Consider the following 56,137-nt stretch of genomic DNA (forward strand, 5'->3'; position numbering starts at 1 on the left):
TCGTCGGCGGTGGGGCGGCGGACCTTGAGCGGTGGGGCGGCGGACCTTGAGCACGACATCGGCCAAAGTGGCGTCGGCAATCAGGCCGATCCGTGCGCCGACCTTCTCATATTCGCCATCCGGAATGCGCGACAGCGCGCCGGCACCCGCCTCGATCACAACGTCGAGGCCGAGCGACTTCATCTTCTTGACCGTCTCAGGTGACGCCGCAACGCGCGGCTCGCCTCCGACCGTCTCCCTTGGAACAAAAATCGTGCTGGCCATAGCCCCTCCCGGCAAACCACGCGCAAGATCACGCCAGGCGACGCAACGCCGCCTTTTGGCTTGCGCCACCTGTCATGGCGATGACGTCAGAGGACGAAAAAGCCGATCGCGCCCAGAATGATGAAGAGCAGCACCGAGAAGATGAAACCAGCCTTGGTGAAGAAGAAAGCAGCCATGCTGATCAGCAGGACGGCAATCAGCATCGTGCCGTATTTGGCGACGTTCGTGAAACCGCTATAGGTCCTATCATGCTCGGCGTAGTCCATTTCCGCGCCAAGTTCTACCGGACCCGAATGATGCTCTGACATTAACTTCTCCCCAGGCAATAGATGCCGCACCGCGGCAAACCCTTCCGAAGACTCGGATACACAAAGCCTTTCCGAAGTGCAATGCGGTGTTTTCGCCGAAGCGACCTTCTAATCGATTATAAACGACACAGAGCGAAAACTCCTTGTCCATTGGGCTTCAATTTATCATATTTTTCCAATAATTAGGCATTTCCGCGCACGGCCTGCCGCAGGGAACGGCCGCAGGTCACCCACGATTCTCCTTCTTCCGGTCAACTTGAATTCATTATCTGGTGACCGCGGATCTCTATATATGTAACGAACGTTTCAGGTTGACAGCTGCCGCAAGCCGCGGCACGACAGTTTAGAAACACCGATTTGTCCGGAGAATTCCATGCCGAGCCCGATCATCGCCATTCCCGCCGACACGCGCGAGATGGATGGTTACTATTGGCACGCCACCCCGCATCAATATGTCAATGCTGTGGTCAAGGGCGCGAAAGCGACCGCGCTGCTGGTTCCCGCGCTTCTCGAAGGCAATGACATCGACGCGATCCTCGACCGCGTCGATGGCGTCATGCTTTCCGGCTCACGCTCGAATGTCTATCCGGAACTCTACGGCGGCGACACGTCCGAGATCAACGGCCCCTATGATCGGCCTCGCGATGCGACGACGATGCCGCTGATCCGACGCGCGATCGAGCGCGGCATTCCGCTGCTCGCCATCTGTCGCGGCATCCAGGAGCTGAATGTCGCGCTCGGCGGCACGCTGGCCACCGAGATCCAGGACGTTCCCGGCAACTGGGACCACCGCCGCCCGGATGTGCCGGAGCGCGACCGCATGTATGCGATCCGCCAGACGGTCAAGGTCAAGGATGGAACCTGCATAGCCGGCATGCTCGGCACCGGCGAGTTCCAGGTCAATTCCCTGCACCGCCAGGCGATCGGCCAGGCCGCACCGCGGCTCGCCGTCGAGGCAATCGCCGACGACGGCACGGTCGAGGCAGTCTCGGTGGTCGGCGCCAGCAATTTCGCCGTCGGTGTTCAGTGGCATCCGGAATACTGGGTCGAGAGCGACGCGAATTCGGCGCGCCTGTTCAAGGCCTTCGGTGACGCGGTGCACGCTTATGCGGCGACCGTCCGACGCTGATCGAGCCCGAACCTCACCAGCCGATAAAGCAATAGCACACCGATCACCGCGGCATAGAAGAACGGCCGCGGCGGCCAGCTTTTCACCGCCATGAAGAAATGGATGACGCCCAGTGTGGCGATCACATAGACCAGCCGGTGCAGCCACCCCCACCAGCGGCCGAGCTGGCGGATCGACCAGTTGTTCGATGTCGCCGCCAGGGCGATCAAGCAGAGGAAGGCCGTCATTCCAAGGATGATGTATGGCCGGCGGAATATATCCACGAAGATGACCGGCAGGTTCAACTCCCTGTCCAGGATGAAATAAGTCAGGAAGTGGAAGAGGATATAGTAGAAGACCAGCAGGCCAAAGGCGCGGCGAAAGCGATAGAGATTCACCCGCGTCAGATCGCGCACCGGCGTGACCAGAAGGACCAGGATCATGAACCGGAGCGCCCATTCGCCGAGCAGGTGCTCGAAGGTCTGGATCGGATTGGCGTCCAGATTGTTGGAGGCACCCAGATAGAAATACCAGGCGGCCGGGATCAGCCCCAGACCATAGACCCACCAGGACGAAATCTTCGCCAGGATCTTGTTGATCTGCTTGGGGTAGTCGGCCTTCTTCTTTGCAGGAGCTGTGCTGCTGGCGATCGTCGTCATCTTTGTCGTCTCAATAGTTCTTGATCAGGTCCATGCCTGTATAGAGCGAGGCGACTTCGGCGCCATAGCCGTTGAATTTCTCGGTATCGCGCTTACCGGTGCCGCCGAAGAAGCCGCCGCCCTGCCCCAACACCCGCTCGCTCGCCTGGCTCCAGCGTGGATGGTCGCGCTCCGGATTGACGTTGGAATAGAAGCCGTATTCGTCGGGCGCGGCCGTGTTCCAGGCCGTCACCGGTTGGCTGTCGACAAAGGTGATCTTCTCGATCGACTTGATGCTCTTGAAGCCATATTTCCACGGCACGATCAAGCGGATCGGGGCACCATTCTGGCTAGGCAGCAGGTCGCCATACATGCCGACCGCGAGGATGGTCAGCGGATGCATGGCCTCGTCGATCCTGAGCCCTTCCCTATAGGGCCAGTCAAGCACTGGCGCCCAGCCGCCGACGCCGGGCATTTCGTCCGGACGCAACGCCGTCTGCATGGCGATGAACTTGGCGCTGCCCAGCGGTTCTACCTGCTTGAGCAGTTCGGAAAGCATGAAACCGGTCCAGGGCACGACCATCGACCAGGCCTCGACGCAGCGGAAGCGATAGATGCGCTCTTCAAGTGGTGTCCTGGCGATGAGCTCGCCGACATCGATCGTCATCGGCTTCTTCACCAGCCCATCAATAGTGATCTTCCACGGCATCGGCTTGAACTTGCCGACATTGGCGACAGGGTCACCCTTGTCGGTGCCGAACTCATAGTAATTGTTATAAGTGGTGGCGTCCTGCTTGGGCGTGATCTTGTCGTCGACGAGATATTTCGATTGCGCCGCCTTGAGCGAGGCCTCGGCCGGCAGGGCTCCACCCAGCAGGCCCGCAGCCATCGCGCCGGCCAGGAATTGCCGCCGCTTCAGGTAGATCGATTTCGGGGTGACGTCTGAGGACGGGATGAAAGGCGCTTTATAGGCAGGCATGGCTATTCCTTGACCCGTATATTGGTTCTGTCATCGAACCCTACGACGGATCGAGTGCCTTTGTTTCACAAGCTTGGTCACAACAACGTGAAAACCGTAATATTTTTGATTTGCCGGCTATTTCTTGTATTTCGAGCGCAGCCAGAGCACGACAAAGAAGAACATCACGATCGCCATTCCCGCCGCAAAGCCGAGCACCGGGGAATAGGCGCCGATGCCCAGCACGATTTTCGGCATGAAGTAGACACCAAGGCCCGCGACCAACAGAATGATGCCGGCGGCGATCGCCGTGTTGCGCGTCTCGTGCTTATCTTCGGCCATGCGCGGTCACTATCTCCATGGGCTTAGCCCTCGGTGATCGTCGCACGGATCTCCTGCAGGGTTTGCTTCTGCCTGCCGTCACTATCAAAGTTCGACGGATCAAGCCATGCCTCGAAAGCAGTTTTCAGACGCGGCCATTCGTCGTCAATCATCGAAAACCAGGCCGTGTCGCGATTGGCGCCGCGCGAGATCGTGTGCTTGCGGAACACGCCTTCGAAAGTGAAGCCGAGACGCTCGGCGGAAATCTTGCTCTGGGCATTCTCGTTGTGGCACTTCCATTCGTAGCGCCGGTAGCCAAGATCCTCGAAAACGTGCTTGGCCATCAGGTAATGCACTTCAGTCGAGAGCGGCGACTTCATCATCGCCGGACCATGGGCCACGCCGCCGACCTCGACCACGCCATTGGCCGGATCGGCGCGCATGTAATTGGCCATTCCGACGATCTTGCTGCTCTTGTTGTCGCGAAACACCTCGGTCAGCCAGCCGCCTTTCTTGACGCCGTCGAGCCAGTCGCCAAAAGCGGCAGCATCGGCGAAATCGGGTGCTGCAAAATAGCGGAGATGCTGGTTGATGCCTTCACGGCCCATCGCATCCCAAAGCGCATCGAGATGTTCTGCGCGAATATAAGGCTCCACCGCGACGTAGCGGCCCTTGAGCGTCACGGGCACGGGTGCCGGGCGTGGCGTCCAGTTCTTCAGGTCTTCCATGGTCTTCCCCAGCAGCAGATCGGAGGCGATTTCATCGCCTCCGTCATTGATCGGCAAGTCAAATTTGTTAATGGATGCTCACGCAGCCTTGGCGCTCGAAACCGTCGCCTCGATATGGTCGACCAGCGCATCGGCGAGACCAAGCCGGCCGGCGAGCAGGTCGAGATAGCCGCGCTCGGCCCGGGTATCGGGCTCGATGGCGATGCGCGAGGCGGTATAGAGTTCGACCTTCTGGCTCTCGCTCTGCGCTGCGGCGACGATCGCGTCAAGGTCGACCGGATTGGCAAGCTCGCCTTCGAGGAATTTCTGCGCATCGTCGCTGAGCCCAGCCAGCTTGACCTTGCCGAGGATCGCCTCGCGCTCCTGCTCGTCGACATTGCCGTCGGCCCGCGCAGCGGCGATCATGGCGCGCACCAGCACTGTGGCGAAATCGCCGCTATTGGTCGAAGCTTCAGGATGGAAATCGYTGTCAGCAGGCGGCGGCAGAAGCCCAGGCTGGGCGGTGGCGGCCGTCGACGCATCCGTCGGCTGGGCCTGCTGACCGGACTGCCAGTTCTTGTAGGCCTGGTAGCCGAGGCCGGCAATCGCCGCCAGTCCGCCAACGGCGATCGCATCGCCCGCAAGACGGCGGCCGGTGCCGGTGCCGAGCAGCACGGCGGCAATGGCGCCCGTCGCCAGCGGATTGTCCTTGGCGAGTTGCCCGACCTGCCCTGCTTTGTCCCGAACCGAACCGCCCACACCGGGCACCTGCGATCCCAGGAATTGATCCAAGAGCTTCTTCGCGTCGAACATGCATTCCTCCTAGCGTGTTGAATGGCGGTAAAGAACATAGGAACACGGCGGGAATATTACAAAGACAACCGGCCGCTACGATCCGCTCATCGGATTGAGGCAAGGCACACCCCAAAAGTCCCGCTCGTTATTGGTAACAACGACACAATCCTTGGCGACGGCGATCGCTGCAATGATTGTGTCCGGAAGGCTTCGCGAACGGCCAATCTTTTGCCCTTCGATCATCAGTTCAGCCCAGTGATGGGCCGCATTCTCGTCAAACGGCAGAATCCTACTCCGGAAAAGCTGAAGTGGGCCATTTGGACCCAAATACCAGTTCTCCAACGCATCCCGTCTCTTGCCGGCCGGTATCAGCAGTACCCCCGCCGCAGTTCCGCGATGGTCCACGCAGTAATGAAAAGGTCCTCGCCGCGTTGGGCACTCAGCCACGCTTTCAATGGATCGGATGGCTGCGGCTTGGACGGATCGCTGACGATATTGGTGTCGAGAAGAAATCGGGTCACAAGTCGACCGGCCGAAGCTGGAAATCCGATCTATCGAAATCGAGTTCGTCCAGTCGCGGCGCATCGTGAAGTGACGTCCAGATTTGCGCCCCCGACGGAGCGTCCGAAGTAGGAGCGCGTCCCTGCTCCGCCTCTTTGGCCGCCAATGTCAGCTGCTCGGCCAAAGCCTTCATCATATCCCTGTTCTTCTCGGGGACGATGATTTCAAGCCGCACCAAGCCGCGCTCGGCCAGCTTGGCGCGGTAATGTGCATTGGCCTTTTTCTGTGCAGTCGTCGTCATGCCGTTCTCCGGGAATATATATCCGGATATATATCACTGTAGGCGATAGGCCACAATCGCCTTACTTCGCCAGCGCCGCCGCCTCGGCCGCGAGCTGGGTAATACCCACCCAATTCCCCTCGGTGACCATCGCCTTCGGCGCGACCCAGGAGCCGCCGACGCAGATGACGTTCGGCAGGCTGAGATAGTCCCTGGCATTCTTCAGCGACACGCCGCCGGTCGGGCAGAACTGGATGCCGGCGAGCGGCGAGGCCAGGGCGCCGAGATAAGAGGCGCCGCCGGCCTGCTCAGCCGGGAAGAATTTCAGCACGCTATAGCCGCGGTCGCGCAATTGCATCACTTCGGTCGCCGTGGCCGCACCCGGCAGCAGCGGCACATCGCTTGCGGCGGCCGCATCGAGCAGCGAGACGCCGGCACCGGGCGAGACAATGAATTTCGCCCCCGCCTTGACCGCCTGCTCCCACTGGAACTCATCGAGCACGGTGCCGGCGCCGGCAACCGCGCCCTCGACCTCGTCGGCCACCGCCTTGATTGCGTCGAGCGCCGCGGCCGTTCTCAGTGTGATCTCGATCGCCTTCAGGCCGCCCGCGACCAGGGCGCGGGCCAGCGGCACGGCCGATTTGGCGTCGTCGATGACGATCACCGGCACGACCGGCTGCAGCTTCAGCGTGGAAAGAAGATTCTCGGTCTTGTCGCGCATCGGAGCGATCTCCTAAAACGATTGAATTGCCGGTTTGTTAGCGAACCGGCGGCCTTCTGTCGAGATAAAACTGCCTGTTCATTGCTGCCAGAATATGACAGCATAGTATGCGATATCGGATCATTCGCAAACAACGTCAGCGCCCATGTCCCGTTCCGAACGCCTGCTCGATCTCCTCCAGACGCTGAGGCGTCACCGCAATCCGGTCAGCGGCCAACGTTTGGCCGAAGAAAGCGGCATCAGTCTCCGGACACTTTACCGCGACATCGCTACGCTGCAGGGCCAGGGGGCCGATATCGAGGGCGAGCCTGGGCTCGGTTATATCCTCAAACCCGGCTTCATGCTGCCGCCGCTGATGTTCTCCGAAGACGAGATCGAAGCTTTGGTGCTCGGCGCCCGCTGGGTCGCGACCCGCACCGATGACGAACTCGCCCGCGCCGCCCACAATGCGGTCGCCAAGATCGCTGCGGTGCTGCCCGATGACCTCAAACCGCGCATCGAGGGCACGAATCTTGTCGTCAATTCGCCAATGCCTGAGCCAAGCCGGGTCGACCTCGCCGTCGTCCGCAAGGCGATCCGCAACGAGCATATGCTCGACATCACCTATCTCGACGCCGCCGGCGCCACCACCAGCCGCCGCATCTGGCCCTTCGTGCTCGGCTTCTTCGAGCGGGTGCGCATCGTCGCCGCCTGGTGCACTTTGCGCGACGATGTCCGTCATTTCCGCGCCGACCGTATCCTGACGATGGAGACGACGGGCATCCGTTATCCGCGCCGCAAGGCCGTACTGCTCAAAGAATGGCGAATTGCACATGAGAGCAATACAGATACTGACAAAAATTGACAGCATATAGCGCTACACCTTTTCCCACGGTCGCCAACGACCGCAACGCAGAAAAGGGAAACGACCATGAACGCCAGCTACAATCTGCTCTATGTCGACAGCGCCCCGAAATCCCGCGATTTCTATGCCGACCTGTTCGGCCAGAAGCCGGTCGAGGATTCCGAGAATTTCGTCCTCTTCGTGCTGCCGAACGGCGTCAAGTTTGGCCTGTGGAACCGCCGTGACGTGACCCCTGCTGCCAACCAGCCGGGCGGCTTCGAACTTGGCCTGCCGGTGTCCAGCAAGGACGAGGTCGATCGCGTCGCCGCCGAATGGGAAGCCAAGGGCATCGAGATCATCCAGGCGCCGGAAGACATGGATTTCGGCCGCACCTTTACAGCGCTTGATCTGGACGGCCATCGCCTGCGCGTCCTCTATGTGGAGATGTGACGATGAGCGCCTGGATCGGGGTTGCCGCCGCCAATCATGTCGCCCGTGGCCGGGCTGGCGGCTTCATGCAGGTCAACCACGGCAAGCGGGCGCCCCTCGCCCGCATCCAGCCGGGCGACACGATCATTTACTACTCGCCGTCGACCGAATTCGGCGGCGGCGAGAAGTTGCAGAGTTTTGTCGTCGCCGGCATCGTCCGGCCCGGCGAACTCTATATGGGCGATATGGGTGAAGGTTTCACGCCGTGGCGGCGCGATGTCGACTGGTTCGAGGCGGAGCCCGCGTCGATTCTGCCATTGCTTGAGCGGCTGGAACTGACGCGGGGAAAGACGAACTGGGGTTACGGTTTCCGCTTCGGCCTGATCCGTATTTCGGACCATGACCGCGACGAGATCCTCAAAGCCATGCGGGTTCAGGTTGCCTCGGAATAGGCCTCGTCACGCGCCGCCGCGGCAGGCTTCTGCTCGGCTTCGATGAACTGCGCCAGCGTCATGTTGTCAAGCACATCGGCCATGGCGTCGCGCACTTCCGTCATCGACAGGCGTACGAGGCATTCCTCCGGATTAAGACAATCGTCGCAGATCTCGAAGGCCGTGCGGCTGGCGCAACGGATCGGTGCCAAGGGCCCGTCCAGCGTGCGGATCACATGCCCGATCATGATCTCGGATGTCGTCTTGGAGAGGCTGTAGCCACCACCCGGCCCCTTCTTCGACCGCAGCATGCCGGCCTTGCGAAGCTCGAGCAGGATGGCGTCGAGAAACTTCTTGGGGATGTTGTTGCGCTCTGCGATTTCGGTGATGAATGCGGTTTCGCCGGGCGCCAGCTTGGCTAGGTCGGCCATCGCCTTAAGCCCGTATTTTGCTTTCTTCGTCAGCATGCTCATCCTCTGTCAGACCGGCAGGCCGGCCTGTATTCGCCCCGATGCGACCGTTATACCCTTCAATTTCCATATAATTAGTATAAATAATGGCAGTTGCAAGGCTTTTCGGCGCCTGCATCGCGACAATACCATATTGTTTCTACACAGATAGTGACAAGCCGTCGCTGGCCGTGTTTGCCACTCGGAAGAGTGGGGAAACCGATCGCCACTATGTCGCGATAGAACGCGCGCCTATCGTTATCGAAATTTCATTCCGGGGCCGCGGCTGGAAGCTGCTCACCCGATCCCTCCAAAAGTTATTCAAAAACATCTTCCCGCAAACTCTATTTCACCAGAAATCGCAGCGCGCAATCGGCTCGATCACCGAAGAAACTGCATATTTTTTGTTGTCAATGCCTTCCTATTGCTTGCCGTCCTTCTCCAATACTCACGAAAATCATCAGCGCGCAGGACAATAGTTAACCTGAGGTAAAGATATAGGGTTTACAGTTCGTATCCGTTGGGACGAGCGCCGGTTCGGCGTGGCTGGAGGGCTTCGACCACAGGACGGAAGCGCGGAAAAGCGGGGGCGGCAGGCGTGGGGCCAGGCCGCTGCCCAGAGCAGATTGCGTAGGGGCATACAAGCATGACAACCAACACCGATGCTGTCGTTACATCCATTGCGGAAACCAGCAGCGAAAGCGGCACGCTGGGCATCGGCGACACCATCACCTTCACGCTGACCACCGATCAAACCATCTATGTCACGCAGACGGCGGAACTGACGCTCAGCAACGGCGGCTATGCGGTCTATGCCGGGCTCGACGGCAACGGCAACCCCACATTCACCTACACGGTCGCCGAAGGCGACACGGCCACGACCGATCTTACCGTCACCGGCCTCGATGCGAGCGCCGGCAAGATCTATGGACCCGGCTCGCAAGTGAGCCTCGCCACGCAAACCCTGGTCAACACGGGCAATCTGCCGTTTTCCATCGCCACGGGGGATTTCGACGGCGACGGCAAGCTCGACCTGGTGACGGCCAATCAGTCGGACGACACGGTCTCGGTGCGGCTGGGCAACGGCGATGGCAGCTTCTCGGATACGGCGACACTTGCGGTCGGCAGCTGCCCCAGCTCCATTGCCGTGGCCGACGTCAACGGCGACGGCAAGCTCGACATGCTGGTGGCCAATCAGCAGGACAATACGGTTTCCGTGCTGTTGGGCAACGGCGATGGCAGCTTCGCCAGCGCGTCGAACATCGCCGCCGGCAACAGTCCCAGTTCCGTCACGGTGGCCGATGTCAACGGTGACGGCAAGCTCGACCTGCTGATTGCCGACGAAGGCACAGATACCGTTTCCGTGCAGCTGGGTGATGGAGCGGGCAGTTTCTCGGCATCGGCGGATATCGCCGTGGGTACCGATCCCTATGTCGTCAGCCTGGCGGATATCGACGGTGACGGCAAGCTCGACCTGGTGACGGCAAATTACAGCAGCGACTCGCTGTCGGTGCGGTTCGGCGACGGTTCCGGCGGTTTCTCCGGCGGATCGGACATCGGCATTATCGGGCACGGCACGTCCGTCGCCGCGGCGGATGTCGATGGCGACGGCAAGCTCGACATGGTGACGGTCGATTATGCCAGGGACACGTTGTCGGTGCTGCTGGGCAATGGCGATGGCACGTTCACCAGCGTGGCCGATATCGGCATGACCGGAGACCCGATCTCCGTTGTCCTGGCCGATATGAACGGCGACGGCAAACTCGACCTGGTGGCAGCCAAACGCTATGACGGCGCCATCTCGATGCTGCTCGGCAATGCGGATGGCACATTTTCCAACCAGATCGATATCAATGTCGGCTCACGCCCCCGTTCCATCACCCTCGTGGATGTCAATGGCGACGGCAAGCTTGACGTGCTGGTCGGCAATCAGAATGACAATACCGTCTCGGTCCTGCTGAACACGTCGGCCGACAGCGTCTCCTTCGACACGTCAAGCATCGCCAGCGCCACCGGCGCCGACAGCGGCTATGCGGTAGATGCGAGACGGCCCGATGCGCCAAGCGTTGTGCTAACCCATGACACAGGCTCGACCGGCACCGATACGATCACCAGCAATGCGGCGCTGACCATCACCTGCGAGAGCGGTGCGACGTTGAGCTATATCGTGGATGGCGGGGCTGCGTCGGGCAGCTATGATCCGACCGGGCTCGCCGACGGCGACCATACGGTCATCGTCACCCAGACAGATGCGGCGGGCAATGTTTCCAATGCTACCACCATCACCTTCACACTCGACACCAGCATCACAGCGCCGAGCATCCTCCTCACCGACGATACCGGTACCTCCAGCGCCGACCAGATCACCAGTGATGGTACGATGTCCACCGTCACCACGGAACTCGGCGCGACCTTGAGCTATGTCGTCGATGGCGGCACCGCATCGAGCAGCTATGATCCGACCGCGCTTGCCGATGGCCAGCACACGGTCGCCATTACGGAGACGGACCTGGCTGGTAATGTCTCCACCTCCGCCAGCATTACCTTCACGCTCGACACCAGCGCTGCGGCGCCGACTGTCAGCCTTACCAACGACACCGGTTCCTCCAGCACGGATACGGTCACGAATGATGGCAGCCTGACCATCGGTGGCAAGGAGACGGGTGCGACGCTGAGCTACAGCGTCGACGGCGGCACGGCATCGGGCAGCTACGACCCGACTGCGCTTGCTGATGGGCAACATACGGTCACCGTCATCCAGACGGACAAGGCCGGCAACGTCTCCACCGCCGGCAGCATCACGTTCACGCTCGACCGGACCGTGCCGGACGCGCCAGGCCTCGCCTTGACCGACGACACCGGCACATCGAGCACGGACAATGTGACGAGCGACGGCAGTCTGACCATCACAGGCAAGGAAGCCGGCGCGACCTTGAGCTATGTCGTCGATGGCGGCAGCGCATCGGGCAGCTATGATCCAACCGCGCTTGCGGAAGGACAACATACGGTCTCGATCACCCAGACGGATGCGGCAGGCAATGTCTCCGCCGCCGGCAGCATCACCTTCACGCTCGACTATAGCGGCGCCACGCCGGTTATTCGCCTGACCAGCGACACGGGCACGTCCAGCGCCGACCAGATCACCAGCGATGCCGCCCTGACCGTCACCGGCATAGCGAGCGGCGCGACGCTGACCTATGTCGTCGATGGCGGCACCGCGTCGAGCAGCTATGATCCGACGGCGCTCGCCGATGGCGAGCATACGGTCACCGTCACCCAGACCAATATGGCGGGCGTTGTCTCTGCCGCCGGCAGCATCACTTTCACGCTCGACACCAGCGCTGCGGCACCGACCGTCAGCCTGACCGACGACACCGGCTCCTCCGACACGGACGAGATCGCGAGCAATGGCGCCCTGACCATCACCAAGGAGTCCGGCGCCACGCTGAGCTATAGCGTGGATGGCGGAAGTGCATCGAGCAGCTATGATCCCACTGCGCTCGCCGATGGGCAGCATACGGTCACCGTCACCCAGACGGACAAGGCCGGCAACGTCTCGACCGCGGGCAGCATCACTTTCACGCTCGACACCAGCGCCGCGGCGCCGACCGTCGGCCTGACCGATGACACCGGTTCCTCCAGTACAGACAACGTGACGAGCGACGCCACCCTGACCATGACCAAGGAAGCCGACGCGACATTGAGCTATGTCGTCGATGGCGGAACGGCGTCGAGCAGCTACGATCCGACTGCGCTTGCCGACGGCCAGCACACGGTCAGCGTCACGGAGACGGACAAAGCGGGCAATGTATCGACCGCAACCCGCATCACCTTCACGCTCGACCGCGGCGCACCCTCGGCTCCATCTGTCGCCCTGACGGCCGATACCGGCTCTTCCGACAGCGACCACATAACCGGCAATGCCGCGCTGACCATCACCGGCACCGAAACCAGCGCAACGCTGAGCTATGTCATCGATGGCGGGGCGGCCACGGCCAGCTACGATCCGAGCGCGCTTGACGACGGCCAGCACACGGTCAGCATCACCGAGACCGATGCGGCGGGTAATGCCTCGACGGTCACCAGCATCACCTTCACGCTCGACCGGGATGGAATTACGGCGCCCGTTGTCGCCTTGACCTCCGACACGGGCGCCTCCGGCACCGACAACGTCTCGAGCAATGTGGCGCTGACCGTCACCGGCACGGAGACCGATGCGACGCTGAACTACACAGTGGATGGCGTCGCGCTGACAGGCAGCTACGATCCAAGCGCGCTTACCGATGGCCAGCACACGGTCAGCGTTACCCAGACGGATGAGGCTGGCAACGTGTCCATGGGCGGCAGCGTCACCTTCACGCTCGACCGGACTGCGCCGACCGTGACCGGGCTTGTCGCGTCAGGTTCGGGCATCGTCAACGGCTCCGGCACGCTCACCACCGGCGATACGGTCGCACTCAGCCTGACATTGAGCGAGGCCGTCGCTATCGCCAATGGCGACAGCCTGTCGCTGTCGCTCAGCGACGGCGCCCATGCGACATTCGATGCGGGTGCCTCGACGGCGACAACGCTGGTCTTCACCTACACCGTGGCCCTGGGAGACACTGCGGCCGACCTTTCGGTGACGAACGTCCAGTTGCACGGAGCGTCCTTGACGGATGCGGCCGGTAACGTGGCAGATCTGTCGGGCGCAGTCGGCAACCCCGCGGGAACGTTGGTCATCAACGGCGATACCGGCACGGCTGGCAAAGATTCCATCAAGGGTACGGATGGAGACGATGCACTGCGCAGCCTCGGGGGCGATGACGTGATCTCGGGCCGTGGCGGTGACGACATGATCCTGGGCGGCGCCGGCAACGACAAGATATCCGGCGGCAGGGGCAACGACAATCTGCGTGGGGGTGCCGGCGACGCCGGGCATGACACGCTGGTCGGTGACGCGGGCGATGATACGCTGCGGGGCGGTCCAGGTCGTGACATGCTTTCGGGCGGGGCCGGCGACGACAATCTTTATGGCGTCACCGGCAACGACCGTTTGCTGGGCGGCGCAGGTGACGACGAGTTGCATGGCGGACAGGGAGCCGACAGGCTTGTCGGCGGCACGGGCCACGACACATTCGTATTCTCAAGCCTGTCCAGCAGCACGGTCAAGAGCGCAGGGCGCGACACCATCGCCGACTTTGGCAAGGGCGACCACATCGACCTGTCGACGATAGACGCCAGTAGCGATGTGCAGGACAACCAGTCATTCTCTTTCATCGGCATCGGAAGTTTCGACGGCAGCGCCGGCGAGTTGCGCTACGAGACGCAAGGCGCCGACACCTATGTCTATGCCGACACGGATGGCGATGGCCATGCAGACTTCAGCCTGCAGCTCAATGGCATCATCAAACTCTCAAGAGAGGATTTCATTCTCTAAAGCCAGATGGAAAAGGCGCCGGCTACACCGTGACCTGCGTCAAATTGGCGCTGGCGAAAAGAATCTTGACCATCGTCCAGTCGCCGCGGCTGGTGTGGCAGTCCGCTGCATCGCAGCGGCCACAATAGCAGGCGATCTGCTGGTGTTTGTCCTTGTCCTGCACAAACGCAATACACGCCGGTTCTCGGTCAACTGCCGGGAAAAGCCGCCATTTTTGGCTTTCACAGCCATTCCACAACCACACATCTTATGGATGGCCAGCATGCCATGCCGAAGCAGGCGACAGCCGGCGTAGCGCAATTGAGCAAAATCGAGCCTCTTGAACATTGATCCACAGTCCACTTTTTGGCACTGCAAACTAAAGAAAGCTCAGCCTGCAAGACGAAAATGATCGTCCTTTTCCCGCTTTAAAACAGGCAATGAACGTTCAAATCACCGGATTTCCGCGAATTAAGCAAACGGATACCGCTTTGCTTAGATGAATCGTAATTCTTGTCAGATATCAATTTCCCTGTCACCGCCAACCGTCCCAATATTGTCATCAAGGAGTAGGGGATGTCGAAACTGCTTGCACGCTTCCTTAAGGAAGAATCCGGCGCGACTGCCATCGAATATGGCCTGATCGCCGCTCTGATTTCCATCGCACTGATCACCGGGGCAACCGCCCTCGGTACCGCCCTCAACAACCAGTTTGAAGCGCTCGCTGGCAAGCTGAACGCCACCTGACAGTAGTCTGGTCGCCAATCGACGGCGCGGCCACGCGATCGCAAGGTTCATTGTCTTTCTCCGTCTCCTTGAAAGGCAGTGGACCTTGCGCCGCCGGCCGGCTGTTTCGGCCGCCTGAGGCTTCAGAACGATAATGCTGAACCGCGGGGCATCCACCCACGCGGATAACCGTATTTTCAGGCAATTTTCGACGCCATTCGCATGAACCGCGGCGCAACGTCGACTGCTCAGCCTCGCAACAGCACGATGACGAAAAGCAAGCCGCAATAGGTCAGGTGATGCAGCAGCTGGTCGGCGCCATGCAATGCCCAGAACGCGCGCGAATTCGTCGAATTCTGATGCGTCTGTGAATAGACCACCTTGGCGAAATCGATGAGATAGTGGATGGCAAACTCGCCGGCCGTGAGCCCTACCATCGCCAGACCACCCAGGCCCGCGACGAAATAGACCGGCAGCGAGCCAATCGCGTGCAGGCCGGCATGAACATAGCCTCCCGCCATGCGGTAATCGCCTTTGCCGCGCAGGATCCAGCCGGATTGCAGCAGATAATCGGCGACAAAATGCTTGACCTGCAGCCAGACCAACATCCCGATCACCAGGCTTGGCGTCGTCATTCCTTCCTCCTCACTCCCCCGTCCCAATCCGTCGGGCGGACCGGCACGATCCGTCCCGCCACCGGCAGGACGCTGAAATAGGCCAAGACCGGGACGAGGCGTTTGTCAAGTGCGGCCCTGCACAAACGACATCGACGCAAATGTCCCTGCAGCCGTAAAACACCAGTGAGAGGACGTGTTGGCTGGTCATTTCCCCTGGCAGATCGGCAATTCCTTGATCGGTCCCGGAGGATGGTCCTTCTTGTACTGGACGATGATCGGCTCGAGTGTTTCCTTGTGCCAGAATTTCGGCGCGCCGATTTCCTTTAGGCAGGTGTCGTTCCAGTAGAGACCCTGGCTCGCCGGCGATTTGCCCACGGCGACGGCCTTGTCGATGGCGTTGATGTCACGCGCCTGCGGGTAGATGTAGAGCGTCGTGGGATCGTTCTGGATCATCGACATGACATGCTTGGCGTCAGTCTGCGACCAGCTGGTACAGCCATCACTGCGGCCGCCGTTATAGTCGACCAGCTTGCCGAACGGCACGAAACCGTCATGGTTTGCATACTGGCTCTTCGGATCTTTCATCCGGCACATGCCGCCGAGCTTCACCGCCGGATGACCGCCGATCAGGCGTTCCTGGGCATTTGCCGTATCCCCCTCGCCGCTGAACTGGACGAAGCTGCGAAGAAACGGAGCGTCCTGGCCCGGACGAACCTTGTAATACCCCTTGAACGTCTTCTTCATACCGGCCGTCACATAGACGCCGCCGGCCGTCAGGTCGGAATCCATGGCATTGCCGAAATTCTTCACGCAACGCCTGCCGTTGGAGAAATTCGCGACGCTGCCCAGTTTGCGGCCACTGCCGTGGCCGGCAGGGATCGCCTCGAAATCATGGCTGGCTTCGCAGATGATGTAGAAGCGCTTGCCGAGCTTGAAATTGCCCATGTCATTGGGGCGCGTCGCGTCCATGGCGAAATAACAGGGATTCTTGACCGCGCCGGCCGCCAGCTTTTGCAGATAGAGCGTCCGCGCCCGCAGCAGCACGACCTCCGTGATCTGGCCGTCATTGTTGCCGACATGGGCCTTGAGCCAGTCTGGTATGTCTGCCGACTTCGCCGCGACAGATGGTTCGGAGCCAGATATGGCAAAAACGCACGCCATGCAGACGGCGATCAGTATGCGCGCTAAGAACGTCAAAGCGTATTTCCCTTCCAGATCGAGCGCTCGCCTCGCAACAGCCGAGCACGACGACGCGCCTGCCCCGATGCCTACAGGCGACCATGCCGATTGAGTTGCTTATTTGCATTGCGCGAATATGACCATTCAAATTGCTCGCCCCGCTATCACGAGAATTTGACAATGTCCGGGCCGATCTCCATCGCATCCTCTACCCGATCGTTGCTCCGCCACGAGCCTCGAGCAGGCGCCAGGCCAGATGCTCCCAAGGTATCCACAAGCAGAGGCATCGTTAAGAGAGGTTGCAAGGTAAGGTTACTTTAGCAATCTGTTTTTCACCGCCGCGCCTTTATGCAATTTTCACTCCGCCTGAGAAGGCACGGGTGTGGCGGCAACGCCAGGGGACTTGCCCCATGCAAGTCCCTGTCCGGTCAGCCCTGCATCGGACCGCCCATCATCATCCCCGCTCCAGCCGCCGAGGTCGAGATTGGCCCAAAACCGCAGGAAGGTTTCGGCCGGCGGAAAGGCCGTCTCTGGGAAGCAATGTCATGAACCCGATAGCTCATCCATGGTTGCTCGGAGGCAAATCCGTCGCAGATTCCTGGCCGATGAAAGGGTAAATCGATGTAACGCATTGTTTCATCGCTTTATTAGCCTTGACTAATTTTCTGGAACCTTCCCTTCCCTGTCGCCTTTTGTCGGCATCGGTACGCCGAAACGAAAGGAACAGATGATGAAAGCCACTCTCCTCATTGCTACCGCTGCCGCCCTGTCGGCCAGCACTTTTGCATATGCCGGCGATAACGGCGGTAAGGTCACCGGTCTCGTTGGTGGCGCCGCAACGGGCGCCGTCATAGGCGGCCCTGTCGGCGCCGTGATCGGTGGCGCCGTAGGCCTCACTTTGGGCGCGGCCATCGACCCGCCGCCGGATCGCGTCGTCACCTATGTCGAGGACCAGCCGGTCGAGCGCTCGGTCATCGTCAACGAAACTATCCGCGTCGGCCGGCCGCTGCCGGAGCGCGTTGTCTTGACACCGGTTCCCGATGATCGCCGTTATGCCTATGCGATCGTCAACCAGCACCGCGTGATCGTCGACCCGCGCAACCGCGTCGTGGTTCGCGTGATGGAATGACAAGTCCAGGGACGGTCTCGGACGGCCGTTCTTCTGAGGTCGGCGCGTGCCGCCGGCCGCCGCAGGACGTCGCAAGGCCGACTTCCTTCCAGTTTGATGTGTGCAGGAAGCCTCACGCCGAGGCTTCCACCTGGCGCTGATTGACGACGCCATCGGCATCGCCAGAGCCGCGGCCGGGCGGCCTTTGGGTGGAAGATGATCGTCAGACGTCTCGACCCCAGCGTCAGTGAATTGTTCCATCACATTCGGCATCGCGCCATTCCTGCGACGCCACGCATATTTTTCAGCTGACCACTTGATAAATGTTCTCATTTACAGAATAAGACATACAAATCATTCTTTATTTGAGATCGAAATGGATCTTTCCAACGTCGAAATATTTCTCGCGGTCGCCGAGACGTCGAGCATCACCCGCGCCGCGAAGGTCCTCGGTCGCGTGCCGTCGAATGTGAGCGTTCGGGTGCAGCAGCTCGAGCAGCAACTGGATGTCACGCTTTTCAGCCGTGACGGCAAGAAGATGACCTTGACCCGCCAGGGCGAGACGTTCCTCACCTATGCAAGGCGATTGCTTGCGCTGGCCGCCGAGGCGCGCTCCGCCGTCAGGCCGCTATATCCGTCCGGCAGCCTGCGGGTCGGCACGATGGAAAGCACTGCCGCCAGCCGTCTGCCCGAAGTCCTCGCCGCCTTTCGAACCCGTTGGCCCGATGTTTCATTGCGGCTGACCATGGGGCCGACGCGGGAACTGGCGCAGGCCGTGCTCGCCGAAGAGCTCGATTGCGCCCTGATCGCCCGACCGTCCGAGGCGTTGAAGCGGGAGGACGAAGTCTTGGGGATCGATCTCTCCGATCTGGTGTCGCAGACGGTCTATGTTGAAGACGTCATGCTGGTGATCCCGGCTGGCCATCCAGCAATACGAACCGCTGCCGATCTCCAGGTCGACGCGCTCGTAGCGCTTGAGCCCGGATGCACCTATCGCCGCATCGCCGAGCACTGGAGCAAATCGGCGAGTGATCTCAAAGTGGTGGAGTTGAATTCCTATCACGCCATCGCTGCAAGCGTTGCCGCCGGCAATGCCGTCGGCGTCATGCCGAAATCGGTGTTCGATCTCCTGCAACGTCCCGCAGGAAGCACGACCTACGCGCTTGCCTCGGTCGATACGCTCCTGGTTCAGCGTCAAGGCGATCAATCGCCTGCGCTTCGTGCCTTTGCCGAAACCCTTCACGCCCGGGCGCCGGCACGCTGATCTCGCCCAACCCCTCAATCTTCCTGGTCACCTGTATTTTTCAGTCTCGTGTTCCCATGCTTCACCGTGCAGATCCCACCTCCGGAAAGGCCGGACAAACCAGCGTTCAGATTTTTCGCCCCATCCTGGCGGGCGCAACGTTGCGCGAGCGGTTGATCGCCTGCCTTGGCGCACTGATCGGCATCGCATTGACCGGATTGATCTGTGGCATGATCGCAGGGCAAGGGCCCGATCTGCCGCTGATCGTTGCCCCGATGGGGGCTTCCGCCGTACTGCTCTTCGCCATACCGGCCAGTCCCCTCGCCCAACCCTGGTCGATTATCGGCGGCAATACGATCTCGGCTCTGGTCGGCTATTGTGTCGCTCAGTTCATCCATGAGCCGATCCTGGCGATCGCCGTCGGCGTCTCGCTCGCCATTGGCGCCATGTCATTCACCCGCTCCCTGCATCCGCCGGGTGGCGCTGCGGCGCTGACGGCCGTGATGGGCGGTCCAGCGGTGGCCAAATGGGGCATACTTTTCGCTTTCATGCCCGTCGCGGTGAATTCCTGCATCCTCGTCGGCCTGGGCGTGCTGTTTCACAAACTGTCGAAGCGCAGCTATCCGCATGTTGCCGCACCTGCAGCCGCAAACACCCACAATACGGCCGATATGCCGCCGCGGGCGCGTGTCGGCTTCCGGGAGGAAGACGTCGATCGCGCACTCGCCGCACTGGACGAGACGTTCGACATCGACCGCACCGATCTCAGCCGGCTGCTGCAGCAGGTGGAATTGCAGGCATCGATCCGCTCGCACCGGGACCTGACCTGCGATGATATCATGTCGCGCGACGTCATCGCGGTCGGGCCGCAAACGGCGCGCGACGAGGCATTGGCGCTGCTGCTCAAGCACAATATCCGCACCCTGCCGGTCAAGGATGACGACGGCCGGTTGATGGGCACGGTGGGCCTGCGCGAATTGTTGCAAGGGTTCGGCAGCGTGAGTGAAATCAAGTCGAAGGCCGCCACCGCTTTTGCGGATGATCCTGTCATGTCCCTGGTGCCCGCACTCACGGACGGACAGATGCATGCCGTCATCATCATCGACACGGATGGATATGTTCAGGGCCTGATATCCCAAACCGATTTGATGAGCGCCGTGGCCCGTTCGCTGGCCGAGAAGGATTCCGCCGCCTGAGGCTGGGCACGCTTGCTGGCGGCGACATATTTCCGAGGCCGTTCGCCGCGCATGGCTTTCCTTAAAGGTGCCGTCGTCATGCCGGCTTGGATGCGGCAAATGAACAAAATTGCTCGTTTGATGCGATAATTTTGCTTCGACCCGGCCTTTGGTGCAGAATAACAGGAGTCGTTGGGTTCATCCGCCAGATAGGATAGGATGATGCATGTCCTTGCACATCAAACGCGTTTACGACCCAAGTGACGACAGCGACGGCAAGCGCATCCTCGTCGATCGCCTATGGCCACGCGGTTTGAGCAAGACAGAGGCCAAGGTCGACATCTGGTTGAAAGAGGTGGCGCCGAGCCCGGTCTTGCGGCGCTGGTTTGGCCATGATCCCGAGAAATGGACTGAGTTCCGTCGTCGTTACCGCGATGAATTGGAGAAAAATTCCGAGGCGGTCGATGCGTTGAAGAAAGAGATCGGCCGTGCGACGGCAACGATTCTCTATGGCGCCAAGGACAGTGAGCATAACCATGCCATCGTGCTCAAGGATTTCATCGAAAAGACGTAGAGCGCTCTATTCATCGGTGACGATGATGTCCATGGCGATGTCATGCGGCTGCGGATAGATGGTGCGGATGCGGCTCCCGCCATAGCCGACGCCGATGGCGATCGGCTTTTTCGCCATGGCCGCCAGCGTCCGATCGAAATAGCCGCCGCCATAGCCCAGCCGAAAATTCCCCGCATCGAAGCCGACGACCGGTGCGATGACGATATCCGGCACGACGACTGCCCCACGCGCCGGCACCAGGATGTTCCAGATGCCGCGCTCCAACGGCTCGCCGGGTGACCACAAACGGAATTGCAGCGGCGCGCTTTTTTCCACGACCACCGGAAGCGCTATCCGTCCGCCGCGGTCGAGCGCTTCGATCAGCCAGTTGCGCAGGTCGGGCTCGGCCTTGAACGGCCAGTAGAGGCTGACGATACGGCTGCCGATCTTGCCGATCGCCTGGTCGAGATTCTTGGCGATCTTTTCCGACCCGACTTTCCGCGCATCCACGTCCATGCCCATGCGGTCCGCGATCAACCGTTCGCGCTCGGCCTTGCGCCAGCGCGCCACATCACTCCATGTGGAATTGCTGGCCAGCGAGCGGAGTTCCGGCATGAGCTCATGCCTGGAACATGGCGGAGAGGCATATTCGCAAGGCAGGTCGTCGTCATCGGGCATGTCGGATCTCTTGGCAGTTCACGCCAGCGACAAGGTGCGCCGCTTGAAAACCGAAGGCAAACGGAATTACCGGACCAGCGTCATTGCGCTCGGTGGCGAACTGAGCCTGTGGAATCCGCGGCTGCTCGACTGGCTGGTCGAGATGAAGAAAACCAAGCCGGAAATCGCGCTCCGCCCCCATGTCGGGCTGGCGGAGCAATAACTGGACAGGCACGACAGCAGCTGCCTCTGGACTGATCGACGCTTTCAGGCTTGACGCGGGCGCAGCAGTGAATTGATCACCAGTTCGCGGCCGGCACGATTAATGCCCACTGCGTTCGCGCGTCGCTCCGCCAGGCCGAGCGCAATCAACTGATCCGCGAGTTCTACCGAGAGTTCCGGATATGGTCCACGGTTCATGCGCCGTAGCGCCGCCTTCTGCTCCTCCTGCAGATCGTCCCAGTTCGGCGCCATCACATTCTCCTGTCTGCAGACACAACACACTGGAGGCGCTAAAGATCGCGACATGCTTCAGGCGAGACGCCGACATCATTCCGCACAAGCGTCCAGTTCGGTAACCGCAGGGTAACCGACACCGCACAGCTGTCCCAACTTGGGATTTCAGATCGCTCAGGCAAAAAATCTACCTAAACTCGTCGATTCCATCTGTTCAATCGAAAAAGATCGGCTATGGTTTAACTACCGCTGATAGGAGGCAGGCCAAGCATACCATCTTCGGGCGTGGATGATTTTGCCCGCAAGGCGCTGATTTGATCGGCACAGTTCTGCGAGGGAGCGATGTTGACGAAGTTGCCGGATCCGGTCGATATTTATGTGGGATCGCGCATCAAGTTGAAGCGTCAGGCGCTTGGTCTCAGTCAGCACGGTCTCGCACCGCTGATCAATGTGACCTTCCAGCAGTTGCAGAAATATGAGCGCGGCATCAATCGCGTCGGCCCGTCGCGGTTGCAGCTTCTCGCCAAGATTTTTGGCGTGCCGGTCGGCTATTTCTTTGACGACAATCCAAAGGGGCCACCGACACTTAATGCCGTCGATGCGAATCCCGAGACCAACCTCATCATGTCTTTTCTCGGCAGCCGCGACGGTCTCGATCTCAATCGGTCCTTTCTGAAGATCAAGGACATGGCAACGCGCAGAATGATCGTCATGCTCGTCAACACCGTCGCCGGGCTCAATGAGCCGCAGGCCTCGTCGGAAATTACCCTGCCCCCCGACCCTTCCATGTCGTGATCATTTGCACCTCTTCATGTTCACCCCTTACGTCGCATCCCTTCTTCCGCCGCTGCCTCCAGCCTTTTGACGCCCCAGCCTTTTGACGCCCTTGTGACGCCGGCCATGTTTCATTCCTTGCCAGTCGAGTAGAGGGGAACGGTTGAAAAATGGAAGACACGATTCTTGTTGAGAATATCGAAACGGACCTCGTCCATGAACTGGTGTCGCTGACGCGGCTGGTCACCTATGCGCGCAATTGCGCCCGCGATCTCAAAGTCGAAATGCCGTCCTATTGCCTGGATATGGCACTTTCGGCGCTTCTGACCGAGGTCGAGAAGCGGGGCTTGTCGATCAACGAGGTGACGACGAAGGACAGCTACGGCATTCCGGCGGCGTTCCACTGAACAACGATTGCGATGTCACCAAACTGGCGTTTCTTAAAGCGTGCCTCGCGAAAGTGTGCCGCGTTTCGCGAATGAGGTATGCTCTAGGAGACGCCGGCAAGGCGCAGGCCGTTGTAAAATTCTTCGTTGGCCGCACTGTTCTTGTCCGGCGAAAGCCTGACGATTTCGCGCGCCGTCATGCCGGGATAGATTTCCATCAATCGATCGGCGGCGTTGCGGGCCTCGTCGAGATCGCCGCTCAATGCCAGGCTCGCGGTCAGCACACGCAGTGCCGGCTCGTCATTGCTCATTTTTCTGCACAGTTCGACCGATTTGCCATAATCGCCGATCTTGAAGGCGATGCTGGCGCCGGCCCACCAATAAATGTCGGGCGCCATCGGATTGAGATCGATCGCCAGCTCGAACCGCTTCCAGCCCTCGGCAGGTTCGCCGAAATGAGCGAGCGCATCGGCATATTGCAGCAACAGATCGGCCGAATGCGGCGCGAGCGTCTCGGCTTCGGCGAACTTGAGCGCCGAGCCCTCGTAATCGCGCTGGTAGAGCGCAACCACCGCCGACATCCAATGGCCCATGCACGAGGCCGGATCGGCTTCGATCGCCGCCTCTGCTTCAGCGCGCGCGCGTTGCAGCAGATAGGGATCGTTACCGCCGAGCATCAGCCATTCGAGCTGCAGCGTCTGCGCGATCCGGGCACGGGGTGCCGCCATGCCTCGGTCGAGGTCGACCGCTTGGCGAAACTCCCGCCGGGCGCGCCGCAAAAGCGGAAGATCGCAGTTCTTGAGAAGCCGCTGCCCCTCCAGGAGATGCAGATATGCGGTGGGTGTGTAGACGCCCGACGGGTCCAGGCTGTGCCTTTCGATCACCTCGGCGACGGTCGCAGCAATGCTTTTCGACAGGAACCGGAAGGCAAGATGAAAATTCTTGCCACCCAGGACATATTCCGCCGACCAGAGGATTTGCGAGCTTGCTTCATGCACGACCGAACAGGAAATATGGTCGGGGGTGAGCAAGGTGCTGCGGACGGTGAAGTCGAGATTTGCAAGCCGATCGGCCGGCGCCTCGCCCGACATGGCAAAGGTCGTATGCGGCGCGATTACCGCGAAAGAACGGAAGCGCGTCAGGCTATTGGCCACATCCTCGATGAAGGCATTGATGATCGGCGATGCGGCCGTTCCATCCACCTGTATCGGGGCACGGAAACCGACACGTGAGACGGTGTGATTGCGCGCGCTGACCTCATGCGGGATAACCAGCGCGTTGCCGCTCAGCACACGCTTATGGATCGCCGTCACGGCAGCGGATGGCGCGCGCTGCTCGCTCTTGAGGACCCGCGACAGCGTCTCATAGGTCCGCGCAATGCCGTCGGTGTGGCCGGAGCGCGCATAGGCTTCCATGACCAATCGGTAGCTGTCTTCACGATCCGGCTCGTAATCGATGACGAGCTTGGCGACAGCGGCGATATCCCGCTGCTTCGAGGCACCGAAACGCGTGAGGTCTTCGAGCAGGGTCGCCGCGAGACTGAAGAAATGATCGCGGATGCGACCGCGTTCGGAGAGCAGCCAGAGATAGAACTGATCCTGGCCGGTATCGATGCCATCGAGCAATTGTCCGCGCATCAGCGACAGCGCACGCATTCTTTTCTCGATATCCGTCGCCTGACAGCCCTCGAGGAAAAAGGCGAGATCGGAGCGCTCGCTGCCGGGACCAGCCACCAACATAGTGCCGGGCGCAAGCACGAACGGCTCGTCTTCCGGCTGCAGCTTTTTCAAGCGCATCAGCAACTGCCTGAGATTGGCGAGCGCACGCGCCTGGTCGACATCCTCCCACAGCATCGACGCGAGCACCTGTCGGGACTGCTTTTTCTCCGGCGCCAGAATCAAGGCGGCGATCAAGGCATAGCCTTTTTCCGGAAATGTCGTCGGCGTTGCGACTTCTATTTCCGGCACCCCCAATATCCTGATGAGCGCGCTGCGAGATTTCATCGGCGTGCAACATGTTTGGCAAGACGCCATGACGGTCGCCGGAAATCCGGGGATGGTATTGCGAGGCACTCGTTAGCTGCGATCATCCGACAGACGCGTTGTTGGCGTTGACATTGTCCGGGAGAAACGTTGCCCTGCCCTTGCGGCGCAAGACTTTCGAAACGCATCGCAGTGCGCCGCCGTGCTCGGCAACAGATTCCGCCCCGCCGACCAATATGACGTCAAATCCGAGGGAATGCCATAGCGCAACATTTTCGTTGTCGAAGGCCAGCAGAGAATAATTTTCCCCAAAAGACGGCATCCAGACCAAAGGCTTCGCTTCACCCGGCCGAATGCCGTTTTCGACGATCACATTGTTGTAGAGTCGGGGAAAAAACCTCTGGCCGACCAAGCCCGGCGCGAAGGGCACGGGATTGCGCAGAACCGCGAACCCAGCCCGCGACAGATGACGGGCGCAGGCATCGATCTGCCTCTTTGCTGAAACGACCTGGGCCGCATGGGGATGCGACGGAGAGACAGGGTCGGCAATCAGAAGCAACGGCTGTCCGGATTGGGAAAGTCCGGTGATGGAGACGAACTGATCGACATGCAGCCCGAACTGATACCATCGATCTGCCTGGCAGATGCTGGCAGCCGCCGCCGTCAATCCATCGGTCGGGAGGTGGAGGGCGGGTGAACCGGCATGCCGCGCCCTCAACTCGTCGGCACGAAAGCCGAAGACATGCACCGGCCTGGCATCCAGCGCTTGAATGCGGTCAAGCGCGTGCTGCAAACCGGAATCGCCGCCGAAGTGGCGCGCGGCGGACAGTCTTATGCTGTCGAAGCCGACGATGCGAAAATCCGGCCCCACGAGATGGTTGCCGCCGGCCATGTGCAGTTCCAGGCGCTCCCAGGTGCAGCGCTGCTGCCGCGCCAGCCATCGCGCCAGGGAATTCGCATTGTCCGTAAACGTGTCGCCGATGCGATAGCCGTCGCAGCCGATACGAACATGCAGGCAATCCTGGATCCAGAACCCACTCTTGCTCAACGCACCGTCGCCGACATCGACCAGCGTGGCCGAACACCGGAGCGCCAGATGCGACAGCCATGCCTCGGCGCGAGCCCTTCCGGAGCCTTCGCAGAGCAGCAAAACATGCATGTGTGGCTTGAACGAAGCAACGAGATTGCCGATCATCGCCAAGACCGTCGCTGCCGCACCTTGATCCTTGTCGAGAATGAATTGCGGCAAGGCTATAGCAATCTCCTCGATCACATCACCGCAGTCCTCGACGAAACTCGGCTGCAAAGCAGATCGACGCTTGTCAGTCACCGAAGGCGCTCCTCCAGGCGGCTGAAGAATCCTGTACGCTGGAAGATCCAGCTCCTCGCGACAGACGCTACAGCCGGTTGCAGCAGATGATCGAGCAGACGCACCGCATCCTGCCGCTTGGCCTGTCTGTGGTGCTGCGACAGCGATGCAATCGCGCTTGCCCGCTCCTCGTCGGCAATATTTGCCGCAGCCAGGATCATCCGCCAGGAACGCTTGGAAAAATGCAGGCTCCGGGCAGCCTGCAGCAGCGATTGCCGCTGCGGCGTGGAGAAAGGCAGGTTCGGCAGTTCGAGGGTCGCCTCGACATCGACAAGCGCGAGCGACACCGGTTGATACGCCAATTCCGCCGGCGCATGAGCGACCGCGACATCGGCATCGGAGACGCGGCGGCCGGAGGCGTAGTCGTGGAAGATGGCTCCGATCCCCTCCATGCCGAATGCGGCACATTCAGCAGCCCGCAACGCCCCCATGCTGGCCGCGCCAGCCACATGGATACCCTCGGACAGCGCATAGAGGATTTCCTTGTGCCACACGGCAGCCGTGTCGCCGTAAAGGCCATCGATCAACCCGATCGCCGAGACGCCATCACGGACGGCGGCGAGAATATCCCCCGCGGCCGCCGGCCCGCGAACACTGAGCGCACGATACCGGCTCATATCGACACCGAAGATGCTCGGCCCTGCAAAGACGACGGTTTTCATCGGACGCCGGCCCTCCCGAGAAAATCGCCGAGCGCGTTGGCCGAGAAGACCTGCAGGCCGGTGCTGGCGACCGACAGTCCCGGCACCAGCACACGGACCACGACAACGCCATCCACGCCGGTCGGCAAGGGAAAGACATAGATATCCTCGATACCGCGCTCAATCAGCCAGGCCGCGAGCCGCTGCCAGTCCGGTACAACAGGCTCCGGCACAACAGGGTCCGGCGCCAGATCCAGCCGCCGGTTGTCGAGCGGCATCCCCATTGTCGGGCGATGATCCGGCGCAGATGTGGGACCATAGCGGCTGGGCTCGAGATCGTCGCGCGCGCCGGAAATGTCTGTGAGCCGCGATTGTACCGCTTCCAGCAAGGCAGCCAGCGCTGCCTCTGCCAGATCGAGCCGACAGGCCAGGCCAGCCGAGCGACGCGTCACCGGGCCTGACGGGGCACTGATATCGCGCGGGATGACGGCCATCACGGCCGGGACAGCCAGATTGCTGGTGATGTCATAAAATTCGGGTGTAATGCCGGCATTCGCCAGGCGCCGCACGGCCTCGTCCAGATCGGCATTGATGCCGGCCCGATAGTCGAGACGGCGATGGTCGCGGCCCATCGCGCCAAGCGCGTCGATCAGGAAGGCGCTGTGATGTTCGACCAGTTCCAGCAGCGCGCGCAAGGTGGCGAAATCGAGATCGAACCCCGCCGCAAGCCCTTGCGACGTCATCTTGAAACTGGTGCGATCCCAGGGGAAATCGACCCGCATGTCCATCCCGATCAATTCATAGGGCGCATACACGTCCCGACCCGTCCGGTGGCTGAACCCCTTGACCCAGGCCCGATCGACCTGCCGGTCCAGCCTGGGGAAGTCACAGCGTGCCAGCTGATCGAGAGGCACGATCGGCATGCCCCGCTCGACAACCGAAACAATGGAGCCGATCTCGGAAATCAACGGCTTCGTCGCCTCGGCCACCGCTCCCTCGATGGCTTCCATGATGGCGCCGATGCGCGCCATGTCGGCCCGCAGCGCCTTTCCCTGGGAAACGGAAAGACAGCGGGAATTCGGCCGGCAGGCAAACCATACGGGAATGCCGATAATATCGAGATCGGTGACATCGCCGACGCGGGTGATGCCGAACCGCTGCAATATGGCGGCCGACAGCAGCTCTTTGGGATGCCTGCTGTCAGCCTTGGTTTTCGTGAATGAAACGGTCACGCGTTTATCGAGTGCATGCCGCTCACTTCGGCGTGTCGGACAGGATCGCCTGCGTCAGGTCGGTTCCCGTCGCCGACGGCCCGGTCGCCTTGAGCGCGGCCTGGATCGGCATCTGCGACATGCGATTGAGGTCCCAGTCGCCGTCCGAAACCGCACCGACAAAGGTGAATTCGGCTTCGGAGATCGTCGCGCCGCCGGCCAGCACCGTTTCGATGCCCTGCGCCTGGTTGGGGTCGATGTGGGTGTTCGGGTTGCCGTCCTGTGTCGCAAGCCAGGTGCGTGCGGCGGCACCGACATGCGCATAGCCGTCGACGCCGGGATTCAGCGCTTCATAATCAAGGATGGCCTGATGCGGCACCAGCGCCGCACGCAACGGCACTGTCCTGATAAACAGGACCCCGGCGCCCTTTTTGCCGATGACGTAAAAGTTGGAATCAGCCATTTGTCTCCCCTTTCTAGACGATTAGCCAAATTCTGCTCTTCCCGCAGAGGAAGAAATTCCGTGTATATTTCGTTTCCGCCGCTTCTCGAAAAGTTTATCCCCCCCGGGGATTGGCAAATACACTTGCACGCTTGAAAACACGCACACAGTTTCCTAAAATAAAGAATGCCGGAAGAGATAATTTTAACAATTGTCAATCGCGACAATCGACGATATTCCTGCAATGGAACTCCAGCTCTCGATACTCTGTGCTTACATTCTGTCGAGTTGCATTGACATTAGACGCGACACGCCTGGGAAATGGAAGAGGGCAAAAATCCTGGTTTGACGCTCGTGTGACGCTCATTCTGTATTTCAAGCTGCTTCGACCCACCATCTAAAATGGTATGTCAGACTCTTGATTTCGGTTGTAGCAGGCACGGGATTGTACAGATGAAATTCAACAAATCCTTCGCCAGGTTCCAGGAGCATGTGAAGCCGTTTGCGCGCGCCGACGATGTCGGTTTCGTGATTACCGAGTTCCTTTGGTTCGCAGGACGCCCCTTCTACCCTCTCGCGTCGATATTGGAATCGACCGTCGCCAGCGTTTGCCTGAGCGCGCAGGATGCGCCGCCGGCGGACGAGGACGATCTCGACCTCATCTTCCGCATGCGGGCGGAAAACGGCGGGCATTTCTATGAAATCGTCCTGCGATCGGAAGCCGGCACATCCTATGGCGGCTGGACCTGGGGTCAGGACCTCGAAATCTCACAGGACATCGTCAACGGCTATCACGTGCTGGTCGTCGATGCCAAAGGCGTCAGCGAACGCTTCGAATACGATTCCGTGCTTCGCCGATACGGCTGCCCGGGATCGATGTTCCTGAAAAATCAGGGGTCGCCGGGGCGGCTTTATCGGGAAATGTCGCAGTAAGAGCGGCTTGGCGCCTGGCGCCGAACCCAGCGGCTGCAATCAGGCCTGGGCATATGCCGTCCCAGGGGCGGCTCACGCGAACATCTTCCTGGCGGAAATAGCGGGGCAAGACCTCCATAGCGCGACCTTCATCATGCACCAGGACCGCCAGCGCCAGCTGACAGCGGAAGCCCGGCACGCGTAATAGCGATAAATATCAACGCTTTGTAATTTGTCTCCAACGAGACGGATTCTAAACAGTTGCGCCGGTCAAAAAAGATGATAACGTTTCAAGTAAATTGATTGTTATATGGTTTCCATCACCGTTTGGGAGGACGTGACATGACCAGCAATGAAAAATCCATGCCTGAAATCCGCCGCCGCACCCTGCTCGCAGGTGCTGGAAGTGCCGCGGTATTATCAATGACCGGAGGCCTCGCACGCGCCGCCGATGCCGTGAGTGGCGAGATCGTCATCCTCAACTGGCTCGGCGGCTCCGAGCTCGACATGATGCACGCCATCCAGAAGGCGTTCCTGGCGAAACATCCCGGCGTCACCATCCGCGAGGTCAACATCACCGGCCAGGGCGACATGCGCGGCGGCATCCGCACAGCGCTGATGAGCGGTGAGGTTGTGGACGTCGTCATCAACACATGGCCCGCCTTCCGCAAGGAACTGGCCGACGCCAACTTGCTGCGGCCCATCGACGATCAGTGGAAATCCTTTGGCTGGGACAAGCCGCTCGGCCAATCCTGGCGCGATCTCGGCTCGATCGGCAGCACCACCTATGGCCTGACCTACACCTATGGCGACCGCTCCGGCATCTGGTACAAGAAGGAGCATCTCGCCAAGGCCGGCATCACAGAACCACCGAAGACCTGGGATGAATTCCTCGGCACCTTCGCCAAGCTGACCAAGGCTGGCTTTGCCGCCCCGGTCGCCATTCCCGGCAAATACTGGGCGCATGCCGAATGGTTCGAGAGCCTGCTCTTGCGCTCGGCTGGCGTCGAGACGGCGGCAAAACTGGGCGCCCACAAGATCCCGTGGACTGACCCCGCGGTCAAGGCGGCGCTGACCAAGTATGCTGAGATGCTCAACGCCGGCTGCTGCGGCGCGCCGAACACCATGCTGGCCAACGATTGGGACGGCGAGGCTGACCAGGTCTTCCAGGCCAATGCCAAGAATTATCTGTTGATCGGCATGTGGATGAACAACCGCGCCAAGAATGACTACAAGCTTGTCGAGGGCAAGGATTACAGCCTCTTCCAGTTCCCCTCGCTCGGCATGGGCCATGACGACACGACCAGCGTCGACGCCAAGGAGTTCCTGGTGACCGCCAATGGCGCCAATCCAAAGGCCGCCGACGCCTTCCTCGATTTCTGGACGCATGCCGAGGCGGCCAACATTCTTGCCAAGACAGGCTATGCTTCGCCGAGCAAGGAGACGGATGCTTCGCTCTACGGCGAAGCGCAGAAAACAGCGACTGCCGCCGTCGCCAATGCCAAGCCGCAATTCGTGCTCGGCGACCTGCTGCCCGGCGACCTGGTCGACGAATATCGCGTGCAGTTGCAGAAATTCCTGCAGGATCCGTCGCCCGCCAATATCGACACGGTGCTCGCCGCCATCGAGACCAAGGCACAAGGGGCCTATTGATGGGCGCCTCCGCCTCCTCGATGCGGGAACCGGTGGGCGTGGTGCAGGCCTCGCCCCTGGCGGCGGGCCTTGCCAGCCGCCGGCGCCTGCTTGGGGAGCGGCCCGCCGCGCTGATCCTGATCGCGCCGGCGATCGTGCTGTTCGCGATCGCCGTCCTCTACCCGCTCGAGGAAACCATCCGCCTGAGCTTCTGGGACATCCAGGGGCTCAAGAAACCCTCCTTCGTCGGCTTCGGCAATTATATAAAGCTGTTCTCCGACGTGGCCTTTCGCAATACGCTGCTGACCACGCTGATCTTCACCATCGGCGTCACCGCGATCTCCGTGGCGATCGGCTGGGTGCTGGCGATGCTGTGCGCCTTTGCGCCCAGGGAGACCCTGCCCTTCCGGGTGATGATCTTCGCCGCCTTCGGCGTCTCGGAAGCCGTGTCCGGCTATATGTGGATCGGCATCTACCGTCCGGATGCCGGCGGTCTGCTCAATTCGCTGATCCAGCTTTTCGGCTTTCCCGGCTTTTCGCACGCCTGGCTTGGTGATCCCAATACCGCGCTCTGGGCGCTGATCATCGCTGCCTCCTGGAGTGCGGTCGGCCTGCCGCTGATGCTGATCTTCGCCTCGATCCAGGCAATCCCGAAATCAGTGCTCGAAGCCGCCTATATGGACGGCGCCAAGCCGATATCGACTATGCGTCACATCATGGTGCCGCTGTCGCTGCCGGGCGTGCGCGTCGGTGTGTTCATCAATCTGCTGACGGCGTTGCGCAGCTTCGACATCATCTTCATCCTGACGGGTGGCGGGCCGGTCCGCTCCACCGAAACGGTCGGCTATTTCATGTACCGGGAATCGATGACCCAGTTCAAGCTGGGCTATGGCGCGGCGGCCACCGTCGTTCTGCTGCTGGCCGTCCTCGTCGTCTCGACGCCCGCCATCATCCAGAGAACGGCAGGTGCGAAATGATCGGCAAGGCGCCCCGCTGGATTGTGATTGTCGTCGGCCTGGTCGCCTGCATCTGGATGATCCCGATCGTCGGCGTGATCGTCACGTCGCTAAGGCCGCCCGAGGGCGCGTCCCTCGGCTGGTGGCATTTCGACCATTTCGATTTCACCTTCGATGCCTGGCGCCGGGTCTGGGACAAATATCCGCTCGCCGCCTCCATGGTGGTGACGGTCAAGGCGGCGGGCATCGCGACGGTGCTGACCATGCTGCTGGCGCCGGCGGCGGCTTACGCCTTCCACTTCCTGAATTTCCCCTTCCGTCGCCTGCTCCTTGTGATCATCATCAACGCTTTCGTGCTGCCGCAGCAGGTGGTGATCATCCCGCTCTTCACCCTGTGGCGGCAACTGGGGCTGATCGACAACATCGCATCCGTCCTCATCCCCTATGTCGGACTGTCCTTCGCCTGGTCGATCTTCCTGGTCAAAAACTTCTTCGAGGATTTCCCACGCGAACTGGTCGAGGCGGCCAAGGTCGACGGCTGCAGCCCACTGGCGACCTTCCGCCATATCGTCCTGCCCAACAGCCTGTCGCCCATCTTCGCCGTCGGCATCCTGCAGTTCCTCTGGACCTGGAACGCCCTGCTGCTGCCGATGCTCTTCCTCCGCAACAACATCCCCCTGCCCGTCCTGCTCGCCCGCATTTCCGGCAGCTACGACGTCAACTGGGACCTGAGATCGGTGGCGGCCATCATCGTCACCATCGTCCCCCTCTTGGTTTTCCTCGTCTTCCAACGTCAATTCGCCGCGGGCTCGCAGACACGCTCCGGCGCAAAGGAATAGCACCATGCCCAAGCCCCTGAACAAGCCGCTCCGTTACCGCCAGATTCATCTCGATTTCCATACGTCCGAGCATATTCCCGGCATCGGCGCGGATTTCGATCCCGACACGTTCGTGTCGACGCTGAAGGCCGCGCATGTGGATTCGATCACTATCTTTGCCAAGTGCCATCACGGCTGGTCCTACTATCCGACCAAGGTCGGTAAGCCGCATCCGCATCTCGCCCGCCCCGACCTGCTGGGCGACATGGTCAAGGCGCTCTCGGCCGCCGATATTGAGAGCCCGATCTACATCTCCGTGCAATGGGATGAACTCTCGGCGCGCGAACATCCGGAATGGCGCGTGCTGAGCGCTTCAAACCACTACCACCGTGACCGGCCGGCCGACCCGTCGTCCGCCAAGCAGCTCAGCCCCGCCTGGCACACGCTCTGCCTCAACCATGCGGGCCTGAGGAAATACATCCTCGACCAGGCGCGCGAAGTCGCCAGCATCTACCCGACGCAAGGCCTGTTCTTCGACATCATCCTGACGCCGGATTGCGTCTGCTCGGCCTGCATCGAGCGGATGATCTGCGAAGGCCTCGATCCTGAAAACCCGGCCGACCGGCTGAAGAATGACGAAGCGGTCAACGAACAGTTCCGCCACGAAACCAGCGAGGCGCTGTTTGCCGAATTCCCTGGCCTGCGCGTCTTCTACAATTGCGGCCATATCCACAAGCAGGGGCCGGGCCGCTTCGGCAGCTATTCCCATCTGGAGCTCGAAAGCCTGCCGACCGGCGGCTGGGGCTATGACCACTTTCCCTCCAGCGCCCGCTATGCGGCGACGCTCGGCATGGATTTCCTCGCCCATACCGGCAAGTTCCACACGACCTGGGGCGAATTCGGCGGCTTCAAGCATCCCGACGCGCTCGACTATGAATGCGCCCAGATGGTGGCGCTCGGCTCCAAATGCCTGGTCGGCGACCAGTTGCATCCGAACGGCGCGATCAATCCCGACACCTATGCCTCGATCGCGCCTGCCTATGAGCGCATCGCCAAGCTCGAACCCTATCTTGAAGGCGCAAGGCAGGTTTCCGAAATCGCCATCCTCTCGGCCGAGCATATGGACCCGCAAGGCGGCCGCAACCATCCGAGCGATGACGGCGCCGCCCAGATGCTGCAAGAGCTCAAACGTCCATTCGATATGCTCGATCTCACCGGGCGGTTCGAACAATACCGGCTGATCATCCTGCCCGACCAGATTCCGGTGGACGCCGCCCTGGCGGCGCGGCTGAAAGCTTACGTCGCGGGCGGCGGCAATATCCTGGCCTCCTGGCATTCGGGCCTCGACGCCGACGGCAAGTTCGCCCTCGATTTCGGCATTTCACGCGGGGCTGCCCCGATCGCCTTCCGGCCGAGCTATGTCAAGGCTGGCAAGGATCTCGACCCGTCCATGCCCGAAACCGCCTTCGTGATGTATGACGAGGCAGAAACAGTGCAATCGACAGGGGCCAATGTGCTGGCCGGCATCTACCCGTCTTATTTCAACCGGTCCTACAAGCATTTCTGCTCGCACCAGCACGCACCCGACGATACGGCCGCCGATGCACTCGGCGCTGCCGTGACCGAGCACAATGGCCTTGCCTATATCGCCTATCCGATCTTCAGGCTCTACCGAGCCGTCGGCCAGCCGCTCTATAAATATCTCGTCCGTGGCGTGCTCGACCGCCTGGTGCCGAACCCGGCCATGGTCACCGACCTGCCCTCCTCCGGCCGCGCGACGCTGACGCAGCAGATCGAGCACGACCGCCACGTGCTGCACCTGCTCTACGGCCCGCCGCAGATCCGCGGCAAAGAGATCCGCACCGAGGACAACGGCACCCGCGTGATGGAAATGATCGAGGACATCCCGGCAATCGGCCCGGTCAGCGCCACCGTCCGCCTGCCATCGACGCCGCGACGCGTCTTCGATGCGCTGACCGGCGAAGACCTGCCCTGGAATGCCGCCGATGACGGTCTCGTCAGCATTACCGTGCCGCGCCTGCGCATCCACAGCGCCGTGGTTTTCGAAGGCGCCTGATGCCGGCGGAAACCACTGACATGTCGATGTTTTCGCCCGCCGGCCGTGCTGGCGGGCGGCGGGCGGCTGGGTTATACGACAGGGAGACGCGACGTCGGACATTTTCTTTGAAGTTTAAGTGCAGGAGCCCGCTTGAAATGCGACATGTGAACAAGACGACCGGCCGGCGACGCGGAGCCACGGTCATCGACGTTGCCAAGGCAGCCAATGTGGCGATCGGCACCGTGTCGCGATATCTCAACGGCCAGACCATCCGCCGCTCCAACCGCGAGCAGATCGAGCAGGCGATCCAGGAACTCGGCTACCGCCGCAATGTCGCGGCCGCCTCGATCCGCACCGACCTCACTCATATGATAGGCTTCCTGGTGCCGACCTTCGACGAATTCCATGCGCGCATGCTGGAGCACCTGGCCAATTCCGTGCGCCGCACAGGCCGGGCGCTGCTCACCTATTGCCACAGCGGCGACCCGCGCATCGTCGCCGAGGCCCTGGATTTCTTCGCCTCCCAGCGGGTAGATGCGCTGATCATGGATGGCACGGCCGAAGTCTATGACCGCGTCGACGACCTGATCGAGCACGACGTGCCGATCATCTTCTACAACAACGACGTTCGTGGCCTCGCCGCCGACCGGGTCATGGTCGAGAACCAGCGCGCCAGCCACCGCATCGTCAGCCACCTGATCGATCTCGGCCACCGCCGCATCGGCATCCTGACCGGCGATCCGCGCAATTCCTCCGGCATCGAGCGGCTTGCCGGCTATGAACAGGCGCTGCGCGACCGCGGCATCGCCATCGAGCCGGCCCTTTCGGCGCGCGGCAACTGGGTGATCGATGGCGGCTACGAAGCGACGAAGCGGCTGATGACATCGGACAATCCGCCGACGGCAATCTTCTCCGCCAATTACGGCATGGCCATCGGCGCGCTAAGCTGGCTGAAGGAAAATGGCCGGCATGTGCCGGATGACGTCTCGCTGGCGAGCTTTGACGATGTGCCGGTCTTCCGCCTCTACGAGGCCGGCGTTACCACCGTAGCGCAGCCGGTCGCCAGGATTGCCGAGACGATCACCGACATTCTCGTCGAACGCCTGGCAGAGCCATCCAGCGGGATGACGCGCAGCGTCGTCCTCGAATGCGACATCATCCTGCGCGGCTCGACCCGACGCATCACATGACGCCCTAACGCGTCGAACGGTTGAAGGGAGGAAGCCTTGGCCCGCGTAGAACTCAAGAACATCCACAAATCCTATGCGAGCTTCGAGGCGATCGCCAATCTCAACCTGGCAATCGATGACGGCTCGTTCACCGTGCTTGTCGGCCCGTCCGGCTGTGGCAAATCCACCCTGCTGCGCATGATCGCCGGGCTCGAGAAAATAACCGCCGGCGACCTCGTCATCGACGGACGGCGCGTCAACGATGCCGACCCGATCGAGCGCGGCGTGGCCATGGTTTTCCAGAACTATGCGCTCTATCCGCACATGACGGTCGAGCAGAATATCGGCTTCTCGCTGCGCATGGCCGGCCTGGGTAAGGCCGATATCGAACGCAGCGTCACGGCTGCCGCCGCCACATTGCAGCTCGAAACGCTGATGAAGCGCAAGCCCGCCGAGCTTTCGGGCGGCCAGCGCCAGCGCGTCGCCATCGGCCGCGCCATCGTCCGCAATCCGGCCGTCTTCCTGTTCGACGAGCCGCTCTCCAATCTCGATGCCGAGTTGCGCGTGTCGATGCGCGTCGAAATCGCCAAGCTGCATCGCCGCATCGGCTCAACCATGATCTATGTCACCCATGACCAGACCGAGGCGATGACGCTGGCCGACAAGATTGTTGTCATGCGCGCCGGCAAGATCGAACAAACCGGCACACCAGATATGCTTTATGCCAATCCCGACAATCTGTTCGTCGCCGGCTTCATCGGCTCGCCGCGGATGAATTTCCTCGATGGCCGGCTGGGCGGAGACGGCACTATACGACTTGACTGTGGCGCGAGCCTGCGCAGCGGCCATGTCCCATCATCCGCCGACATGCCGGTCAAAGTCGGCATCCGGCCTGAGCATTTCACCGGCAGGGATGCGGCCGGCGGCACGATCGAGGTGAAGATCGACGTCGTCGAAAATCTTGGCGGCACGCGCTTCCTCTACGGCACGCTGACCACCGGGCAGGCTGTGATCGTCGAGGACCGCTCGGAAACCTCGTTCCGGCCGGGTGAAACCGTGAATGTCGGCTTTCCCGGCGCCAGGGCGCTGGTCTTCGGCGCCGACGGCAACCGCATCCGCGCCGTCGAATCAGCCAGCATCGCGCCGGCAGCCTGATCATGACCGATAATCGCCTCTGGTATGACACGCCGGCGCGTCTCTGGACCGATGCGCTACCGCTTGGCAACGGCAGGCTCGGCGCCATGGTGTTCGGCGATCCGCTGCATGAACGGCTGCAGATCAACGAGGACACGTTCTGGGCGGGAGGCCCTTATCAACCGGCCAATCCCGACGCACTTGCCCATCTCGACCCTGTCCGCCAGCTGATTTTCGCCGGCCGCTATGCCGAGGCACAGGCGCTCGCCGACCTGCATCTGATGGCCCGGCCCCTGAAGCAGATGTCCTATCAACCGGTCGGCGACCTCCACATCGACATGACGCATACGGGGCCGATCTCCGCCTATCGGCGCGCGCTGGATCTGGACACGGCGACGGCCACGGTCTGCTATCAGGCGGACGGAACCGAATTCCGACGCGAGACCTTCGTCTCGCCGGTGGATGGCGTGCTTGTCCTGCGCCTTTCCGCCGACAAAGCCGGTGCGGTCGGATGCAAAATCTCGCTCACCAGTCCGCAACAAAGCCAACTGGCCGCAGCGGAAGATGCGCGGCTGACGCTGTCGGGCATCGGCAAATCCGAATCCGGCATCGCCGCCGCGCTGCGCTTCACCGTGGGAGTCCGACTGGCAATCTCGGGCGGAACGGTGCGGCGCGAGGCAGACGCCCTCCAAGTGGCGAATGCCGACGAAATCCTGATTCTGCTCGACGCTGCCACCAATTTCCGGCGCCATGACGACGTCTCCGGTGACCCCGCCGCGATCGTCGCCGACCGGCTGGACAAAGCCAGCCGCCGCCATTTCGAGGACTTGCTGCGCGACCACGTCGCCGAACACCGCAGACTGTTCCGCACCTTCGCCATCGACCTCGGCACCGCCCCTGCCGCGGCGCTGCCGACGAACCAGCGCATCGCCGCCTTTGCAGGGGGCGACGATCCCGCGCTTGCGGCGCTCTATGTGCAGTTCGGCCGCTACCTGATGATCTCCTCTTCTCGGCCGGGCACGCAACCCGCCAACCTGCAAGGCATCTGGAACCAGGAGATCGACCCGCCCTGGGGCAGCAAATACACCGCCAACATCAATCTGCAGATGAATTACTGGCTGCCGGCGCCGGCCAATCTGCCGTACTGCATCGAACCGCTCGTCGTGATGGCCGAGGATCTGGCCGAGACCGGTCAGACGACCGCGCGTATCCAATACGGCGCGCGCGGCTGGGTCATGCATCACAACACCGATCTCTGGCGCGCCACCGCCCCCATCGACGGCGCCCCCTGGGGCCTGTGGCCAACAGGCGGCGCCTGGCTGATGACGCAACTGCTCGACCTCAGTGACTATCTGGACGATGCCGAGGCCATGCAACAGAGGTTGTTTCCACTCGCCAAGAGCGCCGCACTATTCCTGTTCGACATACTCCTCCCCCTTCCCGGTACCGACCATCTGGTGACCAACCCCTCGCTGTCGCCGGAAAACGTCCACCCACATGGCGCCTCGATCTGCGCCGGGCCGGCCATGGACAGCCAGATCATCCGCGATTTCCTCCACCGCCTGCGCCCGCTTGCCATCTTAATCGACGGCGAGACTGACCTGATCGCCGAAATCGACCGCGTCCTGCCGCGCTTGCCGCCCGATCGCATCGGCGCGGCCAGCCAGTTGCAGGAATGGCTCGACGATTGGGACATGCAGGCCCCGGAAATCCACCATCGCCACGTCTCGCATCTCTACGGCCTCTATCCCAGTTGGCAAATCAACATGGACGACACACCGGCGCTTGCCGCCGCCGCCCGCCGCTCGCTCGAGATCCGCGGTGACGACGCGACCGGCTGGGGTATCGGCTGGTGCCTCAATCTCTGGGCACGCTTGCGCGACGGCGACCACGCCTTCGACGTCCTCAAACTTCTGCTCAGCCCCGAGCGGACCTACACCAACCTGTTCGACGCCCATCCGCCCTTCCAGATCGACGGCAATTTCGGCGGCGCCGCCGGCATCCTTGAAATGCTGGTTCAGTCACGCCCAAATGAACTCCATCTCCTGCCTGCCCTGCCCTCCGGCTGGTCCCGCGGCGCACTGCACGGCCTCCGCACCCGCGGCGGCCTGCTTCTCGATCTCGAATGGCAAAATGGCAGGCCGACAGCGATCACCCTCACAGCCAGCCGGGCGGCGACCTTCGTGCTGCGCTTCGGCGGGTGGAGGCTGCCGATGGACTTGGCAAAGGGAGACCATCGCAGCGTGATGATTCCGGACACTTTTTCGAGCGATTAGCCGGATTGGTCGACACGCCGCCGCGCCCCGGCCCGGCAGACCGACCAAAACCACGGCGATCACGCTTACATCGCTCTTCCAAGGACGGCTTTAAATGCGGGTTAACCATGGTCGCGTTAGATGCAGCCATGACCCAGCAAGCAGCCCCGATCCTATCCTTTCCGACCGACCGCCGTCGCGCAGACATCCGCGAAGCCGCGTCGGAAATCATGCGCCTGACCAGCGAGGACGCCTTGGCGTGGTGGAAACGGCGCGCCAGAGCCATGGCCGACGAACTCCGGGCCGCCGGCGTCGACGAGGCGCAGGTGACAGCTCAGGTCGGGCTGTTCCAAACGGCGGTGTTTTTCGAGATGGCGGAGTTGTCGCAGGTCTATTCTTGAGTGATGTGCCAGCGCGGATTGTTGCCCGTTTTCGCCATCTGCTCTTCCAATCCTGCCGGTCTCTCCGGTGATGAATATCTTGAGATAGGGTCAGGAGCGCCGCGAATACGCCGGTTATGATGATCTCAATCCCCTTGCCCCATCTCCCAATCTCGGTTTTACCGTAGGTTCAGAGCCAGCATACTGGATGGCTGGGCGGCCTGAGGACCGGTCAGCTGCAAGAAGATATCTATGATGTTACGATGGCGCGAAATATGATTCACCGGCAAAGCCTGGTCGATCCTTGAGCCCAATCCGGCAGGCACGGGATACTTATGGCGGGCTGCCAAAAATTAGATGTCGGCCAACCGATTTCCGGAAAAGCCGGAAGTAACCGCAGATTTCGAATAGACTATTGCAGTGCAACGTTTCTTCTGCGTGTATATCTTATATTCATGATACAACACTGACTTCGTTGCAAAGGTTGAAAATTACCCGTATCTTTGGCAGTCCATCGAGGGCTGAGGACATGCGGAGAATTTCTGCTGATGACCTGATCGCTTGGAAGGCCAGTTCACTGGTTCTCTCGCCGAAGCATCTCATTCTCGTGGCCGCCGCGGCCGGCCTGATGGCTTTTTTGCCCGTCAGCATCGCGGCGCCGTGGCACGTCCAGCTGGCGCAAGCCGGGGACGACAAGACCGCACCGTCCTCGGCCGATCAATACGAGCCCGACGACAGCAGCAGCAAGAACAATAACAAGCAAGACGACAACGCCAACCAGCAACAGGACGATGCATCGCCTCCGGCCGACGACAACAACGATCAGCAGCAGGACGACACCAGCAAGCAGCAGGATGATGCATCGCCTCCGGCTAACGACAACAACGACCAGCAGCAGGACGACGCCAACCAGCAGCAGGCCGACAACACCGAGATCGAGCCCCTCAATCCAGGCGAGGCGGTGGTGACGCGGTTCTCGCATGAAGTCGATGGCAAGGGCGTCGACGGAAAGCCGATCAAGGTCATCGACCTCGACGGCACCAGCGTCAGCATCCTCGATATCCGCAATCCGGGTCAACCACCATTCGGGCAACACTGGATCAACGAACCGCAGCGGATGTTCGTCACCGCGCGCGATGTCGGGCAGGTTTTCGGCGTGGCAATCGCGCAAAAGGAAGGCCAGGACCCGGTCATCTTCCTCTCCGCCACCGCTGCCTACGGACTTCACAGGATCGCGACCGACCCTAAGAACACCGACTGGATGGAGGGGCAGTGGGGCCCCGATGAAGGGCCTGGAACAATCTATCGCCTCAGTGCCGACAATGGCTACAAGGCGGAGGCATTCGCCGAGGTCAAGCTCGATGGCCGCGACAATACCGGCGCTTCGCTCGGCAACATCGCCTATGACAAATGGCATGGGCGGCTGTTCGTCTCCGACCTGGAAACGGGGATGATCCACAGCTTCGACGCCGAGACCGGCAAGGACATGGGTCACTACGATCATGGCATGACGGGACGCACCAATTTCCTGGATGCGTGGACCGGCCAGCACATGGCACTCGATCCGGTCGCCTTCGATCCCACGACATCAGCCAATATCGACAAATGCGGCAGCGACTTCGAAAAATCGCCGCAGTGCTGGAACCTGGCCGATTTCCGCCGGCGCGTCTGGGGCCTGAAAGTGCGCAGTGACGAAAGCGGCGCGGTGAGGCTCTACTATTCCGTCTGGGGCAGCGATGCGTTCGGCAATACTGCCTGGCCAAAAGCCGGCGACGACCGCCGCAACGCCGTTTGGTCGGTGGTGATCACCGGTGACGGACTGTTCGATACGAGCTCGGTGCGCCGCGAATTCTTCATGCCGGCCTTCTGGCCGAGTGATCCCTCGTTCGGCGAAAAGGCCGGCAACAGCAATGCGCCTTCGGATATAACCCTTCCCGAATGCGCAACCCAGAATGTAATGCTGGTCGCCGAACGGGGCGGCATGCGCAATCTGGGGCTCGACAAGATCGAGCCGTTTGCACGCCCCTATCAGTCGCGCGTGGTCCGCTACGAACTCGGCGCCGACAATCTCTGGCGGCCCAAAGGGCGCTACGACGTCGGCTTTCATGATCGCAGCATCAAGGATGGCGAGCCGCTATTGTTTGCCAATGCGGCCGGCGGCGTCGATTTCGATTACCGGATCAGCGAAAACGGCAGCCTCGATCTTTCCGCGCCCTCGCAATCGGTGTGGATGACCGGGGATGGCCTGTGTTCGCCCCTCGGCGGCTGCAACGACGACGACAAGGGGTCGGGCAGCGACACGCACGAGGTCCATGGACTGCAGGGTACGCCGGCGGACGCCTTCGTTGCCGTCGAACCGGCGCCAAAGCTCGACCCCGGCGCTCTGCTCAGGTCGCTGATGATCGATACCGACATCAATATTGACGACAACGGCAATCCCATTCCGGAGGAAATGACGCGCAACGATGCGACAAAGATCGGCGACGTCGCCATCTATCAGGTGTGTCAGGCCGTAGAACCTTTGCCGGCCATCGACGTTCCGTCAGATGATGGTCAGCCGCCATCGAATGAACCACCGGTTGGTCAGCCGCCGGTGCATACGGTCGACATGAGCCATGCGAAATGGGCATCGTCGGGACACCGCGTGCAGAGATCGTGGCATTGGCGCCTGGGTTCGTGGCATGACGCAGACCGTTCCTGGCATTATCGCGACGGCTCATGGCATGATCGCGACCGGTCCTGGCACTGGCGCGACGGATCATGGCACCAGGTTGATCGCTCATGGCATTATCGCAACGGCTCGTGGCATGATCGCGACCGCTCCTGGCATTGGCGCGACGGCTCATGGCACGAGGCCGACCGCTCATGGCATATGCGTGACGGATCATGGCATGACCGCGATCGCTCCTGGCACCAAAAGACCCGATCCTACCACACGCGGGATCGCAGCTGGGGCGGTGACGATCATCCAAACCATGACAAGCGGCTCTCCATGCACGTCAAGGGTCAGAGTTGGGGTGGTGACGTCCTGCCGCGGCACGACACCCGCCTGTCAGCGCATGTCAAGGGCAGGAGCTTTGGCAACAACAACAGGCCGCAGCATATCAAGGGCCGGACATGGGCCGGAGAAGTGCCCCAACAGCACAACAAGAGGCTCAGCGACATCAATCACACGCCGCGGCCGACGCACCTCAAGAGCATAAGCCGCGCCGACAACATGCCAACCCATTCGAGGCGGCTGAGCTTCATGCAGCACAATCCGAGACCCCGGCATCTGAGGAGCGAGAGCCTCCACGGCGGCGACATGAGACCGCATCATTCCCGGCGCGACAGCTTTGGCATGCAGCGCTTCCACGGGCAACGTTTCAACAATCCGTGGCCGCACAGGAATGACAATGGCTTCCGGCGGCAGCGTTTCCACAATCAGAATCCGCATGACAATAACGGCTGGTCTCGCCGACAGCGTTTCAACAATGGGTTCCCGCACAACAATGATGGTCAGTTCCGGCACAACAGGAGAATGAGCATGTTCGAATAGAAAATGGGAGGAACAGCATGTGCTCGTGAATCCTGGGAGAAATGCCGTGAAGCCGTCGTGCCGCGTGATCTGCCAAACTGCATTTCTCAGCCTGGTCCTGGGCGCGCCGCTGCCGGCGCTGGCCGGAAAGACGCAGGTCTATACCAACCAGACCTATGTCGAAGAGGCACACAACGTGCCGGACTTCGCGATCGGCGACATGCCCTCGGTGCTGTCGCTGGTGCTGGGAAGCCTGCCCGACACGGTCAAGGTCTATCCGACCGAGAATTATTATTACTTCTATTTTGACTACCAGGGGATCAAATATAGCGGCAATCTCCGCTTCGATGTCGCCGATCGCGACCAGGGCCTCGTCCATTTCAACTATTTCAAGGATTTCACCAACTGGCAGCGGGACGAAAGCGGCTACAGCTTCCTGATCGGCGCGAAGCAAGGGGTGATGGTCACCAAGGCCGGAAAGCTCACCTATGATGTCGCATTCAAGGGCAAGAAAGTGCGCTTCGAGCTCAACGATCTTTCCGGCGTCAAGCCGCCAGCCGGCGTGGTGCAGAAGGACGAGAGCTATATCGGACCGATTTTCGACGAATCCGGCATTCGTTTCTTCCTGGTCTTCAACACCAAGGTGAAAACCTTCCATTATATCCTGGATGAAACCGTCCCGGTCGCCGACCAGTTCAACCCGCTTGCGGGTGCCGACCGGATCACCGTCGGCATTCGCACCGGGTTTGCCTTTTACGCCGACCGCTTCGCCAACCGAAAGATCCTGGTCGGCGTCAACGTGCTCAACACCTCGGTCAACAACTATCTCGACGGGCCGTTCGACCAATTGCCCGACAACACGCTGGAGGGCGATGTCCTCGAACGGGCCATCCTCGCCGTCAGCCCGGAAAGCAAGGGGCATATCGACCGCTTCGGCAATTCGCCCGACGGCCAGACGCGCTTTCTCATCGCGCCTTACATGCAATATGAGGATGTCGGCGAGTTGAGCACGATATCGGGATGTGCCGCCAGCGAAGTGCCGCCGGTTTACTACAAGTGTTTCTCCTTCGAGGACTCGGAGGATTCCTCCGACGACAAGTCGGGTGACCCTTCCAACGACGAATCGCCGGGTGACGCTGGCAAGAATTGAGCGGCGAGAGCAATCTGAACGTCCGGCCTTGCATCGTTCGCCAGTCTTGCCAGTCACAAGATCTTCAGGATATCCGTGAACAATTTGACCGCATCGGCCCTCACCTCGGCGTGCTTGTGGTTGATCGGTCCCCAGTGCTGCCTGTGGCCACGAAGAAATTGAGCGGTGTAGAGCACAGCGAAAAGCGGGCAATTCTTCATCGTCTCCTGAAACTTGGCGCCGGCTCCGCTTCCGTGATTCATCCAGTTTGAAGCACTGCAGTTGACGCCAACGCTGAACACATCCTCGAGATCGGTGCGGTTCTTGTAAGCATCGAACAAAGCCTGACGAAGCGGATCGCCATTGATCGAATCATAGCTCACCTGAAACAATCCAGCCTCTGCATTGGCTTCGGTTGTCGGTTCGCCACGATCCTCCGGCGTATCGGCACCGACGCAGTAGCGACCCGAGCTCTCCCGCATGCCAAGCCCCAACATGATCGAAAACAGCGCAATCAGCCGGCCCTCGGCGGTATCTGCCGATGCGCCGGCAGCCTGGAGCTCGTGCGAATACCACGCGAGAACATCGTGACCCGTGTCTCCGATTTGGCCCGTCGTGGCGCGGCTTATAGCCTGTTTGTCCGCAGTCCCGTCATCAGGACTGTGAAGGATTGCAATCGCGCGTGCAAACGCAAGTCCCATGCCATGATAATAGGCTTTCGGCGCAGGTCCGCGGTCAGGCCAGTCGTGGTGCAGCAAAGGCGAACCGTCCGCAATGCCGGCAATCTGCGCGTCTGTGGTCATTGGAAATCCCATATTCAAGAGTATGAATGTTCGGTCGCTTTCAACGCTTGAGGCCAGCCAACGACATCAAGCGTCGAAAGGCGTTCGGTCAGGTTTTTGCTTTGGTGAGATGAAGCACCTTGGTGACGTTGTCGAATACGCTATGGAAACCACCCGCGCCTGCCAGTGGCTGCAACAGCGCGTAGGTCTGGTCACCGAAATGACGCAGTTCCGTGATCGCACTGCCCGCCTTGCCATGTGCGACAACCGTCGAGTCCGAGACCGGAGTGACATCCAGATCGAAATGCTTTTCGAGATCGGAAAGCTTGGCGACCACGTCTCCAAAGAGGTTCTTTGCTTCCAGGTCGCTTGCCTTTCCGTCAATCGTCACAGCCACCGGGCTGGAAAGCCCTTTCGGATGATCGATGAAGGTCTTCACCTCGAAATGCATCGGGTCGCTGAAAGCCTTACCCCAACGGAAACCCATCCCTTCAAAAACAGGGGCGACTGGGGCAACGGATGCCCCGTTCGAACCATCGTCAGCGTTGAGATCGATCGCGATCCCGAAAGCATGGTTTGAGGGTTCCTTGCTCAACTTGCCCGAGATCGGTCTCTTCAGCCGAAAATTCAGCGAACCAGCGCAGGTCTTGATGTGGTGCATCAGGCCAAGCCGTTCGATCTCGGCGAAGACCGCCAACACCTGCGCATGCGCTCGTTTGTGGAATCTGAGGTTTCCATTGCTCGAGCCGGGAATTTTTTCGAGTTGAGGAATGTGAGCAGTCTGAATATCATTGACGTCGAACCCGCTTGTGAATTCGATGTCATCGCCAAAGACCCATGTAGAATGCTTGGTCTTGAAGGTGACGAGACCGAAAAGCGGATGATTGTAGGTGGCTGTGGGCATAGAATCCTCCTCCAAAGTGGCGCACGCAGAGTGCGGCAACCTGTGGACGAATGATCTGGCGCTTTTATTCGCAGGCCTCCAAAGCCGTGGACGTTTATCGTCATTTTGGGTTTAAACGGTGCCCCGACCGACGCGCGCCATCTTTTCAGGCTCATCAGGGACATATGTCTCGCCGCTGGGATTTAGGCACCCTGACAGACGCGCATCCGAACGGTCGCTTCGGGAAAGTGTCATCATGTCGTCCAAGCAAGCCCACTGTCGCAACCGAGAAAATATGCGTGTTGATGGCCGCCGGGCAGCACCACGTATTTACCGCCGTTTCATATTCATGGAAGAGCCGGATACTGCTTGATGGTTCCACGCAACGCGGCTCGCACCGAATCACCAGAAAACCCTCGGAGCCACTATGCGCCCGAAGCGTGACCCAGGACGACGTCTATGTCGACGAGGCTCTGAAGCTCACCATCCCCGCACCTGTTAGGAAATCGCTTCCCTGTTGGATGAAGAGGATGAAGCGGGATTCCCGAACACGAAGAGAAACGGGCAGCATGATCATGCGGTGCACAGACGTAGACGGCACAGACGTCCGCTCCCGTCACCGGCCTCGCAAGTTTCGGAGACTTTCAGTTATTGCAGTTAATGCCGTACCTCCTTATATTGGTTGGCAAGGAGAACATGCCATGGCCAGCCAAGTCGTCCAGTTCGCCGGCCTTTCGGACCGGGACCGCAAGAACATGCCGCATCTGCCGAAACTCGGCGAGGGCGACCACGTCGAATTGCATGTCCGGCGCCAGGACGGTGAGGAGCAAACGGTCTCGCTGCCGCCGGCCGCGGCCAACGCCATCGAGACCCTGCTTTCGCGGCTGCTCAGCGGCGAACGGGTGGCGGTTCTTGCCGAGGACCAGGAATTGAGCCCTACGGAAGCCTCCACCATCCTCGGCATCTCGCGTCCGCTCGTCGTGCATCGGATGGAAATCGGCGATCTGCCGTTCCGCTATGTCGGAAAGCATCGCCGCGCGTCGCTCAAGGATGTGCTGGCGCTGAAGGCGCAGCTCGACGTCCAGCACAAAGCGATAGAGGATTTGGCCGCCGACGCCGAGGACCTTAATCTCCGCTATGGCATTTAATCCTGTCGTCGCGGTCTGCGATGCCTGCATCCTCTATCCGTTCCACTTGAGAAATGTCATCGTTCAGGCGAGCGCCGACCGCCTGTTCCATGCGCGCTGGACCGATGCGATCCACGATGAGTGGATGCGGAACCTCGTTTCCAACACGCCGGGCCTTTCGATCGATCGCCTGGAGGCCACGAAGCGCCCCATGAATGTCGCGCTGCCGGAAGCCACAGTCGCTGGATATGAAAAGCACATCCAGGCGATCAACCTCCCCGATCCCGATGATCGGCATGTTGTTGCGGCGGCCATCGAGGCCGATGCATCGACAATCATCACATGGAACCTGCGTGATTTCCCAGCCTCCGAACTGAGGAAGCATAATTTGGTACCCCAAACGCCTGATGCGTTCCTGACAAGTCTCTATGAACAGATTCCAGACCGGCTCGATGGCGAATGCGCGACGGAATTTGAGCAGGTCACGTGTCTCGGAGTCCGACTTCATCGGCATTCTGCGCGATCAGAAACTCACCGAAGTGGCCGCACGGGTCGAGAAAGATCTCGGCAATGTATAGGACGATTTTCTTTCCCTCCGGAAATCCTAGTTTACAACTTTACGCTGATTGAAGCGCCGTAAAATCCGGCGCGCAGTTTTCGTCCGCCGCACAAATCTCGGCATCGATAATGGCATCCGAAAGACCGGACGCTGACGTCCCCTGCTCACACCCAGAACACCGATGATCTGCTGTTTGCTGATTCGTTCGTCTTAAGGCAAACTGCCAATGTCGTAAGCGGCCGGTACCCCCCGCATCGGAATAAGCTTCCCCAGCGCACGATTTCAACCGCATCACCAGCCGGAAAATCCGAGATTTTTCGATATTCGCATTTGGAAAACTGGAGCGGGCGAAGGGATTCGAACCCTCGACCCCAACCTTGGCAAGGTTGTGCTCTACCCCTGAGCTACACCCGCTCATCTGCGACGGTCCGGGGTAGATCGTTGGACCGAAGGTCGCTACCGTCCGGCGGCGACGGGGGCTATATGGCCCAAGCCATTTTGAAATGCAACAGGGAAATGACAAAAAGGCGGAGAAATTTTGCGAGACTGATCTAAGGGGCTGTTTTTGAATGGGTTTTGTCTTTTGGGTGGTCGCGGAATTCGATTGCTCCCGGGCGCGAACCGGGCTATCTGTCGCGCCTCTAGAGTTGATGCGGAGAGAGTGGGAATGAGCGAAGCGCAGCCGAAGACAGCCGACGATCTGTTCCGATTCCTCGATCGGCTGGGCATTGCCCACAAGACCAAACAGCACGCGCCGGTGTTCACCGTCGCCGAATCGGCAGCCTTGCGCGACGAGATTGCCGGCGGGCACACGAAGAACCTGTTCCTCAAGGACAAGAAGGACCAGTATTTCCTGCTCACCGTGGAAGAGCATGCCACCGTGGACCTGAAGACCGTGCACCAGATCGTCGGCGGCGCCTCGAAATTCTCCTTCGGCAAGCCGGAAAAGCTGATGGAATATTTCGGCGTCATCCCCGGTGCCGTCACCGCCTTCGGGGTTTTCAACGATGCCGGGCAGAATGTGACCATTGTGCTTGACGCCGATTTGATGAACAATGACATCATCAACTGTCATCCGCTCTCAAACGATGCCACGACCTCGATCAGCCGCGATGATCTGATCCGCTTCATCGAGGCGACCGGGCACAAAGCAAATGTCTTGAAAGTCACGGTCTAAGATACGACATTGGGGCGGAAAAACGGGAGTTTCGGGCAATGACGGGCTACAGCAATCCTTACAACATCAGCTATGGCGGCCAGGCGCCTGCCCCCAAGGCAAACGGCGCCGAGCCGGGCGGCCTGATCAAGGAGACGACGACGGCGACGTTCGCCAAGGACGTCATCGAGGAATCGCAGAAGCAGCCGGTGCTGGTGGATTTCTGGGCCGAATGGTGCGGCCCCTGCAAGCAGCTGACGCCGGTGCTGGAAAAGGTGATCAACGAGGGCGCCGGCAAGGTCAAGCTCGTCAAGATGGATATCGACCGTCATCCCTCGGTTGCCGGCCAGCTCGGCATCCAGTCGATTCCTGCCGTCATCGCCTTTGTCGGCGGCCGGCCGGTCGACGGCTTCATGGGCGCCATTCCGGAGAGCCAGATCCGCGCCTTCATTGACAAGGTTGCCGGCCCGGGCGGCGGCCCAGCCGACCAGGCAGCCGAGATCGAGGCTGTCGTTGCGGATGCCGAGGCAGCTCTTGCCGAGGGCGATTTCGGCGGTGCAGCCGATCTCTTCGGCGCCGTGCTGCAGGCCGATCCGGAAAACCTCAAGGCACTGGCCGGCATGGCCAATGTCATGATCGCCGCCGGCCAGTGGGAAGATGCCCGCGACCTGCTCGCCAGCCTGACCGATGAGCAGAAGAAGGACGCGACGCTCGCGGCGCTGATCACCCGTATCGGCCAGATCGAGGAAGCCCGCAAGCTCGGCGACCCGCGCGCGCTCGAGCATGAGCTCGCGCTCAATCCCGACGATCACGCAGCACGGGTGAAACTCGCCAAGATCCTCAATGTCGAAGGTGATCGGGAGGCGGCCACCGATCATCTCATCCATATCATCAAGCGCGATCGCGCCTGGGAAGACGACGGCGCCCGCAAGCAACTTTTGCAGTTTTTGGAAGTTTGGGGTTTCAAGGACCCGGCCTCCGTTTCGGCCCGGCGCAAGATGTCGGCCATCCTGTTCTCCTGAGCCGGCCGAACAGCAAGTGGAGATGCTGCGATGCACGTGGGAAATGCTCGCTATCTGACCGAAGCCGATCTGCCCGAGGCGATCGCGGTGTTTCCGCTGTCGGGCGTGCTCCTCCTGTCGGGGGGGCATCTGCCACTCAATGTCTTCGAGCCGCGCTACCTGACGCTGATCGATGACGCGCTGAAGGGCAACAGGCTGATCGGCATCATCCAGCCGGTGTTCAGCGAGACCGATGAAAGCCCGGTGGGCAATCCGGAGCTCTGCAAGGTCGGCACGCTCGGCCGCATCACCACCTTCGGCGAAACCGGCGACGGCCGCTATGTCGTGGATATCAGCGGTGTCTGCCGTTTCCGGTTGAGGGACGAGGTGCCGCAGCATCATCCCTATCGGAAATTCCACATCGCACCTTTCATGTCCGACCTRCACGAGCCGGAGGACGACCCGTCGGTCGGCCGCGAGGCGCTGCTCGGGGCCTTCCGCAGCTATCTCGACGCCAACAAGCTCGAAGTCGATTGGGAGGCCGTCAGCAAGACGTCCAACCGCACGCTGGTCAATTCGCTGGCCATGATGGCGCCGTTCGGCCCGCGCGAAAAGCAGGCCTTGCTCGAAGCCCCCGACCTCAAGACCCGCGCCGAGACGCTGGTGGCGATGACCGAAATGGTGCTGACCCGCGCCTTCGGCGACGCCGCCAAGACCCTGCAATAGGATTGGGAATGGACGAGAATATTTCCAAGCCCGACCCGAAAATGCTGGAACTGCTGGTCTGCCCGCTCACCAAGGGCCGGCTGATCTGGGATCGCGAGAAGAACGAATTGGTCTCGGAAAAAGCAAGGCTTGCCTATCCCATTCGCGACGGCGTTCCGATCATGCTGGAATCAGAAGCACGGCGGCTGGATAATTAAAGCGCAAAGTCGCTCCGGTTGGCGGAAACGGACCGTTTCCACCTGACGCCATCACGTCCCGATCACATTCTTTTGACACCCCTATTGTCAAGAATCTGTTCCCTGCGGAACAGCCCCTGCCCCCTCCCGGCGTGACGATGAATGCACCACGCTGACAGCCAGATCGACTGCCACGGGCCCCACCACCCAGCTCTAGGAGGCTCAACCATGGGCGCATTCATCGAAATCGGCAATCGCAACTCCACCTACAACGTTGCAGACTCGAATGCGAGCATCAATCTCGCGCAGTTCGACATCGTCAACGTCACCAATGGCAATGGCATTTTCGAATCCTCGGCCTTCAATTCGAATTCGTTCGGCATCGATGGCGAAATCCACGTCACCAATGGCAGCGCCATGCGCATCAGCGGCATGGACAACAAGGTCACCGTCGATTTCGACGGCATCCTCACCGGCAATATCGGCATCTGGCTCGACAACGGCAATACCAGCCCCGGCCTCAACGGCAACAGCGTCGTCGTCGAGGGCCAGATTGTCGCCACCGGTGACGGCATCCGCAACGAGGACCACGGCACGTCGATCCTCAACCTCGATCATGTCGAGGGTGCGACGGGCATTGCCGGCACGACATTCGGCGTCACGATCACCAATGACGATCTTGGCACGATCAAGGGCAGCACCGCCGGCATCGACCTGTCTGCGATCAACGACCCGACGCAGACATCGAAGATCACCAATCATGGAACGATCACCGGCGCCAACGCCATCATCGGCGGCGGCGAGCAGGAAACGGTCGTCAATGACGGCACGATCAACGGCAATGTCATCCTCGGCGGCGGCAGCGACGTCTTCGACGACCGCAAGGGCACCGTCAACGGCTTCATCGAAGGCGGGAGCGGCAACGACACCTATATCGTCGACAATGCCGCCACCAAGATTGCCGAGTTCATCGCCGGCGGAACCGGCGATACCGTTGAATCCACCGTCAGCTACACCCTCGGCAACAACCTGGAAAACCTCATCCTGCTCGGCAGCGCGACCCGCAACGGCACCGGCAATGGCGAGGCCAACAACATCCACGGCAACGATGGCGTCAACAAGCTGAAGGGCCTGGACGGCGACGATTTCATCACCGGCGGCAAGGGTGACGATATCCTGACCGGCGGCACCGGCGCCGACACTTTCATCTTCCAGACCGGCTTCAACCACGACACGATCACCGACTTCCACGCCACCGGAACCGGCCACGATGTCATCGATCTGTCGGATGTCGCCTCGATCACCAGCTTCTCGGATCTGATCGACAATCATGTCCACACATCGCACGGCAATGCCGTGATCGATGCCGGCCATGGCGACACGATCACGCTGACGGGTGTCAGCGTCAACAGCCTGACCTCGGGCGACTTCACCTTCTGAAACTCCTCCAGCGTCAGCCAGCGCCGGAGCTTTCCGGCGTCAGCCCGCCTTGCCGTTCATCTTGCGGATCGCGGTCGAACTGACGATCGACCGCGGCCCGTGGATGAAGGTCCAGGCGGGCGCCTCCGTACGTCCCAGCGTCAGCGCATCATGCTCGTCGATGCGGGCATAGTCGAAGGTCTTGGCCATGGTCGAGGAGAGGAAGGACAAGGTCGCGCCGGGCCGGTCGATCACCGCGATCGGGAAGGTCATGGCGATCTTCTTCCAGTTCTGCCAGCGATGGAAATCGCGCAGGTTGTCGGCGCCCATGATCCAGACGAAGTTCACATGCGGATTGCGCATGCGGACGCGTTCGAGCACCTGCGCCGTATAGCTGGACCCGAGCGACAGTTCGAAGGCCGTGACGCGAATGCGCGGATCGTCGGCCATCTGTTCGGAAAGCGCGATGCGCTGGGACAGCGGCGCCAGATAGCGGCCGCTCTTCAGCGGATTGCCCGGCGTCACCATCCACCAGAGCTGGTCGAGACCGAGGCAGCGCAGAGCGATCCGCGCCACCAGCCGATGCCCTTCGTGCGGCGGGTTGAACGAGCCGCCAAACAGGCCGACCACCATGCCGCGCTCGACATGCGGCATGACGAGATAGCGTCTGTCGATCCCCTCCCCCGTCACGTCGTCAGGGCCTGATCTGGCCGCTGCCGCGGACCCGGTACTTGAACGATGTCAGCTGTTCGACGCCGACAGGCCCACGCGCATGCATCTTGCCGGTGGCAATGCCGATCTCGGCGCCCATGCCGAACTCGCCGCCATCGGCGAACTGCGTCGAGGCATTGTGCAGCAGAATGGCGGAATCGATCTCGTTGAAGAAGCGCCCGACCGCGTTGACATCCTCCGACAGGATCGCCTCGGTGTGATGCGAGGAATAGCGGTTGATATGGGCGATGGCACCGGAAATGCCGTCGACGATTTCCACCGAAATGATCGCGTCGAGATATTCCGTCGTCCAGTCGGCATCCACTGCGGGCTTGGCCTGGCCGTAATTGACCAGCACTTCGGCCGAGCCGCGGACCTCGCAGCCAGCAGCGGCCAGCGCATCGAGCAGCGGCTCGAGATGCGTCGCGACGGCCGCCCGGTCGACCAGCAATGTCTCGGCAGCACCACAGACGCCCGTGCGGCGCATCTTGGCATTGACGACGATCGACGTGGCCATGTCGATAGCCGCGGTCTTGTCGACATAGATATGGCAGAGGCCTTCGAGATGGGCGAAGACCGGCACGCGCGCATCGGCCTGCACCCGGGCGACGAGGCTCTTGCCGCCGCGCGGCACGATCACGTCCACGGCGCCGTTGAGGCCGGTCAGCATCTCGCCGACGGCAGCGCGATCGGTGGTTGGCACGATCTGGATCGCATCCTCCGGCAGGCCGGCATCGCGCAGCCCCTTGGCCAGGCATTTGTGGATCGCCGCAGACGAATGCTGCGAATCCGAGCCGCCGCGCAGGATCACGGCATTGCCGGCCTTGAGGCAGAGCGCGCCGGCATCGGCCGTGACGTTCGGGCGGCTCTCATAGATCACGCCGATGACGCCGAGCGGCGTGCGCACGCGCTCGATATGCAGGCCGTTCGGCCGGTCCCATTCGGCAATCACCTCGCCCACGGGATCGCGGAGCTCGGCGATCGTGCGGATGCCGTCGGCCATGGCGCGGACGCGGGCTTCGTTCAAGGTCAGCCGGTCGAGGAAGGAGCCGGTCATGCCGGCGGCATGGGCATTGTCGAGATCGAGTGCATTGGCGGCAAGGATGTCGTCCTTGCGGGCGACGATTTCGGCGGCCATGGAGACGAGGGCCGCATGCTTGCGTTCGGCCGAGGAGATGGCGAGCGGCTGCGCCGCCGCCCGGGCACGGCGGCCAAGATCGAGCATCAAAGCGGCGATATCGTCCTTCACCTTGTCAAGCATCGGCCTGTTCCTTCTGCTTCGCCCCCGTCATCACCAGGTCGTCGCGGTGCACCATGGCCGAACGGCCGGCATAGCCGAGGATGGCGGCAATCTCGATCGACTTCTTGCCGGCGATCTGCTTTGCCTCCTGCGCGTCATAACCCACGAGGCCGCGCGCGATCTCGCGGCCGGCAAGCGTCAGAATCGCCACGGTGTCGCCGCGGGAAAACTCGCCCGAAACGGCCCGCACGCCGGCCGGCAGCAGGCTCTTACCGGTATGCAGCGCCCGCTCCGCACCTTCATCGACCGTCAGCCGGCCCGCCGGCAGCAACTGCCCGGCAATCCAGGTCTTGCGCGCCGTCACCGGTTCGGCCGAGGGCGCGAACCAGCTGTGCCGCGCGCCATCGATGATCGATTGCAGCGGATGCTCCACCTTGCCGGAGGCGATGATCATGGCGCAGCCGGCCGAGGTGGCGATCTTGCCGGCATCGATCTTGGTGCGCATGCCGCCACGCGACAATTCCGACGCAGCCCCGCCTGCCATCGCCTCGATCTCGGGCGTGATGGCAGGGATGAATTCGAGGAATTTGGCATTCGGATCGAGATGCGGCGGCGCGGTATAAAGCCCATCGATATCGGATAGCAGCACCAGCAGATCGGCGCCGACCATGGTTGCGACCCGCGCCGCCAGCCGGTCATTGTCGCCATAGCGGATCTCGGTGGTCGCCACCGTGTCGTTCTCATTGATGACGGGCACGGCCTTGAGCTTCATCAGCTGCGCGATCGTCGCCCGCGCATTGAGATAGCGCCGGCGCTCCTCGGTATCGCCAAGCGTCAGCAGAATCTGTCCCGCGACGATCTCATGCCGCGACAGGCTTTCCGACCAGGCCCGTGCCAGCGCGATCTGGCCAACCGCCGCAGCCGCCTGGCTTTCCTCGAGCTTCAACGCACCCGACGCCAGGTCGAGCACGGTGCGGCCCATGGCAATGGCGCCGGAGGAGACGACCAGCACTTCGACGCCGCGCGCCACAAGCGCTGCGATATCCTCGCACATGGCGTCGAGCCACGCCTTCTTCAGCCCGGACCGACGATCGACGAGCAGCGCCGAGCCGATCTTGATGACGATCCGCCGGCAGGCGGACAGCGAGCGACGGTCACTCGTCATCGTCGTCCCAATCATCCTCATCGTCCATCGGCGCCATCTTGACCTTGCGGTTGAAGTTGATGGCGCTGTCGGCCGACGGCAAGTCCGGATTTTCCGCCTTGCTGGCCTCGATGATGCCGGCCAACTCGCGCAGCACCTCCTGCATGCCGAGCCCGGCGACAGCCGAAATGATGAAGGGCGTCTGCCCCGCGGCGCGCTTCAGCGACGCCTTCTTCTTCTTCAGCTGATCGGCATCGACCGTGTCGGCCTGCGACAAAGCCACGATCTCGGCCTTGTCGCCCAGGCCCGCACCATAGGCTTCGAGCTCGGCGCGAACGGTCTTGTAGGCCTTGCCGGCATTCTCTTCCTGCGCCGACACGAGATGCAGCAACACGCGGGTGCGCTCGACATGGCCGAGGAAACGGTCACCAAGGCCGACACCCTCATGCGCGCCTTCGATCAGGCCCGGAATGTCGGCCAGCACATATTCCTTGCCGTCGACGCTCGCCACGCCGAGATTGGGATGCAGCGTCGTGAACGGATAATTGGCGATCTTCGGCCGCGCCCGTGTCGTCGTCGCCAGGAAAGTCGATTTGCCGGCA

General features: G+C 61.1%; 55 protein-coding genes, 1 tRNA gene and 2 pseudogenes (1 of these 58 cut by a window edge). 31 read left to right on the forward strand and 27 right to left on the reverse strand.

What is annotated here, in order from left to right; genetic code table 11:
• Together AC1DYF_RS29710 and AC1DYF_RS29715 are read right to left on the reverse strand one after the other, a co-directional pair.
• Positions 1-264: pseudogene (locus tag AC1DYF_RS29710) on the reverse strand (NAD(P)(+) transhydrogenase (Re/Si-specific) subunit alpha); the annotation flags it as partial.
• Between the two features lie 86 nt (positions 265-350).
• On the reverse strand, positions 351-572 hold the full coding sequence (locus AC1DYF_RS29715) for an aa3-type cytochrome c oxidase subunit IV (protein WP_477881124.1): 222 nt from the start codon (positions 570-572) through the stop codon (positions 351-353).
• A 373-nt stretch (positions 573-945) separates the two neighbouring features.
• On the opposite strand from AC1DYF_RS29715, the gene AC1DYF_RS29720 reads away from it, so the two are divergent.
• Positions 946-1,701 carry a gamma-glutamyl-gamma-aminobutyrate hydrolase family protein gene (locus tag AC1DYF_RS29720; RefSeq protein ID WP_477881126.1) on the forward strand — a complete coding sequence of 252 codons (756 nt, stop codon included), beginning with the start codon at positions 946-948 and terminating at the stop codon, positions 1,699-1,701.
• On the opposite strand, the gene msrQ is transcribed toward AC1DYF_RS29720, so the two are convergent.
• From msrQ to AC1DYF_RS29760, 8 genes and pseudogenes are all read right to left on the reverse strand, one after another.
• Positions 1,677-2,330, reverse strand: coding sequence for a protein-methionine-sulfoxide reductase heme-binding subunit MsrQ (msrQ, locus tag AC1DYF_RS29725; protein WP_477881223.1), 654 nt, complete (start codon positions 2,328-2,330; stop codon positions 1,677-1,679). The two genes, AC1DYF_RS29720 and msrQ, sit on opposite strands and share 25 nt — an antisense overlap.
• A gap of 19 nt (positions 2,331-2,349) precedes the next feature.
• Positions 2,350-3,297 carry a protein-methionine-sulfoxide reductase catalytic subunit MsrP gene (msrP, locus tag AC1DYF_RS29730; protein WP_477881128.1) on the reverse strand — a complete coding sequence of 316 codons (948 nt, stop codon included), beginning with the start codon at positions 3,295-3,297 and terminating at the stop codon, positions 2,350-2,352.
• A gap of 117 nt (positions 3,298-3,414) precedes the next feature.
• Positions 3,415-3,618, reverse strand: coding sequence for a hypothetical protein (locus tag AC1DYF_RS29735; protein ID WP_477680387.1), 204 nt, complete (start codon positions 3,616-3,618; stop codon positions 3,415-3,417).
• Positions 3,619-3,641: 23 nt separating this feature from the next.
• Positions 3,642-4,325 (reverse strand): GNAT family N-acetyltransferase, encoded by a 684-nt coding sequence (locus AC1DYF_RS29740; protein WP_477881225.1) that lies wholly within the window; start codon positions 4,323-4,325, stop codon positions 3,642-3,644.
• 78 nt (positions 4,326-4,403) lie between these two features.
• On the reverse strand, positions 4,404-5,117 hold the full coding sequence (locus AC1DYF_RS29745; RefSeq protein WP_477881129.1) for a tellurite resistance TerB family protein: 714 nt from the start codon (positions 5,115-5,117) through the stop codon (positions 4,404-4,406).
• Positions 5,118-5,192: 75 nt separating this feature from the next.
• Positions 5,193-5,620 (reverse strand): annotated as a pseudogene (locus AC1DYF_RS29750) (PIN domain-containing protein).
• Complete coding sequence (locus tag AC1DYF_RS29755; protein WP_477881130.1) at positions 5,617-5,901, reverse strand: hypothetical protein; 285 nt, start codon at positions 5,899-5,901, stop codon at positions 5,617-5,619. Before AC1DYF_RS29755 ends, AC1DYF_RS29750 begins: the two are co-directional and overlap by 4 nt.
• 61 nt (positions 5,902-5,962) lie before the next feature.
• Positions 5,963-6,601: a 2-dehydro-3-deoxy-phosphogluconate aldolase gene (locus AC1DYF_RS29760; protein ID WP_477881131.1), complete on the reverse strand. Its 639-nt coding sequence runs from the start codon at positions 6,599-6,601 to the stop codon at positions 5,963-5,965.
• A 145-nt stretch (positions 6,602-6,746) separates the two neighbouring features.
• On the opposite strand from AC1DYF_RS29760, the gene AC1DYF_RS29765 reads away from it, so the two are divergent.
• The 3 genes from AC1DYF_RS29765 (at position 6,747) to AC1DYF_RS29775 (ending at position 8,305) form a co-directional block, all read left to right on the forward strand.
• A complete protein-coding gene (locus AC1DYF_RS29765) occupies positions 6,747-7,445 on the forward strand; it encodes a helix-turn-helix transcriptional regulator (protein WP_477881133.1) in 699 nt (232 codons plus the stop codon).
• A 66-nt stretch (positions 7,446-7,511) separates the two neighbouring features.
• A complete protein-coding gene (locus AC1DYF_RS29770; RefSeq protein ID WP_477881135.1) occupies positions 7,512-7,874 on the forward strand; it encodes a VOC family protein in 363 nt (120 codons plus the stop codon).
• Positions 7,875-7,876: 2 nt separating this feature from the next.
• Positions 7,877-8,305 carry an EVE domain-containing protein gene (locus tag AC1DYF_RS29775; RefSeq protein WP_477881136.1) on the forward strand — a complete coding sequence of 143 codons (429 nt, stop codon included), beginning with the start codon at positions 7,877-7,879 and terminating at the stop codon, positions 8,303-8,305.
• Here AC1DYF_RS29775 and AC1DYF_RS29780 read toward each other — a convergent pair.
• Positions 8,287-8,751: an RrF2 family transcriptional regulator gene (locus AC1DYF_RS29780; RefSeq protein ID WP_477881138.1), complete on the reverse strand. Its 465-nt coding sequence runs from the start codon at positions 8,749-8,751 to the stop codon at positions 8,287-8,289. The genes AC1DYF_RS29775 and AC1DYF_RS29780 overlap by 19 nt on opposite strands.
• A 628-nt stretch (positions 8,752-9,379) precedes the next feature.
• Here AC1DYF_RS29780 and AC1DYF_RS29785 point away from each other — a divergent pair.
• Both AC1DYF_RS29785 and AC1DYF_RS29790 read left to right on the forward strand, forming a co-directional pair.
• Positions 9,380-14,152, forward strand: coding sequence for a beta strand repeat-containing protein (locus AC1DYF_RS29785; protein WP_477881140.1), 4,773 nt, complete (start codon positions 9,380-9,382; stop codon positions 14,150-14,152).
• Positions 14,153-14,707: 555 nt separating this feature from the next.
• The gene (locus AC1DYF_RS29790; RefSeq protein ID WP_477881141.1) at positions 14,708-14,878 is read left to right on the forward strand and encodes a Flp family type IVb pilin; all 171 of its coding nucleotides are present in this window, start codon (positions 14,708-14,710) and stop codon (positions 14,876-14,878) included.
• Positions 14,879-15,105: 227 nt separating this feature from the next.
• Here AC1DYF_RS29790 and AC1DYF_RS29795 read toward each other — a convergent pair whose 3' ends face one another.
• Together AC1DYF_RS29795 and AC1DYF_RS29800 are read right to left on the reverse strand one after the other, a co-directional pair.
• Complete coding sequence (locus AC1DYF_RS29795; RefSeq protein WP_477881143.1) at positions 15,106-15,492, reverse strand: DUF3307 domain-containing protein; 387 nt, start codon at positions 15,490-15,492, stop codon at positions 15,106-15,108.
• Positions 15,493-15,678: 186 nt separating this feature from the next.
• On the reverse strand, positions 15,679-16,635 hold the full coding sequence (locus tag AC1DYF_RS29800) for a hypothetical protein (RefSeq protein ID WP_477881227.1): 957 nt from the start codon (positions 16,633-16,635) through the stop codon (positions 15,679-15,681).
• 745 nt (positions 16,636-17,380) lie between these two features.
• Here AC1DYF_RS29800 and AC1DYF_RS29805 point away from each other — a divergent pair.
• The 4 genes from AC1DYF_RS29805 to AC1DYF_RS29820 all read left to right on the forward strand — a co-directional run bounded on the left by AC1DYF_RS29805 (position 17,381) and on the right by AC1DYF_RS29820 (position 20,753).
• A complete protein-coding gene (locus tag AC1DYF_RS29805; RefSeq protein WP_477881145.1) occupies positions 17,381-17,782 on the forward strand; it encodes a DUF1236 domain-containing protein in 402 nt (133 codons plus the stop codon).
• A 355-nt stretch (positions 17,783-18,137) separates the two neighbouring features.
• Entirely contained in the window at positions 18,138-19,025 is an 888-nt protein-coding gene (locus AC1DYF_RS29810) for a LysR family transcriptional regulator (RefSeq protein WP_477881147.1), read from the forward strand.
• Positions 19,026-19,081: 56 nt separating this feature from the next.
• Positions 19,082-20,200, forward strand: coding sequence for an HPP family protein (locus AC1DYF_RS29815; protein ID WP_477881148.1), 1,119 nt, complete (start codon positions 19,082-19,084; stop codon positions 20,198-20,200).
• Between the two features lie 205 nt (positions 20,201-20,405).
• A complete protein-coding gene (locus AC1DYF_RS29820; protein WP_477881150.1) occupies positions 20,406-20,753 on the forward strand; it encodes a DUF488 domain-containing protein in 348 nt (115 codons plus the stop codon).
• A gap of 6 nt (positions 20,754-20,759) precedes the next feature.
• Here the strand turns inward: AC1DYF_RS29820 and AC1DYF_RS29825 are convergent, their stop codons facing one another.
• On the reverse strand, positions 20,760-21,347 hold the full coding sequence (locus AC1DYF_RS29825; protein WP_477881152.1) for a 5-formyltetrahydrofolate cyclo-ligase: 588 nt from the start codon (positions 21,345-21,347) through the stop codon (positions 20,760-20,762).
• On the opposite strand from AC1DYF_RS29825, the gene AC1DYF_RS29830 reads away from it, so the two are divergent.
• Positions 21,346-21,612, forward strand: coding sequence for a hypothetical protein (locus AC1DYF_RS29830; RefSeq protein ID WP_477881154.1), 267 nt, complete (start codon positions 21,346-21,348; stop codon positions 21,610-21,612). The genes AC1DYF_RS29825 and AC1DYF_RS29830 overlap by 2 nt on opposite strands.
• Positions 21,613-21,656: 44 nt before the next feature.
• Here AC1DYF_RS29830 and AC1DYF_RS29835 read toward each other — a convergent pair whose 3' ends face one another.
• Positions 21,657-21,863, reverse strand: coding sequence for a hypothetical protein (locus AC1DYF_RS29835; protein WP_477881156.1), 207 nt, complete (start codon positions 21,861-21,863; stop codon positions 21,657-21,659).
• A 324-nt stretch (positions 21,864-22,187) separates the two neighbouring features.
• Here AC1DYF_RS29835 and AC1DYF_RS29840 point away from each other — a divergent pair, with 324 nt between their 5' ends.
• Both AC1DYF_RS29840 and AC1DYF_RS29845 read left to right on the forward strand, forming a co-directional pair.
• Positions 22,188-22,640: a helix-turn-helix domain-containing protein gene (locus tag AC1DYF_RS29840; RefSeq protein ID WP_477881158.1), complete on the forward strand. Its 453-nt coding sequence runs from the start codon at positions 22,188-22,190 to the stop codon at positions 22,638-22,640.
• A gap of 149 nt (positions 22,641-22,789) precedes the next feature.
• Entirely contained in the window at positions 22,790-23,026 is a 237-nt protein-coding gene (locus AC1DYF_RS29845) for a hypothetical protein (protein WP_477881160.1), read from the forward strand.
• Positions 23,027-23,109: 83 nt separating this feature from the next.
• Here AC1DYF_RS29845 and AC1DYF_RS29850 read toward each other — a convergent pair whose 3' ends face one another.
• From AC1DYF_RS29850 to AC1DYF_RS29870, 5 genes are all read right to left on the reverse strand, one after another.
• Positions 23,110-25,008, reverse strand: coding sequence for a BTAD domain-containing putative transcriptional regulator (locus tag AC1DYF_RS29850; RefSeq protein ID WP_477881162.1), 1,899 nt, complete (start codon positions 25,006-25,008; stop codon positions 23,110-23,112).
• Positions 25,009-25,090: 82 nt separating this feature from the next.
• Complete coding sequence (locus AC1DYF_RS29855; RefSeq protein WP_477881163.1) at positions 25,091-26,317, reverse strand: hypothetical protein; 1,227 nt, start codon at positions 26,315-26,317, stop codon at positions 25,091-25,093.
• On the reverse strand, positions 26,314-27,018 hold the full coding sequence (locus AC1DYF_RS29860) for a TfuA-like protein (RefSeq protein ID WP_477881164.1): 705 nt from the start codon (positions 27,016-27,018) through the stop codon (positions 26,314-26,316). The genes AC1DYF_RS29855 and AC1DYF_RS29860 overlap by 4 nt, the downstream gene beginning before the upstream one ends.
• Positions 27,015-28,229: a YcaO-like family protein gene (locus AC1DYF_RS29865; protein ID WP_477881166.1), complete on the reverse strand. Its 1,215-nt coding sequence runs from the start codon at positions 28,227-28,229 to the stop codon at positions 27,015-27,017. The genes AC1DYF_RS29860 and AC1DYF_RS29865 overlap by 4 nt, the downstream gene beginning before the upstream one ends.
• Positions 28,230-28,251: 22 nt before the next feature.
• Positions 28,252-28,671: a hypothetical protein gene (locus AC1DYF_RS29870; RefSeq protein ID WP_477881168.1), complete on the reverse strand. Its 420-nt coding sequence runs from the start codon at positions 28,669-28,671 to the stop codon at positions 28,252-28,254.
• Positions 28,672-29,103: 432 nt separating this feature from the next.
• On the opposite strand from AC1DYF_RS29870, the gene AC1DYF_RS29875 reads away from it, so the two are divergent.
• The 11 genes from AC1DYF_RS29875 to AC1DYF_RS29925 all read left to right on the forward strand — a co-directional run bounded on the left by AC1DYF_RS29875 (position 29,104) and on the right by AC1DYF_RS29925 (position 44,632).
• Positions 29,104-29,583, forward strand: a complete 480-nt coding sequence (locus AC1DYF_RS29875) for a hypothetical protein (protein WP_477881170.1) — start codon at positions 29,104-29,106, stop codon at positions 29,581-29,583.
• A gap of 321 nt (positions 29,584-29,904) precedes the next feature.
• Positions 29,905-31,215, forward strand: a complete 1,311-nt coding sequence (locus AC1DYF_RS29880) for an ABC transporter substrate-binding protein (protein ID WP_477881172.1) — start codon at positions 29,905-29,907, stop codon at positions 31,213-31,215.
• Positions 31,212-32,171, forward strand: a complete 960-nt coding sequence (locus tag AC1DYF_RS29885; protein ID WP_477881174.1) for a carbohydrate ABC transporter permease — start codon at positions 31,212-31,214, stop codon at positions 32,169-32,171. Before AC1DYF_RS29880 ends, AC1DYF_RS29885 begins: the two co-directional genes overlap by 4 nt.
• Complete coding sequence (locus AC1DYF_RS29890; RefSeq protein WP_477881176.1) at positions 32,168-32,989, forward strand: carbohydrate ABC transporter permease; 822 nt, start codon at positions 32,168-32,170, stop codon at positions 32,987-32,989. The genes AC1DYF_RS29885 and AC1DYF_RS29890 overlap by 4 nt, the downstream gene beginning before the upstream one ends.
• Before the next feature lie 4 nt (positions 32,990-32,993).
• The gene (locus AC1DYF_RS29895; RefSeq protein WP_477881178.1) at positions 32,994-35,045 is read left to right on the forward strand and encodes an alpha-amylase family protein; all 2,052 of its coding nucleotides are present in this window, start codon (positions 32,994-32,996) and stop codon (positions 35,043-35,045) included.
• A 137-nt stretch (positions 35,046-35,182) separates the two neighbouring features.
• Positions 35,183-36,217 carry a LacI family DNA-binding transcriptional regulator gene (locus AC1DYF_RS29900; protein WP_477881180.1) on the forward strand — a complete coding sequence of 345 codons (1,035 nt, stop codon included), beginning with the start codon at positions 35,183-35,185 and terminating at the stop codon, positions 36,215-36,217.
• Between the two features lie 36 nt (positions 36,218-36,253).
• A complete protein-coding gene (locus tag AC1DYF_RS29905; protein ID WP_477881182.1) occupies positions 36,254-37,351 on the forward strand; it encodes an ABC transporter ATP-binding protein in 1,098 nt (365 codons plus the stop codon).
• A gap of 2 nt (positions 37,352-37,353) precedes the next feature.
• On the forward strand, positions 37,354-39,606 hold the full coding sequence (locus AC1DYF_RS29910) for a glycoside hydrolase family 95 protein (RefSeq protein WP_477881183.1): 2,253 nt from the start codon (positions 37,354-37,356) through the stop codon (positions 39,604-39,606).
• A 128-nt stretch (positions 39,607-39,734) separates the two neighbouring features.
• Positions 39,735-39,986, forward strand: coding sequence for a DUF6074 family protein (locus tag AC1DYF_RS29915; protein ID WP_477881185.1), 252 nt, complete (start codon positions 39,735-39,737; stop codon positions 39,984-39,986).
• Positions 39,987-40,494: 508 nt separating this feature from the next.
• Positions 40,495-43,503 (forward strand): YncE family protein, encoded by a 3,009-nt coding sequence (locus AC1DYF_RS29920; RefSeq protein ID WP_477881186.1) that lies wholly within the window; start codon positions 40,495-40,497, stop codon positions 43,501-43,503.
• 46 nt (positions 43,504-43,549) lie between these two features.
• The gene (locus AC1DYF_RS29925) at positions 43,550-44,632 is read left to right on the forward strand and encodes a hypothetical protein (RefSeq protein WP_477881187.1); all 1,083 of its coding nucleotides are present in this window, start codon (positions 43,550-43,552) and stop codon (positions 44,630-44,632) included.
• 53 nt (positions 44,633-44,685) lie between these two features.
• Here AC1DYF_RS29925 and AC1DYF_RS29930 read toward each other — a convergent pair whose 3' ends face one another.
• Together AC1DYF_RS29930 and AC1DYF_RS29935 are read right to left on the reverse strand one after the other, a co-directional pair.
• Complete coding sequence (locus tag AC1DYF_RS29930) at positions 44,686-45,414, reverse strand: hypothetical protein (protein ID WP_477881188.1); 729 nt, start codon at positions 45,412-45,414, stop codon at positions 44,686-44,688.
• Positions 45,415-45,502: 88 nt separating this feature from the next.
• The gene (locus AC1DYF_RS29935) at positions 45,503-46,297 is read right to left on the reverse strand and encodes a M15 family metallopeptidase (RefSeq protein ID WP_477881189.1); all 795 of its coding nucleotides are present in this window, start codon (positions 46,295-46,297) and stop codon (positions 45,503-45,505) included.
• A 680-nt stretch (positions 46,298-46,977) separates the two neighbouring features.
• Between AC1DYF_RS29935 and AC1DYF_RS29940 the strand changes: the two genes are divergently transcribed.
• Together AC1DYF_RS29940 and AC1DYF_RS29945 are read left to right on the forward strand one after the other, a co-directional pair.
• Entirely contained in the window at positions 46,978-47,424 is a 447-nt protein-coding gene (locus tag AC1DYF_RS29940; protein WP_477881190.1) for a MerR family transcriptional regulator, read from the forward strand.
• Positions 47,414-48,043 carry a PIN domain-containing protein gene (locus AC1DYF_RS29945; protein WP_477881191.1) on the forward strand — a complete coding sequence of 210 codons (630 nt, stop codon included), beginning with the start codon at positions 47,414-47,416 and terminating at the stop codon, positions 48,041-48,043. The genes AC1DYF_RS29940 and AC1DYF_RS29945 overlap by 11 nt, the downstream gene beginning before the upstream one ends.
• Before the next feature lie 258 nt (positions 48,044-48,301).
• Here AC1DYF_RS29945 and AC1DYF_RS29950 read toward each other — a convergent pair.
• A tRNA-Gly gene (locus AC1DYF_RS29950) sits at positions 48,302-48,376 on the reverse strand.
• Positions 48,377-48,629: 253 nt separating this feature from the next.
• Here AC1DYF_RS29950 and AC1DYF_RS29955 point away from each other — a divergent pair.
• From AC1DYF_RS29955 to AC1DYF_RS29975, 5 genes are all read left to right on the forward strand, one after another.
• Complete coding sequence (locus AC1DYF_RS29955; protein WP_477881192.1) at positions 48,630-49,139, forward strand: prolyl-tRNA synthetase associated domain-containing protein; 510 nt, start codon at positions 48,630-48,632, stop codon at positions 49,137-49,139.
• A 38-nt stretch (positions 49,140-49,177) separates the two neighbouring features.
• The gene (gene trxA, locus AC1DYF_RS29960) at positions 49,178-50,140 is read left to right on the forward strand and encodes a thioredoxin (RefSeq protein ID WP_477881194.1); all 963 of its coding nucleotides are present in this window, start codon (positions 49,178-49,180) and stop codon (positions 50,138-50,140) included.
• A gap of 30 nt (positions 50,141-50,170) precedes the next feature.
• Complete coding sequence (locus tag AC1DYF_RS29965) at positions 50,171-50,845, forward strand: LON peptidase substrate-binding domain-containing protein (protein WP_477881195.1); 675 nt, start codon at positions 50,171-50,173, stop codon at positions 50,843-50,845.
• An 8-nt stretch (positions 50,846-50,853) separates the two neighbouring features.
• A complete protein-coding gene (locus tag AC1DYF_RS29970) occupies positions 50,854-51,042 on the forward strand; it encodes a Trm112 family protein (RefSeq protein ID WP_477881196.1) in 189 nt (62 codons plus the stop codon).
• A gap of 207 nt (positions 51,043-51,249) precedes the next feature.
• Positions 51,250-52,461, forward strand: a complete 1,212-nt coding sequence (locus AC1DYF_RS29975; RefSeq protein WP_477881198.1) for a calcium-binding protein — start codon at positions 51,250-51,252, stop codon at positions 52,459-52,461.
• Between the two features lie 39 nt (positions 52,462-52,500).
• Here the strand turns inward: AC1DYF_RS29975 and AC1DYF_RS29980 are convergent, their stop codons facing one another.
• The 4 genes in view from AC1DYF_RS29980 to obgE are tightly spaced (at most 40 nt apart) and all read right to left on the reverse strand, a layout consistent with a single transcriptional unit that may run on beyond the window.
• Positions 52,501-53,094 carry a nicotinate-nucleotide adenylyltransferase gene (locus AC1DYF_RS29980; protein WP_477881228.1) on the reverse strand — a complete coding sequence of 198 codons (594 nt, stop codon included), beginning with the start codon at positions 53,092-53,094 and terminating at the stop codon, positions 52,501-52,503.
• 40 nt (positions 53,095-53,134) lie between these two features.
• A complete protein-coding gene (locus tag AC1DYF_RS29985; RefSeq protein WP_477881199.1) occupies positions 53,135-54,412 on the reverse strand; it encodes a glutamate-5-semialdehyde dehydrogenase in 1,278 nt (425 codons plus the stop codon).
• Positions 54,405-55,556 (reverse strand): glutamate 5-kinase, encoded by a 1,152-nt coding sequence (gene proB / locus AC1DYF_RS29990; RefSeq protein ID WP_477881200.1) that lies wholly within the window; start codon positions 55,554-55,556, stop codon positions 54,405-54,407. The genes AC1DYF_RS29985 and proB overlap by 8 nt, the downstream gene beginning before the upstream one ends.
• Positions 55,546-56,137, reverse strand: the 3' portion of a protein-coding gene (gene obgE / locus AC1DYF_RS29995; protein ID WP_477881201.1) for a GTPase ObgE. The gene runs 506 nt beyond the window's last position; the window shows 592 of its 1,098 coding nt (coding positions 507-1,098); its start codon lies beyond the right edge, outside the window; the stop codon is at positions 55,546-55,548. The genes proB and obgE overlap by 11 nt, the downstream gene beginning before the upstream one ends.

It is taken from the genome of Rhizobium sp. P2_G9 (assembly GCF_056403475.1).

What these genes read in the sequence shown, in the direction of transcription:
- AC1DYF_RS29755 (WP_477881130.1), bottom strand. Translation starts at nt 5,901, where the DNA reads ATGACGACGACTGCACAGAAAAAGGCCAATGCACATTACCGCGCCAAG.
- AC1DYF_RS29835 (WP_477881156.1), bottom strand. Translation starts at nt 21,863, where the DNA reads ATGGCGCCGAACTGGGACGATCTGCAGGAGGAGCAGAAGGCGGCGCTA.
- AC1DYF_RS29820 (WP_477881150.1), top strand. Translation starts at nt 20,406, where the DNA reads ATGTCCTTGCACATCAAACGCGTTTACGACCCAAGTGACGACAGCGAC.
- AC1DYF_RS29900 (WP_477881180.1), top strand. Translation starts at nt 35,183, where the DNA reads ATGCGACATGTGAACAAGACGACCGGCCGGCGACGCGGAGCCACGGTC.
- trxA (WP_477881194.1), top strand. Translation starts at nt 49,178, where the DNA reads ATGACGGGCTACAGCAATCCTTACAACATCAGCTATGGCGGCCAGGCG.
- AC1DYF_RS29895 (WP_477881178.1), top strand. Translation starts at nt 32,994, where the DNA reads ATGCCCAAGCCCCTGAACAAGCCGCTCCGTTACCGCCAGATTCATCTC.
- AC1DYF_RS29810 (WP_477881147.1), top strand. Translation starts at nt 18,138, where the DNA reads ATGGATCTTTCCAACGTCGAAATATTTCTCGCGGTCGCCGAGACGTCG.
- AC1DYF_RS29985 (WP_477881199.1), bottom strand. Translation starts at nt 54,412, where the DNA reads ATGCTTGACAAGGTGAAGGACGATATCGCCGCTTTGATGCTCGATCTT.
- AC1DYF_RS29805 (WP_477881145.1), top strand. Translation starts at nt 17,381, where the DNA reads ATGATGAAAGCCACTCTCCTCATTGCTACCGCTGCCGCCCTGTCGGCC.
- AC1DYF_RS29975 (WP_477881198.1), top strand. Translation starts at nt 51,250, where the DNA reads ATGGGCGCATTCATCGAAATCGGCAATCGCAACTCCACCTACAACGTT.
- AC1DYF_RS29780 (WP_477881138.1), bottom strand. Translation starts at nt 8,751, where the DNA reads ATGCTGACGAAGAAAGCAAAATACGGGCTTAAGGCGATGGCCGACCTA.
- AC1DYF_RS29945 (WP_477881191.1), top strand. Translation starts at nt 47,414, where the DNA reads ATGGCATTTAATCCTGTCGTCGCGGTCTGCGATGCCTGCATCCTCTAT.
- AC1DYF_RS29790 (WP_477881141.1), top strand. Translation starts at nt 14,708, where the DNA reads ATGTCGAAACTGCTTGCACGCTTCCTTAAGGAAGAATCCGGCGCGACT.
- AC1DYF_RS29915 (WP_477881185.1), top strand. Translation starts at nt 39,735, where the DNA reads ATGACCCAGCAAGCAGCCCCGATCCTATCCTTTCCGACCGACCGCCGT.
- AC1DYF_RS29825 (WP_477881152.1), bottom strand. Translation starts at nt 21,347, where the DNA reads ATGCCGGAACTCCGCTCGCTGGCCAGCAATTCCACATGGAGTGATGTG.
- AC1DYF_RS29770 (WP_477881135.1), top strand. Translation starts at nt 7,512, where the DNA reads ATGAACGCCAGCTACAATCTGCTCTATGTCGACAGCGCCCCGAAATCC.
- AC1DYF_RS29970 (WP_477881196.1), top strand. Translation starts at nt 50,854, where the DNA reads ATGGACGAGAATATTTCCAAGCCCGACCCGAAAATGCTGGAACTGCTG.
- AC1DYF_RS29845 (WP_477881160.1), top strand. Translation starts at nt 22,790, where the DNA reads ATGGAAGACACGATTCTTGTTGAGAATATCGAAACGGACCTCGTCCAT.
- AC1DYF_RS29870 (WP_477881168.1), bottom strand. Translation starts at nt 28,671, where the DNA reads ATGGCTGATTCCAACTTTTACGTCATCGGCAAAAAGGGCGCCGGGGTC.
- AC1DYF_RS29785 (WP_477881140.1), top strand. Translation starts at nt 9,380, where the DNA reads ATGACAACCAACACCGATGCTGTCGTTACATCCATTGCGGAAACCAGC.
- proB (WP_477881200.1), bottom strand. Translation starts at nt 55,556, where the DNA reads ATGACGAGTGACCGTCGCTCGCTGTCCGCCTGCCGGCGGATCGTCATC.
- msrP (WP_477881128.1), bottom strand. Translation starts at nt 3,297, where the DNA reads ATGCCTGCCTATAAAGCGCCTTTCATCCCGTCCTCAGACGTCACCCCG.
- AC1DYF_RS29760 (WP_477881131.1), bottom strand. Translation starts at nt 6,601, where the DNA reads ATGCGCGACAAGACCGAGAATCTTCTTTCCACGCTGAAGCTGCAGCCG.
- AC1DYF_RS29830 (WP_477881154.1), top strand. Translation starts at nt 21,346, where the DNA reads ATGAGCTCATGCCTGGAACATGGCGGAGAGGCATATTCGCAAGGCAGG.
- AC1DYF_RS29740 (WP_477881225.1), bottom strand. Translation starts at nt 4,325, where the DNA reads ATGGAAGACCTGAAGAACTGGACGCCACGCCCGGCACCCGTGCCCGTG.
- AC1DYF_RS29920 (WP_477881186.1), top strand. Translation starts at nt 40,495, where the DNA reads ATGCGGAGAATTTCTGCTGATGACCTGATCGCTTGGAAGGCCAGTTCA.
- AC1DYF_RS29850 (WP_477881162.1), bottom strand. Translation starts at nt 25,008, where the DNA reads ATGAAATCTCGCAGCGCGCTCATCAGGATATTGGGGGTGCCGGAAATA.
- AC1DYF_RS29935 (WP_477881189.1), bottom strand. Translation starts at nt 46,297, where the DNA reads ATGCCCACAGCCACCTACAATCATCCGCTTTTCGGTCTCGTCACCTTC.
- AC1DYF_RS29775 (WP_477881136.1), top strand. Translation starts at nt 7,877, where the DNA reads ATGAGCGCCTGGATCGGGGTTGCCGCCGCCAATCATGTCGCCCGTGGC.
- AC1DYF_RS29875 (WP_477881170.1), top strand. Translation starts at nt 29,104, where the DNA reads ATGAAATTCAACAAATCCTTCGCCAGGTTCCAGGAGCATGTGAAGCCG.
- AC1DYF_RS29800 (WP_477881227.1), bottom strand. Translation starts at nt 16,635, where the DNA reads ATGGCGTGCGTTTTTGCCATATCTGGCTCCGAACCATCTGTCGCGGCG.
- AC1DYF_RS29940 (WP_477881190.1), top strand. Translation starts at nt 46,978, where the DNA reads ATGGCCAGCCAAGTCGTCCAGTTCGCCGGCCTTTCGGACCGGGACCGC.
- AC1DYF_RS29890 (WP_477881176.1), top strand. Translation starts at nt 32,168, where the DNA reads ATGATCGGCAAGGCGCCCCGCTGGATTGTGATTGTCGTCGGCCTGGTC.
- AC1DYF_RS29980 (WP_477881228.1), bottom strand. Translation starts at nt 53,094, where the DNA reads ATGCCGCATGTCGAGCGCGGCATGGTGGTCGGCCTGTTTGGCGGCTCG.
- AC1DYF_RS29765 (WP_477881133.1), top strand. Translation starts at nt 6,747, where the DNA reads ATGTCCCGTTCCGAACGCCTGCTCGATCTCCTCCAGACGCTGAGGCGT.
- AC1DYF_RS29955 (WP_477881192.1), top strand. Translation starts at nt 48,630, where the DNA reads ATGAGCGAAGCGCAGCCGAAGACAGCCGACGATCTGTTCCGATTCCTC.
- AC1DYF_RS29910 (WP_477881183.1), top strand. Translation starts at nt 37,354, where the DNA reads ATGACCGATAATCGCCTCTGGTATGACACGCCGGCGCGTCTCTGGACC.
- AC1DYF_RS29795 (WP_477881143.1), bottom strand. Translation starts at nt 15,492, where the DNA reads ATGACGACGCCAAGCCTGGTGATCGGGATGTTGGTCTGGCTGCAGGTC.
- AC1DYF_RS29930 (WP_477881188.1), bottom strand. Translation starts at nt 45,414, where the DNA reads ATGACCACAGACGCGCAGATTGCCGGCATTGCGGACGGTTCGCCTTTG.
- AC1DYF_RS29815 (WP_477881148.1), top strand. Translation starts at nt 19,082, where the DNA reads ATGCTTCACCGTGCAGATCCCACCTCCGGAAAGGCCGGACAAACCAGC.
- AC1DYF_RS29735 (WP_477680387.1), bottom strand. Translation starts at nt 3,618, where the DNA reads ATGGCCGAAGATAAGCACGAGACGCGCAACACGGCGATCGCCGCCGGC.
- AC1DYF_RS29880 (WP_477881172.1), top strand. Translation starts at nt 29,905, where the DNA reads ATGACCAGCAATGAAAAATCCATGCCTGAAATCCGCCGCCGCACCCTG.
- AC1DYF_RS29860 (WP_477881164.1), bottom strand. Translation starts at nt 27,018, where the DNA reads ATGAAAACCGTCGTCTTTGCAGGGCCGAGCATCTTCGGTGTCGATATG.
- AC1DYF_RS29840 (WP_477881158.1), top strand. Translation starts at nt 22,188, where the DNA reads ATGTTGACGAAGTTGCCGGATCCGGTCGATATTTATGTGGGATCGCGC.
- AC1DYF_RS29715 (WP_477881124.1), bottom strand. Translation starts at nt 572, where the DNA reads ATGTCAGAGCATCATTCGGGTCCGGTAGAACTTGGCGCGGAAATGGAC.
- AC1DYF_RS29720 (WP_477881126.1), top strand. Translation starts at nt 946, where the DNA reads ATGCCGAGCCCGATCATCGCCATTCCCGCCGACACGCGCGAGATGGAT.